The sequence below is a fragment of the Streptomyces sp. M-16 genome (assembly GCF_052114405.1).
GTDB lineage: Bacteria > Actinomycetota > Actinomycetes > Streptomycetales > Streptomycetaceae > Streptomyces.
The window spans coordinates 1-57,671 of the sequence record NZ_JBFRER010000071.1; the positions used below are offsets into that span (position 1 = coordinate 1).

45 protein-coding genes and 2 pseudogenes (1 of these 47 running past the window's edge) are annotated in these 57,671 nt (G+C 73.1%); 30 read left to right on the top strand and 17 right to left on the bottom strand.

What is annotated here, in order from left to right; genetic code table 11:
• From AB4039_RS27315 to AB4039_RS27325, 3 genes and pseudogenes are all read left to right on the top strand, one after another.
• A pseudogene (locus tag AB4039_RS27315) lies at positions 1 to 576 on the top strand (ADP-ribosyltransferase); the annotation flags it as partial.
• 135 nt (positions 577 to 711) lie between these two features.
• Entirely contained in the window at positions 712 to 2,277 is a 1,566-nt protein-coding gene (locus AB4039_RS27320; RefSeq protein ID WP_442272035.1) for a hypothetical protein, read from the top strand.
• Positions 2,274 to 3,299 (top strand): hypothetical protein, encoded by a 1,026-nt coding sequence (locus tag AB4039_RS27325; RefSeq protein WP_266840887.1) that lies wholly within the window; start codon positions 2,274 to 2,276, stop codon positions 3,297 to 3,299. Before AB4039_RS27320 ends, AB4039_RS27325 begins: the two co-directional genes overlap by 4 nt.
• A 252-nt stretch (positions 3,300 to 3,551) precedes the next feature.
• Here AB4039_RS27325 and AB4039_RS27330 read toward each other — a convergent pair whose 3' ends face one another.
• The 5 genes from AB4039_RS27330 to AB4039_RS27350 all read right to left on the bottom strand — a co-directional run bounded on the left by AB4039_RS27330 (position 3,552) and on the right by AB4039_RS27350 (position 8,474).
• On the bottom strand, positions 3,552 to 4,109 hold the full coding sequence (locus tag AB4039_RS27330; protein ID WP_442272036.1) for a DUF4291 family protein: 558 nt from the start codon (positions 4,107 to 4,109) through the stop codon (positions 3,552 to 3,554).
• Positions 4,110 to 4,367: 258 nt separating this feature from the next.
• Positions 4,368 to 4,823, bottom strand: a complete 456-nt coding sequence (locus AB4039_RS27335; protein WP_442272037.1) for an ATP-binding protein — start codon at positions 4,821 to 4,823, stop codon at positions 4,368 to 4,370.
• Between the two features lie 398 nt (positions 4,824 to 5,221).
• The gene (locus AB4039_RS27340; protein WP_266841800.1) at positions 5,222 to 6,127 is read right to left on the bottom strand and encodes an acyl-CoA dehydrogenase family protein; all 906 of its coding nucleotides are present in this window, start codon (positions 6,125 to 6,127) and stop codon (positions 5,222 to 5,224) included.
• 5 nt (positions 6,128 to 6,132) lie between these two features.
• Complete coding sequence (locus AB4039_RS27345; RefSeq protein ID WP_442272038.1) at positions 6,133 to 7,287, bottom strand: acyl-CoA dehydrogenase; 1,155 nt, start codon at positions 7,285 to 7,287, stop codon at positions 6,133 to 6,135.
• Positions 7,287 to 8,474, bottom strand: coding sequence for an amidohydrolase family protein (locus AB4039_RS27350; protein ID WP_266840884.1), 1,188 nt, complete (start codon positions 8,472 to 8,474; stop codon positions 7,287 to 7,289). Before AB4039_RS27350 ends, AB4039_RS27345 begins: the two co-directional genes overlap by 1 nt.
• 154 nt (positions 8,475 to 8,628) lie before the next feature.
• Between AB4039_RS27350 and AB4039_RS27355 the strand changes: the two genes are divergently transcribed.
• From AB4039_RS27355 to AB4039_RS27370, 4 genes are all read left to right on the top strand, one after another.
• Entirely contained in the window at positions 8,629 to 10,182 is a 1,554-nt protein-coding gene (locus AB4039_RS27355) for an AMP-binding protein (protein ID WP_266840883.1), read from the top strand.
• Between the two features lie 288 nt (positions 10,183 to 10,470).
• Positions 10,471 to 10,749 carry a hypothetical protein gene (locus AB4039_RS27360; protein ID WP_266840882.1) on the top strand — a complete coding sequence of 93 codons (279 nt, stop codon included), beginning with the start codon at positions 10,471 to 10,473 and terminating at the stop codon, positions 10,747 to 10,749.
• Between the two features lie 168 nt (positions 10,750 to 10,917).
• Complete coding sequence (locus AB4039_RS27365) at positions 10,918 to 12,546, top strand: CHAP domain-containing protein (RefSeq protein WP_266840881.1); 1,629 nt, start codon at positions 10,918 to 10,920, stop codon at positions 12,544 to 12,546.
• Between the two features lie 194 nt (positions 12,547 to 12,740).
• Positions 12,741 to 13,997, top strand: coding sequence for a transglycosylase family protein (locus AB4039_RS27370; RefSeq protein ID WP_442272039.1), 1,257 nt, complete (start codon positions 12,741 to 12,743; stop codon positions 13,995 to 13,997).
• A gap of 97 nt (positions 13,998 to 14,094) precedes the next feature.
• Here AB4039_RS27370 and AB4039_RS27375 read toward each other — a convergent pair whose 3' ends face one another.
• Both AB4039_RS27375 and AB4039_RS27380 read right to left on the bottom strand, forming a co-directional pair.
• Positions 14,095 to 15,429 (bottom strand): zf-HC2 domain-containing protein, encoded by a 1,335-nt coding sequence (locus AB4039_RS27375; protein WP_442272040.1) that lies wholly within the window; start codon positions 15,427 to 15,429, stop codon positions 14,095 to 14,097.
• Positions 15,429 to 15,989: a sigma-70 family RNA polymerase sigma factor gene (locus tag AB4039_RS27380; RefSeq protein ID WP_266840878.1), complete on the bottom strand. Its 561-nt coding sequence runs from the start codon at positions 15,987 to 15,989 to the stop codon at positions 15,429 to 15,431. The genes AB4039_RS27375 and AB4039_RS27380 overlap by 1 nt, the downstream gene beginning before the upstream one ends.
• Before the next feature lie 267 nt (positions 15,990 to 16,256).
• Between AB4039_RS27380 and AB4039_RS27385 the strand changes: the two genes are divergently transcribed.
• The gene (locus tag AB4039_RS27385; RefSeq protein WP_266840876.1) at positions 16,257 to 16,778 is read left to right on the top strand and encodes an EF-hand domain-containing protein; all 522 of its coding nucleotides are present in this window, start codon (positions 16,257 to 16,259) and stop codon (positions 16,776 to 16,778) included.
• Positions 16,779 to 16,893: 115 nt separating this feature from the next.
• Here the strand turns inward: AB4039_RS27385 and purU are convergent, their stop codons facing one another.
• Both purU and AB4039_RS27395 read right to left on the bottom strand, forming a co-directional pair.
• Complete coding sequence (gene purU, locus AB4039_RS27390; protein ID WP_442272041.1) at positions 16,894 to 17,772, bottom strand: formyltetrahydrofolate deformylase; 879 nt, start codon at positions 17,770 to 17,772, stop codon at positions 16,894 to 16,896.
• Positions 17,773 to 17,786: 14 nt separating this feature from the next.
• A complete protein-coding gene (locus AB4039_RS27395; protein WP_442272061.1) occupies positions 17,787 to 18,233 on the bottom strand; it encodes an SCO4402 family protein in 447 nt (148 codons plus the stop codon).
• 196 nt (positions 18,234 to 18,429) lie between these two features.
• Between AB4039_RS27395 and AB4039_RS27400 the strand changes: the two genes are divergently transcribed.
• Complete coding sequence (locus tag AB4039_RS27400) at positions 18,430 to 19,890, top strand: ABC transporter substrate-binding protein (protein WP_442272042.1); 1,461 nt, start codon at positions 18,430 to 18,432, stop codon at positions 19,888 to 19,890.
• Positions 19,891 to 19,903: 13 nt separating this feature from the next.
• Here AB4039_RS27400 and AB4039_RS27405 read toward each other — a convergent pair whose 3' ends face one another.
• On the bottom strand, positions 19,904 to 21,622 hold the full coding sequence (locus AB4039_RS27405) for a hypothetical protein (protein ID WP_442272043.1): 1,719 nt from the start codon (positions 21,620 to 21,622) through the stop codon (positions 19,904 to 19,906).
• A gap of 77 nt (positions 21,623 to 21,699) precedes the next feature.
• Positions 21,700 to 23,082, bottom strand: coding sequence for a transcriptional regulator (locus AB4039_RS27410; RefSeq protein WP_442272044.1), 1,383 nt, complete (start codon positions 23,080 to 23,082; stop codon positions 21,700 to 21,702).
• Positions 23,083 to 23,297: 215 nt separating this feature from the next.
• Between AB4039_RS27410 and AB4039_RS27415 the strand changes: the two genes are divergently transcribed.
• The 12 genes from AB4039_RS27415 (at position 23,298) to AB4039_RS27470 (ending at position 32,870) form a co-directional block, all read left to right on the top strand.
• The gene (locus tag AB4039_RS27415) at positions 23,298 to 23,984 is read left to right on the top strand and encodes a bifunctional DNA primase/polymerase (protein ID WP_442272045.1); all 687 of its coding nucleotides are present in this window, start codon (positions 23,298 to 23,300) and stop codon (positions 23,982 to 23,984) included.
• A gap of 119 nt (positions 23,985 to 24,103) precedes the next feature.
• Positions 24,104 to 24,934: an ABC transporter ATP-binding protein gene (locus AB4039_RS27420; RefSeq protein ID WP_266840863.1), complete on the top strand. Its 831-nt coding sequence runs from the start codon at positions 24,104 to 24,106 to the stop codon at positions 24,932 to 24,934.
• Positions 24,931 to 26,574: a transporter gene (locus AB4039_RS27425; RefSeq protein ID WP_266840862.1), complete on the top strand. Its 1,644-nt coding sequence runs from the start codon at positions 24,931 to 24,933 to the stop codon at positions 26,572 to 26,574. Before AB4039_RS27420 ends, AB4039_RS27425 begins: the two co-directional genes overlap by 4 nt.
• Positions 26,575 to 26,747: 173 nt before the next feature.
• Entirely contained in the window at positions 26,748 to 27,164 is a 417-nt protein-coding gene (locus AB4039_RS27430; protein WP_266840860.1) for an SseB family protein, read from the top strand.
• A 73-nt stretch (positions 27,165 to 27,237) separates the two neighbouring features.
• Complete coding sequence (locus AB4039_RS27435; RefSeq protein WP_266840858.1) at positions 27,238 to 27,654, top strand: contact-dependent growth inhibition system immunity protein; 417 nt, start codon at positions 27,238 to 27,240, stop codon at positions 27,652 to 27,654.
• Positions 27,655 to 27,758: 104 nt separating this feature from the next.
• Positions 27,759 to 28,286 carry a hypothetical protein gene (locus AB4039_RS27440; protein ID WP_442272046.1) on the top strand — a complete coding sequence of 176 codons (528 nt, stop codon included), beginning with the start codon at positions 27,759 to 27,761 and terminating at the stop codon, positions 28,284 to 28,286.
• 242 nt (positions 28,287 to 28,528) lie between these two features.
• Positions 28,529 to 28,702: a hypothetical protein gene (locus AB4039_RS27445; protein ID WP_442272047.1), complete on the top strand. Its 174-nt coding sequence runs from the start codon at positions 28,529 to 28,531 to the stop codon at positions 28,700 to 28,702.
• 2 nt (positions 28,703 to 28,704) lie between these two features.
• A complete protein-coding gene (locus AB4039_RS27450) occupies positions 28,705 to 29,136 on the top strand; it encodes a hypothetical protein (RefSeq protein ID WP_266840855.1) in 432 nt (143 codons plus the stop codon).
• A gap of 167 nt (positions 29,137 to 29,303) precedes the next feature.
• Entirely contained in the window at positions 29,304 to 30,122 is an 819-nt protein-coding gene (locus AB4039_RS27455) for a hypothetical protein (RefSeq protein ID WP_442272048.1), read from the top strand.
• 47 nt (positions 30,123 to 30,169) lie between these two features.
• Positions 30,170 to 31,228 (top strand): hypothetical protein, encoded by a 1,059-nt coding sequence (locus tag AB4039_RS27460; RefSeq protein WP_442272049.1) that lies wholly within the window; start codon positions 30,170 to 30,172, stop codon positions 31,226 to 31,228.
• Between the two features lie 68 nt (positions 31,229 to 31,296).
• The gene (locus AB4039_RS27465; RefSeq protein WP_266840851.1) at positions 31,297 to 31,863 is read left to right on the top strand and encodes an RNA polymerase sigma factor; all 567 of its coding nucleotides are present in this window, start codon (positions 31,297 to 31,299) and stop codon (positions 31,861 to 31,863) included.
• Positions 31,860 to 32,870, top strand: a complete 1,011-nt coding sequence (locus tag AB4039_RS27470) for a CU044_5270 family protein (RefSeq protein WP_266840849.1) — start codon at positions 31,860 to 31,862, stop codon at positions 32,868 to 32,870. Before AB4039_RS27465 ends, AB4039_RS27470 begins: the two co-directional genes overlap by 4 nt.
• A gap of 58 nt (positions 32,871 to 32,928) precedes the next feature.
• Here the strand turns inward: AB4039_RS27470 and AB4039_RS27475 are convergent, their stop codons facing one another.
• On the bottom strand, positions 32,929 to 33,345 hold the full coding sequence (locus AB4039_RS27475; protein WP_266840847.1) for an ATP-binding protein: 417 nt from the start codon (positions 33,343 to 33,345) through the stop codon (positions 32,929 to 32,931).
• Positions 33,346 to 33,540: 195 nt separating this feature from the next.
• Between AB4039_RS27475 and AB4039_RS27480 the strand changes: the two genes are divergently transcribed.
• The gene (locus tag AB4039_RS27480) at positions 33,541 to 34,386 is read left to right on the top strand and encodes a helix-turn-helix domain-containing protein (RefSeq protein ID WP_442272050.1); all 846 of its coding nucleotides are present in this window, start codon (positions 33,541 to 33,543) and stop codon (positions 34,384 to 34,386) included.
• A gap of 12 nt (positions 34,387 to 34,398) precedes the next feature.
• Complete coding sequence (locus AB4039_RS27485; protein WP_442272051.1) at positions 34,399 to 34,581, top strand: DUF397 domain-containing protein; 183 nt, start codon at positions 34,399 to 34,401, stop codon at positions 34,579 to 34,581.
• Between the two features lie 96 nt (positions 34,582 to 34,677).
• Here AB4039_RS27485 and AB4039_RS27490 read toward each other — a convergent pair whose 3' ends face one another.
• The 5 genes and pseudogenes from AB4039_RS27490 to AB4039_RS27510 form a co-directional block, all read right to left on the bottom strand.
• Positions 34,678 to 35,469 carry an ABC transporter permease gene (locus AB4039_RS27490; RefSeq protein ID WP_442272052.1) on the bottom strand — a complete coding sequence of 264 codons (792 nt, stop codon included), beginning with the start codon at positions 35,467 to 35,469 and terminating at the stop codon, positions 34,678 to 34,680.
• Positions 35,466 to 36,341: pseudogene (locus AB4039_RS27495) on the bottom strand (ATP-binding cassette domain-containing protein); the annotation flags it as partial. The pseudogene AB4039_RS27495 and the gene AB4039_RS27490, both read right to left, overlap by 4 nt.
• Complete coding sequence (locus AB4039_RS27500; protein ID WP_266846747.1) at positions 36,341 to 37,183, bottom strand: DUF4097 family beta strand repeat-containing protein; 843 nt, start codon at positions 37,181 to 37,183, stop codon at positions 36,341 to 36,343. The pseudogene AB4039_RS27495 and the gene AB4039_RS27500, both read right to left, overlap by 1 nt.
• A 108-nt stretch (positions 37,184 to 37,291) precedes the next feature.
• Positions 37,292 to 37,810, bottom strand: a complete 519-nt coding sequence (locus AB4039_RS27505) for a toxin-antitoxin system HicB family antitoxin (RefSeq protein WP_442272053.1) — start codon at positions 37,808 to 37,810, stop codon at positions 37,292 to 37,294.
• Positions 37,811 to 38,328: 518 nt separating this feature from the next.
• A complete protein-coding gene (locus AB4039_RS27510; RefSeq protein WP_442272054.1) occupies positions 38,329 to 39,243 on the bottom strand; it encodes a 4'-phosphopantetheinyl transferase family protein in 915 nt (304 codons plus the stop codon).
• Between the two features lie 329 nt (positions 39,244 to 39,572).
• On the opposite strand from AB4039_RS27510, the gene AB4039_RS27515 reads away from it, so the two are divergent.
• From AB4039_RS27515 to AB4039_RS27545, 7 genes are all read left to right on the top strand, one after another.
• Entirely contained in the window at positions 39,573 to 42,443 is a 2,871-nt protein-coding gene (locus AB4039_RS27515) for an AAA family ATPase (RefSeq protein ID WP_442272055.1), read from the top strand.
• Between the two features lie 90 nt (positions 42,444 to 42,533).
• Positions 42,534 to 45,461: an AAA family ATPase gene (locus tag AB4039_RS27520; protein ID WP_442272056.1), complete on the top strand. Its 2,928-nt coding sequence runs from the start codon at positions 42,534 to 42,536 to the stop codon at positions 45,459 to 45,461.
• Positions 45,462 to 45,509: 48 nt separating this feature from the next.
• Positions 45,510 to 48,296, top strand: coding sequence for an AAA family ATPase (locus AB4039_RS27525; RefSeq protein WP_442272057.1), 2,787 nt, complete (start codon positions 45,510 to 45,512; stop codon positions 48,294 to 48,296).
• Positions 48,297 to 48,621: 325 nt separating this feature from the next.
• Positions 48,622 to 49,818: a cytochrome P450 gene (locus AB4039_RS27530; protein ID WP_442272058.1), complete on the top strand. Its 1,197-nt coding sequence runs from the start codon at positions 48,622 to 48,624 to the stop codon at positions 49,816 to 49,818.
• Positions 49,815 to 50,054 carry a ferredoxin gene (locus AB4039_RS27535; protein WP_442272059.1) on the top strand — a complete coding sequence of 80 codons (240 nt, stop codon included), beginning with the start codon at positions 49,815 to 49,817 and terminating at the stop codon, positions 50,052 to 50,054. The genes AB4039_RS27530 and AB4039_RS27535 overlap by 4 nt, the downstream gene beginning before the upstream one ends.
• Positions 50,055 to 50,189: 135 nt before the next feature.
• Complete coding sequence (locus AB4039_RS27540) at positions 50,190 to 51,791, top strand: GMC oxidoreductase (RefSeq protein ID WP_266846788.1); 1,602 nt, start codon at positions 50,190 to 50,192, stop codon at positions 51,789 to 51,791.
• A 181-nt stretch (positions 51,792 to 51,972) separates the two neighbouring features.
• Positions 51,973 to 57,671 carry part of the coding region annotated (locus AB4039_RS27545; protein ID WP_442272060.1) for a type I polyketide synthase on the top strand (this coding region is incomplete at its 3' end). 3,411 nt of the annotated region lie beyond the right edge of the window, so 5,699 of the 9,110 annotated nt are shown.

Sequence of the window (57,671 nt, forward strand, 5' to 3'; positions counted from 1 at the left end):
GCGGCGGGGACCTTCCGTGACGCGGGGTCGAACGTGGACTCCGAGTTCCAGGGCCTGTCGGCGTTCTACTCGGCGCCGGAGGCGGCGCAGTTGTTCGCGACGACCAAGCCGGTGAAGACGGACAGCGATTTCTTCGCGGATCAGCTGGAGTCGGCSGCGACGGCGCTGGGTGAGTACATCACCGAGGCGCGGCCGATCGTGGCGCGGCTGAAGGAGCTGCAGGCGAAGGCCTCCACGTTCAGCAACAAGATCAGTGGCGACAAGCACTGGAAGGACGACGGGGACAAGATCGATGAGAACAACGATCTGATCCACGACGTCAACGCCGCCGTCTCCGCGTTCTGGGCCGCGGAGCGGACCTGTGCGAACAAGATCCGTGCCCTGTACTGTGCGCCGCCGCTGACGGCGGACGACGGTTCGCACGGCGCGAACATGCACGGCTACCTGGCGTCCGATCTGAACAAGGCGCAGGACCTGCCGTGGGGTTCGCAGCTGGAGGAGACCCACCGGGCCTGGGAGATCGGCTACTGGGCGAAGTCCTTCGTCTGGGACGGTCTGATCGTCGACGGGATCTAGGGCACGATCCGCGGCCTCGGCACCCTCGTCGGCGTCGACGGCCTGAAGGCCGCAGGCCAGGCGTGGACCGGGCTGGCGAAGCTCGCCACAGGCCTGGCCCTGACCACCTACCCGGGAGTGGGCACCGCGTTCTGGATGGCCGACGACAAGCAGCTCCCCTCGTGGCTGCGTGACTCGCGTAATGCGATGAAGGAGACGGGCAAGGCGCTGGTCGCCTGGGACGAGTGGGGCAAGAACCCGGCCCGCGCCGCCGGGGCGGTCACCTTCAACGTTCTGACCACCGTGTTCACGGGTGGCGCCGGTACGGCGACCAAGGCGGGCACGGTGGCGAAGGTCATCAGCGTGGCCGGCAAGGCGGGCCGCCTCATCGACCCGATCACGTACATCGGCAAGGCCGGCTCCCTCGCGAAGATGAAGATCGGTGACCTGTTCGCGAACCTCGGCAAGGTCGACGGCGCGTTCCCGAAGATCGACGACGTGGTGTGGAAGGACCTCCCGAAGGCCGACGCCCCCGGGATCACCTTCCCGCACCCCGACGACACCGTCCGCCTCCCCGAAGACGCCCTCGGCCGCCCGCAGTACTTCGACAAGACCACGAACCAGCTCCTGGACCACAACGGGCTGCCCAAGCAGGACCTCACCGCGGTCCCCAAGGGCGCCGACCACCCCCTGGCCGAGGTCCCCAAACACGAACCCGTCCCGGTCGGCGTCGGCGCCCACACCGCCGACGTCACCTCCCACACCCCGGGCGGCACGGCCGGCCACACCCCCGGCGCCGCAGCCGAACACACCCCAGGCGGCGTGGCCGACAACGGCGCCCACAACAGCCACGCCGAACCCGGCGGCGGCACGGGCGGCCACGACACCACCCCCACCGGCGGCACCCACCACACCGACACCGCATCAACGGGCGGCCATGGCGAAGGCCCGACCGTTCCCGATCAAGGCGACAGCCCTGGCAGCGGTGGCCACGACGGCCCCGCATCGGGCGACCGTGACCACACACCGGGCGGTGGCGATGGCCACGCGGACACCTCGTTACCCCTTAAAGAGCCTCGGCCCTTCGCGCGCGGCGGCGAGACAGAGCAGCTAATCCGGGACAATCTGCGTCCAGGGAAGCCGAAGCCGCCGGACCTGGAGAAGGCGCTCGCCAACCTGGCTAACCACCCCGCAGGTCAAGAGGTGGCAAACCTGATCGCCTCGGGCAAATTCAAGGGAATGACGAACTTCGAGGACGTCATAAGCAGCTTGAGCCAGAAGAATGCAATGTCAGGCAGTATCGAACAGCTCCGGCTAGCCGACCAGCTTTACGACAGCGGTGTCAGAGACATCAGCTTTGAAATCAAGAGGGACGTCGAAATCAAGCCAGGGGTGATCACCGGAAAAGATACCGACATGGACGTAATGGCCCGTGGCGCAGATGGGAAGATCTACGGGTATCAGTTCAAGGAGGTCATGAACCCGAAGAAGGCCATCGACAAGATGTGGAAGAACATCGGGCAGCTCGCGGAATCCGGCGCTGACGTCAAGATCTTCGTCATCGACACCAAGGGAAGCGTGGCGGACATGCTGGCGTCAGGCGCCGAGGCGCAACTTGCCAGAATCCACACCGAGCAAGGTGTGATCGTTGTACTTCGCGTCGAGGACGGAACGCTCATGTATCCGCCCGGCGCCAGCTTCACGCCAGGAGGACGGCCTTGATTGCCAGCACACCCGTCGCACGGTGGTCATGGGGAGAACCCGGCCGTGAGACAGACCTGGTCCGCGAAGCCGTCCGCCGGTTCTTCGCGGCGCTCAGCATCCTGGACCGGCACCACCTCGGAACCCCACACGGTGGAGGCGTGGCCGTGGAGGTTCCCGAGATGGGTCGTCGTAGCATCCTGCTCCGCGCGGATTTCCCCGTCGGCGCACTGACCGCGGAGGCCACGGACGGGTCGTCGGTCGCCGAGACTCTGGTGGTGCGGATCAAGGAAGGCATCGCCGCCGGTGAGATCGGGGGCGTGAAGCTCTACGCCTCTTGCGACGGCATCGTGGAGACCGGTAGCGGTGGAAGTGAGGCGGTGGAAGGGCTCTTCGAGCTCACCGCCACCCTGTCCGAGGGGTACTTCAACGTGGCTCTGACGGCCTTCTCCGATGCCTGGATGCCGTTCGATCTGCGGGGGCGCGCGCAGGAGGCGGTATTTGCGGCGAACCGGCCCCGCCTGGCCGCGGCCCTCGCGGAGATCGCCGAAGAGGTCGCCGTGGAGACCGACCCCGACGACGCCACTTGGTTCGGCATTCCGACGGAATCGGGGGTCGAGAACCACTACGAAGACGATGACGGCTCCCCGTCGGACGTATGGGGGCGGTTCGAAATCCCTCACCGAAACGGAATCTTCAGCCAAACCCCGAAGTCCACGACCGGGTACGAGCGCCAGGCGTCGGGGCCCGTGAGGTACCTCCCTGTCACGGGAACCCAGGAGGTACTGGGCTACCTGTGGGCCTCGGACGCCGAGGGCGCCGCCAGCTTCGAGCCGCGCGATGCGGCCGACTTGGACGCTTACCAGGCCGGTCTGGTCTGGCTGGACCGGCTGCAGGAAGCATACGACCGAGGCCTGTCTCCCACCGCGGCGCTCGTCGAGCTGGGCAAGTGCCCCAGTGATTCCGTAGCAGGGCGGCCCGAGGTGAACGCGGCCGTCGAAGTGGAGGAGTTCGGGAAGCTGACGCTACTGGCGCTGAAGTAGGCCGCCTGTCTGTCCGATGTCCTGGAGGCCGCCGGACGAGACCCCACGATGCCGACCGGCCACATGCCCGGGTATCGGCGGGGCCTCGGACGCCCACGCGTGCCGACGGAGCGTCCCGTTCCGCCACCTCCGCCGTTTCGGCGATCCACTTGATTCGGGCCGGGCGCGCCCCACGCCGCGAGGAGGCCGAGCAGCAGACGCCGCGCGGGGCGGCCAGCACCTTGCCTCGCAGTTCCTCCTACGGGCCGCACTTCAAGCCGCCGCGGGCAGGCGGTCCTCCAGTTCCCGGGGAAGCGGGTAGACGCGCTCCGCGGGGAGCAGCCGCCGGGTCTTCGCGGCGTGCCCGGCTCGGATCAGGGACGCGGCCTTGCGGACCTGGGGGGTGAGGCCGACGACCCAGTCGTCGGCGAACGTGCGCATCAGATCGCGGCCGATGCCGACCTGGATGTTGTAGTGGTTGAGCGCCGTGCCGCGCGCCGATCGTTCCGGGTCCCATTGGACGTGCACGGCCGCCCCGGCCACGGCGGCCGGGTCCGCGGTCGTGAGCACCGCCCGGGAGAGGGCGTGCTCCCAGCCCGCCCGGGTCATCCGGACCGCGAGGACGCGCTCCTGGCCGGGCTTGCGGGCCCAGTTGCCGCGGTGCATCAGCCAGGTGAACGACGGCTTGATCCACGTCATCCGGTGGAACGAGAACGGCGGGACGAAGCGGCCCGCCCGCAGCGCCGCGTCGGCGATGGCGGGCGCGTACGCCTGGTAGACCACGATCGTGCGGGCGTCGTAGTCGGCACGGATCTGATGCTGGGGCGCCATGAGCCGCACCCTGCCACCCGCCCCGCCCGCCCCGCGAGCCGTTTTCGCGGGCCGGCCCGCCCCCGGGGCCGTGCGGGCGGCGCGTCCGGAAGGGACCTGCGGGTGGCGGCGTGCGTTCGTGCGCACCCCGAGCGCGGCACGGCAGCCGCCACCCCACGACCCGCACTCGTCAAGGCAGGAAACACTCCCTTGGCGTCCCCTCGCGACGAATCGCTCACCACCAGGGTGATCAACAGGTGACGAACCGTCAACACCTCGTTAGAGGTACACGCGCGGTTCCCGCCTCCGGGCAAATTCTTGGTCGGGGCACGCGGCGGGCGCCGCCGGCTCCGCGCGGTCGATCTCGCACCAGATCCGTTTGCCCGCGCCCTCGCGCTGCCAGCCCCACCGGTCGGCGAGCCCGTCCACCAGCTCCAGCCCGCGCCCGCCCGTGTCCTCGCCGCAGGCCTGCCGGCGGGCCGGCGCCCGGTCACTCGTGTCGGCGACCTCGACCCGCACGCCCGGCCCGCCGAACAGCATCCGCAGCACGGCCGGACAACCCGTGTGCACGACCGCGTTCGTGACCAGCTCGGAGATCAACAGGATCAGCGTCTCGGCGAGCGGCTCGTCGTCCCCTATGCCGGACCCCGCCAGCCTGGACCGGGCCCACCGGCGGGCCCGGCCGACCTCGGCGGGATCCGGTCCTACCTCCAGCTGCACCTGAAGCACCTGCACCGCTCACACCATCCGAACCGGCGGACACTTCGCCTCGCGACGGGGCGGGATCACCGCTCGTGACCCCCTTGCCGAGCAGCATGGTTGACATACAGTCACCACAACAAGCGCTTCGGGCATATTCCAGCGCGAAGGAGTAGGCGTGGTGCATACTGTGCGACGCTCACGCCGCTCAACCGCTCGCATTCGTGGGAGCGTACCGGAGCACCCCCTGCCTCCGGCCCGGATCGGGGCGGCCRAAGGACACAAACCGATATCAACTCTCCGTAATCGGACATGCGTCCCGTGTTGTTCCTCCCGTGCCCCACCCCCGACCGGATCCGGCCCGAGCGGCCCCGCGCGGCCCGGATCCGGTCACAGACTGCTACCTACGGCGCCGCCGCCCACCGCACCGCCGCCTACTGCACCGCCTCCTCCAGCAGCCGCTCCGCCAGGAGTTCCTCCGCCCCCGCCGCCGTCCGCCACTGCCGCGCCCGCACCCACGCCCGTTTCAGGTGCAGGTGCACGTCCGCCTCCCAGGTGAAGCCCATCCCGCCGTGCACCTGGAGGCAGTCCCGGGCGCCCCGTACCGCCGCCTCGTCGGCCAGCAGCTTGGCCGCCGCGATCTCCGCGCCGTCCGCCGTCACCGCCGCCGCGTAGACCGCCGTACGGGCCACCTCCGCCCGCACCAGCATGTCCGCGCACAGGTGCTTGACCGCCTGGAACGCCCCGATCGGCTGCCCGAACTGCTCGCGCTCCCCCGCGTACCGCACCGCCAGCTCCACCGTCCGCAGCGCGCTGCCGACCTGGAGGGCCGCCGTCAGCAGCGTCCCCTCCTCCCGGTACGCCTCCACCGGCGCGCCCCCGGCCGGCTCCGCCCGCCACAGGGGGGTCAGCGGGTCCGCCGAGCGCACCGGGGTCCCGGCGGGGAGCCGGTCCGCCCCGAGCACCGCGTCGGCGTCGCCCAGGTGGGCCACCAGCGGCCCGTCGAGGTCGAAGGCGGTGACCACGGCCGCCCCCTCCGCCGCGCCGGGAACCGTCCCGGCGGCCAGGTGGGTGGCCACCAGCGGCCCCGGCAGCAGCACCCGCCCGGCCTCCTCGAAGACGAGGACCGCCTCGGGCAGGCCGAGCCCGACCCCGCCCGCGGACTCCGCCAGCCGCAGCGCGAAGAGGCCCGCCCCGCCCAGCTCCCGCCACAGGTCCCGGTCCAGGGCTCCGTCGGCGTCCACCGACGCCCGCAGGGCCTCGCGCCCGTACCGTCCGGCGAGCAGGTCCCGTACGCCCGCCCGCAGGTCCCGCTGGTCCTGCGTCAGCCGGAAGTCCACGGTGCTCACCGCCCCTTCGGAAGGCCGAGGATCCGCTCGGCGACGATGTTGCGCTGGATCTGCGAGGTGCCCGCCGCGATCGTGTACGAGAGGGACGAGAGCCGGTCCAGGGTCCACTCCTCCTCCAGCGAGAGGGAGTCCGCGCCCAGCACCTCCGCGGCGACGTCGTAGAGCTCCTGGCGGGCGTGGGAGTACGCCAGCTTGAAGACGCTGCCGCCCGTGCCGGGGACGCCGCCGGAGCGCTGCGCCTCGCTGACGTTCCACTGCGTCAGCCGCCACAGGGCCCCGAACTCCCCGTGGAGCCTTCCGAGGGTGCGCCGCAGCACCGGGTCGTCCCAGCGGCCGTTCGCCTGCGCGGTGCGGGCCAGCCGCGTCAGGGTGCGCCGGCAGGCTACGACCTCGCCGACGAAGGCGGTGCCCCGTTCGAAGGACAGGGTCACCATCGTCACGCGCCAGCCGTCGTTCTCCTGCCCGACCCGGTTGGCGACCGGGACCCGCACCTCGTCGAGGAAGACCTCCGCGAACTCGGCGGACCCGGCGAGGGTGCGCAGCGGCCGGACCGTGATCCCGGGCGCGTCCATCGGCAGGGCCAGCCAGGAGATCCCGCGGTGCCTGGGGGCCTGCGGGTCCGTGCGCACCAGCAGCTCGCACCAGTCGGCGACCTCCGCGTGCGAGGTCCAGATCTTCGATCCGGTGACGACGTACGCGTCCCCGTCGCGCACCGCCCGCGTGCGCAGGGAGGCCAGGTCGGAGCCGGCGCCGGGCTCGCTGAAGCCCTGGCACCACACCTCGTCGCCGCGCAGGACGGGCGGCAGCCAGCGGGCCCGCTGCTCGGCGGTGCCCTCGGCGGCGATGGTCGGTCCGGCGTGCAGCAGGCCGACGAAGTTCGCGCCGACGTAGGGTGCGCCGGCGCGCTCGGTCTCCTCCAGGAAGATCAGGTGCTGGGTCGGGGTGGCGCCGCGGCCGCCGGCGTCGACGGGCCAGTGCAGGCCCGCGTACCCGGCGTCGTGGAGCCTGCGCTGCCAGCCCAGGTCGTAGGCGCGGCGGCCGGGCCAGTCGTCCGGGGAGGGCCTGGCGGGCAGCTCGGGCAGGGTCTTGCCCAGCCACTCGCGCAGCCGGCCCCGGAAGTCCCGTTCCTCCTCGGTGCAGGTGAGGTCCATCAGGTGAGGTCCAGGCCGAGCATGCGGATGGCGTTGCCGCGCATCAGTTTGTGGACGGTCTCGGGGTCGAGGTCCTTCACGTGGTCGAGGGCGACCTCCCTGGTGTGCGGGAAGGTCGAGTCCACGTGCGGGTAGTCGGTCTCGAAGGTGGCGTTGTCGCGGCCGACCACGTCGAGCGAGGCGATCCCGTGCTTGTCGCGGAAGAAGCAGCAGTAGATCTGGCGGTAGTAGTACGTGGACGGCGGCTCGGGGATCAGGTCGCGGACCCCGCCCCAGGCGCGGTGCTCGCGCCAGACGTCGTCGGCGCGTTCGAGGGCGTAGGGGATCCAGCCCATCTGGCCCTCGCTGTAGGCGAGGGTGAGCCGCGGGAACTTCACGAGGACCCCGCTGAAGAGGAAGTCCATCATCGAGGCCATGGCGTTGTTGAAGCTCAGCGAGGCCTGGACGGCGGGCGGGGCGTCCGGGGAGGCCGCGGGCATCTGGGACGAGGACCCGATGTGCATGTTCACCACCGTGCCGGTCTCCTGGCAGACGGCGAAGAAGGGGTCCCAGTAGCCGGAGTGGATGGACGGCAGCCCCAGGTGGGTGGGGATCTCGGAGAAGGTCACCGCGCGGACGCCGCGGGCGGCGTTGCGGCGGATCTCGGCGACGGCCAGGTCGATGTCCCAGAGCGGGATGATGCAGAGCGGGATGAGGCGGCCGCCGCTGTCGCCGCACCACTCCTCGACCATCCAGTCGTTGTAGGCGCGCACGCAGGCGAGGGCGACTTCCTTGTCGTGGGCCTCCGCGAAGGTCTGGCCGCAGAAGCGCGGGAAGGTCGGGAAGCAGAGCGAGGCCTCGACGTGGTTGAGGTCCATGTCGGCGAGGCGCGCCTTGGGATCCCAGCAGCCGCGCCGCATCTCCTCGCGGGTGATGCCCTCCAGGGTCATGTCGTCGCGGTCGAAGCCCACGGCGGCGATGTTGCGCTTGTACGGGAACTTCAGGTCCTCGTAGATCCACCAGTCGGTCGGCGGGCCGTCGGGGTCCATGGAGATGACGTACTTGCCGCCGGTGTAGACGAGCTCGCCGATGCCCGCCGTGAGGGCCTTGGGGCCGCGGTCCCGGTACTTGGCCGGCAGCCACACGTCGAACAGGTGGGCCGGTTCGATGACGTGGTCGTCGACGCTGATGATCCGAGGCAGTTCCATGGTCTCCCCAATCCGATCTGATGGATCGTCAGAAACAAGCTAGCCCCGCCACCCCTGGACCGACAAGCGTCCGAGGCCTACGCTCTGCGCTTGATCTGACTACCCGTCAGACTCCTTGCCCACCGTCGACTGCCACGCCCAGGGGAGGTCCGGGATGACGGACACCGTGACGGATCCGAGCAGCTGCGCCACCCTGTGGGAGCTGGTCTCCCGGCGGGCCGCCCGCACCCCGGACGCACCCGTCCTCATCGAGGCCGCCGACGACCCCGCCGACGACCGCGTCCTGACCTTCGGCGCACTGCGCCAGCGCGCCGAACGCGCCGCGGCCGGCCTGTACGGCCTGGGGGTGCGGCCCGGCACGGTCGTCGCCTGGCAGCTGCCCACCCGTATCGAGACGGTGCTGCTCTCACTCGCCCTGGCCCGGCTCGGCGCCGTCCAGTCACCGGTGATCCCCTTCTACCGCGACCGCGAGGTGGGCTTCGCGCTGCGCGAGGCCAAGGCCGAGTTCTTCGCCGTGCCCGGCACCTGGCGCGGCTTCGACCACACCGCGATGGCCGCCCGGATCGGCGCCCGCGGGGTCTTCGAGGCCTACGGCTCCCTCCCCGACGGCGACCCCGCCGTCCTGCCCCCGCCGCCGGCCGACGGGACCTCCGTACGGTGGATCTACTGGACTTCCGGCACCACCTCCGACCCCAAGGGCGTCCTGCACACCGACCGCTCGCTCATCGCGGGCGGCACCTGCCTCGCCGACGCGCTGCGGCTGACCCCCGCCGACGTCGGCTCGATCGCGTTCCCGTACGCGCACATAGGCGGCCCCGACTACCTGGTGATGCTGCTGCTGTACGGGTTCCCCGCGGTGCTCTTCGAGAAGTTCGCGCTGCCCGACGCACTGGACGGGTACCGGCGCCACGGCGTCACCGTCGCGGGCGGCTCCACCGCCTTCTACTCCCTGTTCCTGGCCGAACAGCGCAAGGACCCGGGGACGCGGCTCATCCCCACCCTGCGCCTGCTGGCCGGCGGCGGCGCCCCCAAACCCCCGGAGATCTACCACGCGGTGGTGCGCGAGCTGGGCTGCCAGCTCACCCACGGGTACGGCATGACCGAGGTTCCGATGATCACCATGGGCTCCCCGGACGACACCCCGGAGAACCTCGCCACCACCGAGGGCCGCCCCCCGCGCGGCATGTCCGTCCGCATCACCACCCCGGACGGCGCACCCCTGCCCGCCGGAACCGACGGAGAGGTGCGGCTGCGCGGCGAGGCCGTCTGCCGGGGCTACCTGGGCCGCGCGGACTCCGCGGAGGTCTTCGACGCCGACGGCTACCTGATCACCGGCGACCTCGGCCACCTCACCGCCGACGGCCACCTGGTCCTCACGGGCCGCAGCAAGGACGTGATCATCCGCAAGGGCGAGAACATCTCGGCCAAGGAGATCGAGGACCTCCTGCACCTGCTCCCGGCCGTGGGCGACGTCGCCGTCATCGGCCTCCCGGACCCCGAACGCGGAGAGCGCGTCTGCGCCGTCGTCGAGCAGCCCCCGGGGGCGGCGCCCCTGACCCTGCCCCAGCTGACGGCCCACCTCCGGGCCCAGGGGCTGTCCCCGCACAAGCTCCCCGAGCAGCTGGAACTGGTCGACGCCCTGCCCCGCAACGACGCCCTGCGCAAGGTCCTCAAGTACCGCCTGCGGGAACGCTATTCCCGCCCCTGACGTGCGCCGGGCCGGGCCTCCCCCGCCCTGCTGACACCAAGGTGCCAGGCCCTTTGGTGCCGGGCGAAAGGCCTTCCCCGGGGCTTCCCCGCCCAGCAGGATAGTGATCACCGGAACGGCGGCGGGAAACAAGAACCCGAAGCCGAGGCCCACCAGGGCCGGCCACCCGCCTCCGGGAAAACCATCCACCCACACGCAGGAAGCCCGGGGGCACAGCCATGCCGAAAACCGCTCGCACGCACAGCAGCCACCACGCCGCCGGCGACGTCATCGGCTGGGACTGACCCCGTGCTCCTCGTCCGCATTCCCTTACACAGCGACACCGGGGCACCGGGAACCGAGAGCGGAGCAAGCCTCCTCCAGGACGCCCTCTGGGCCCACGCCGCCCCCCACCACGCACTCGAACACGTACGGGTCCGCCCCGTACCCCACGGCCTGCACGTCGCCCTCTTCGTCCGCGCCGCGAACACCACCGCCGCCCAGGAGAAGGCCCACGCCCTCCTCACCCGCGTCCTCGCCACCGGCGCCGCCCGCGGCTACACCCCGGACCCCCTGATCCGCCACTGAACCACCGCCACACCGCCACACCACCCGACGGCCGCGACCGACCGCTGTTCCTGCAGGGCAGCTGTCCACCGGCACCGGTGCGCCCCACATCTTCGGCCTGCATCAGGCCTGCCCGCGGAAGCCCCGCGCGGCCCCACGCCTTCCCTTCACGCCCACAGGAGCTCAGCCATGTCCCGGAACCTCAAGGCCAGCGCCATCCGCGTCGCCTCCGCCTCCGCCCTCGCCGCGACCGCCGCCACGATGGTCTTCGTCTCCCCGGCCAGCGCCTCGCCGCTGAGCGACGGCATCTCCGCAACGGCCCGCGCCGAGCAGGGCAACGGCGCCTGTGCCCACGGTGGTTACGTGGGTGGCTCCGAGCAGAACAGCAGCTGCAGCGGTGGCCAGAGAACCCACGCCTGGTGCGCCGACTTCGCCGGCTGGGTCTGGGCCCGCAACGGGGTCACCGGCCTCTCCACGCTGTCCGACATGGCCGACAGCTTCTACGACTACGGCGTCAAGTACGGCACCCTGTCCAACCAGCCGCACGTCGGTGACGCCGTCGTCTACAACCACGGCGGCAGCTACTCGGACGACCACGTGGCCCTCGTCACCGGGATCTCCGGCAACTCCGTCACCATCACCGGCGGCAACCAGGGCGGCTTCCCCGGCATCGTCAGCACCCACAGCACCACCGACTGGAGCGTGGGCTCCTCCCCGTGGGGCCAGCGCATCAGCGGCTACATCTCGCCGGCCGGCACCACCAACCCCCAGTTCCCGAACCCGTCCTCGCTGCCCGCCGGCACGCTCGTGAAGTCGCCCAACGGCCCCGACGTCAAGGTGATGATCGACGGAGCGGGCGTACCGGTCGCCGGCTCCGACGTCACCCCCGACAAGTACGACCTCAGCAAGATCGTGCTGATCGACGACCAGGCCTTCCGTTCGCTGGCGAGCGCCCCGCCCACCGGCACGGTCGTCCACGACCAGGCCGGCGGCAACGCCCGCTACGTGATCATCGACGGCGCGGCCCTCCAGATCGGCGCGGCGGACTGGACCGCCGGCGGCTACAACATCCGTCCCGACATGGGCGTGCCGACCGCCTGGCTGCAGGGCGCCGCCCAGCGCAAGGTGGCGACCGGCATCGTCGTGATGGACCAGAGCGGCAAGGACCCGGCCCGCTACGTGATGGTGGACGGCGCGGCCCTGCACATCTCCGCCGCCGAGTGGACCGCCGACGGCTACAACGAGCAGATGCTGATGGGCGTCCCCGGCGAGTGGCTCAAGGGCGCCGCCGCCAAGGCTCCGGGCAACGGCACCGTGATCATGAACCAGTCGGGTACGGACAACAACCGCTACGTCCTCGTCAACGGCACGGCCCTGCACATCTCGGCGGCCGAGTGGACCGCCAACGGCTACGACCAGCGCTCGCTGATGGGCGTCCCCGGCGAGTGGCTGAACGCCGCCGTCGGCAAGCAGCTCGCCAACGGCACGATCGTCAAGGACGCCTCGGGCAAGGACTCCACGGTCTACGTGATGGCCGGCGGCAAGGCCGTCTCCCTCACCTACGCCGACTTCACCGGCCTCGGCTACGACAAGCGCCCGCTGGAGGGCCTGCCCGCCGAGTGGCTGACCGCCGCCGCCGCGAAGGCCGTACCCGCCGACGGCACGATGCTCCTCGCCCAGGGCAACAACACCGTCTGGCAGGTCACCGGCGGCAAGAAGCGCGCCATGACCGCCGACGAGTTCGGCGCCGGCAAGGCCAGCTTCGACGACGTGGTCAGCGTCCCGGCCGCCCTCGTCAACGGCCTGCCGACCGTCTGACCCACCGGGTCGGCACCGCCCGGCCCACTTGGCCGGCGCTGCCCGAGCACCGCCTGAGCACCGCCTGAGCACCGCCCACCCGAGCCGCCCGGTCCCCACCGGCCGGGCGGCTCGGGCCCGCTCCGCCCGGCAGCCGCCTTCGCCGCCCGCCGCCGCGCCGCCCCGCCGCTTCCAGACACCCCGAGGACACCGTCATGAGCTCCGCCGCCCGCAAGAAGTCCGTACTCGCCGTCACCGCCACCGCCCTCCTCGCCATCGCCGCCCCGCTCGCCGCGGGCAGCACCGCCTCCGCCGCCTCCGTCTCCACCTGGGACAAGGTCGCCCAGTGCGAGGCCAGCGGGAACTGGTCGATCAACACCGGCAACGGCTACTACGGCGGACTCCAGATATCGATGTCGACCTGGCGGGCCTTCGGCGGCACCCAGTACGCCTCCCGCCCGGACCTCGCGGACAAGCAGCAGCAGATCCTGACGGGCGAGAAGATCCTCGCGGGCCAGGGCCAGGGCGCCTGGCCGTCGTGCGGCCCCGCCGCCGGCCTCGGCGCCGACCACGCCGACCCGTACCCGTCGGCCCCCTCCTACCCGAACCCGGCCTCGCTGGCGGTCGGCACGCTCGTGAAGTCCCCGAAGGGCGCGGCCGTGAAGGTGATGATCGACGGAGCGGGCGTCCCGGTCGCCGGCTCCGACGTCACCCCCGACAAGTACGACCTCAGCAAGATCGTGCTGATCGACGACGCCGCGTTCAACGGCCTGCCGAGCGCCCCGCCGGCCGGCACCGTGGTCCACGACCAGGCCGGCGGAGCCAACCGGTACGTGGTCATCGACGGCGCCGCCCTGCCGATCTCCGCCTCCGACTGGACGGCCGACGGCTACAACGTCCGCCCCGACATGGGAGTTCCGACCTCCTGGCTGCAGGGCGCCGTCCAGCGCACCCTGTCGAACGGCCGCGTCGTCATGGACCAGACCGGCAACGACCCGGCCCGCTACGTGATGGTCAACGGCACGGCCCTGCACATCTCCGCCGCCGAGTGGACCGCCAACGGCTACGACCAGCGCTCGCTGCTCGGTGTCCCGACCAGCTGGCTGGCCGGCTCCGCGGCCCGCCAGGTCCCCAACGGCACCATCGTCAAGGACGCCTCGGGCAAGGACTCCACGGTCTACGTGATGGCCGGCGGCAAGGCCGTCTCCCTCACCTACGCCGACTTCACCGGCCTCGGCTACGACAAGCGCCCGCTGGAGGGCGTCCCCGGCACCTGGCTGACCGACGCCGCGGCCAAGACCGCTCCCGCCGACGGCACGATGCTCCTCGCCCAGGGCAACAACACCGTCTGGCAGGTCACCGGCGGCAAGAAGCGCGCCATGACCGCCGACGAGTTCGGCGCCGGCAAGGCCAGCTTCGACGACGTGGTCAGCGTCCCGGCCGCCCTCGTCAGCGGCCTGCCGACCGCCTGACCCACCCGGCCACGGAGGTCCGGTCGCCACCCGCAACTGATCACCGCACCACCCCGTACGCGGCTCCGGTTCCCCGGAGCCGCGTACGCGCGTGCCGCTACAGCCGGCTCAGCGAAGCCGCCGCGAACAGGACGTCGCGGATCGCCTCGCGGTCGCCGGTCTGGCCGACGGCGGCGTCCTCCGGGGAGACGTGCCCGGCGGCGAGCTGGCAGAACTCGACGCCGTCCAGCGCGACCTCCGCCACCGTGTGCTCCCGCGACGGCTTCGCCGCCGGGGAGTCCAGGGCGATGTCCCAGGAGCCGCCGCCCGCCCCCTCGATCTCCAGGTGCAGGCTCCGCCCCGGAGCGCCCGCCGCGACCGGGCCGCGCGGCGGCGCCGCCAGTCCCGAGCGGCGCCGGCCCGCCAGGGCGGTGGGGAGCAGCCGCGCCGCGAGGTCGATCATGCGGTGCAGGTGTGGCCCCGACGGCAGCCCGTACGGGTAGTCGACGGCCTCGGCGATGTCCGAGGCGTGCACCCAGCACTCGAAGGCCCGTTCCAGGAACGCGTCGGCCAGCGGCAGCGCGAAGGCCCCGTAGTCGACGGCGAGTTCGGCGRCGCCCCGGTCCGCGAAGGAGACCGTACGGACGAGGGTGTGGCCCTGCTCCCGCCAGGGATCGCGGACCGCGCCGGTGCCCGGATGGGCGCCGGAGCTCCAGAAGTGCTCCGTGCGCCCCTCGGGTCCGCCCGGGGGTGCGTGCGGCCCCAGCGGATCGTCGAGGCCGAGGGCGGCGGCGACGAGGCCGTCCACCGTCAGCAGGTGGCCGATCACCCCGGACACGGTGGTCCGGCGGGTGCGGCGGCGCTCCTCCTCGAACCACTTCAGCCGGACCGGGGTGTGCCACTCCGCCTCGCCGAAGTCCCGCAGCAGCGCGTCGAGGCGTGCCGTCTCGGTGTCGTACGGGCCCGCCCACACCGGTACCGGGATGCGGGCGGGGCGCTTGCCCAGGCAGTCCTCCAGCACGCGCGAGCGCAGCAGCGGCTTGAGGTCGAGGGTGTCCTCGGGGTGCAGCAGCCCCACGGCGTCCCGCAGCCGCAGTGCCTCCTCCGCGCAGGGCGCGCACTCGGTGAGGTGGTCCTCCACGGCCTGGGTCTCCTCGGCGGAGCAGGCGGCGAGCGCCCACGCTCCGAGCAGGGACTTCAGTACGCCGTGCGGGGGCGCCGGCGCGGACGAGGGCGCGGACGGGGGCGCGGGCACGGACGGGGGCGCCGGCACGGGCACGGACGTAGCGGCCGGCGCCGGCACGGCCTCGGGACCCGGCGCCGGCACGGCCTCGGGAGTGGGGGCCGGCGGTTCGAGGTCGTCTCCGGCGGGGCGCGGTCCCGGTATCCGCGCCGCGCGGCCCGCGGCGTACTCGTGGGCGTCGTCGGGGGTGTCTTCGGAGGGGCCGGTCATCAGGTGGTTCCGTATCCGCGAGGGGCGGGGTCCTCCCGGGGGAGGACGTGGGCGGTCGACAGCAGCTGGAGGCCGAGCCGCAGCCGGCGGCGCGCCTCGTCCTCGCTGATCTGCAGGTCGGCGGCGGCCTGCCGGTAGTCGCGCCGCTTGAAGTAGGCGAGTTCCAGGGCGGCGCGCAGCGGCGCGGGCATGGAGGCGACGATGTAGTCGGCGCGGGCGGCGGCGTTGGCGCTGCGCACCTTCTGCTCCAGCTCCTCGCGGGAGCCGCGGCCGAACTCGACCTGGCGCAGCCGGGCGACGGCCTGGCCCTGGGTGATCCGGGCGACCCAGGAGCGCATGGAGCCCTGCTTGGGGTCGTAGGCGTCTGGGTTCTCCCAGATGTAGCCGAAGACCTCGCGGGTGATCCGGTCCGCGGCCTTCTCGTCGCCGAGGACCCGGTGCGCCAGGCCGTGCACGAGGGAGGCGAAGCGGTCGTAGAGCTCGCCGAGCGCGGCGGCCTCACCGCGGGCGAGGCGCTGCTGCATGCGACGGTCCCAGCGCGGTGGAACGTCCTTCGCCATGCTTCCTCCCGCCGCGTGCCGACCCGTCAAATGTAGTGCGCAACCGATGGAACGCGCCTGTTTTGGGTGAACCCCGTCCGCGGACCACGGCCCACGTGCTAGGGGCGCTGTTGGCACAGATGTACGCGCCCTGCCGCGCTCCCCGTGCGCGGGTTCGATGTCGCCACCTCCTTGACCGCTTCGCTTAACGCTCAGGCCACCGAGGCCTTACGCTCCTGCCTGTCTTGAACTGCACTCCCTCGCACACGTGAAGGCGGAACTCCGCATATGGACAGCGCAGAATACGAGCGCAAGATCGCCGCCCGATTCGCCACTTTCGACCAGGACGGATCCGGCTACATCGATCGGGAGGACTTCAGTACGGCGGCCAGGGCCGTACTGGCCGAGTTCGGCACCACCGCGCGGTCGGACAAGGGACAGGCCGTCTTCAACGGCGCTGAGGCGTTCTGGCAGGGGATGGCCGGGATCGCCGACGTGGACGGGGACCAGCGGGTCTCCCGGGAGGAGTTCGTCACCGGGGCGGCGAAGCGGCTGCGGGACAGCCCCGACCGGTTCGCGGAGATCGCGCGCCCGTTCCTGGCCGCGGTGATCGCCGTGGCGGACGAGGACGGCACGGGCGCCGCGACGCCGGCGGCCGCGGCCCGGGTCCTGCGGGTGCTCGGCACCGCGCCGGAGCTGGCCGGCCCGCTGGCGCGGGCGCTGGACGCGGACGGCGACGGCCGGATCTCCGAGGAGGAGATCCTGGCGGCCTTCGCGGGCTACTGCGGGGTGGAGGCACCCGACGCGTGACACCGCGCGGGGGCCGGGCGGACGACGCCCGGCCCCCGCGGGTGCGCCGGTGTGGCGGCGGGCCGGTCCGGGGCGGCCGGCCGGCCCGGCCCCCGCGGCCCGGGGCCGCCGGGGCTCAGGCGAAGACGACGGTGCGGCTGCCGTTCAGCAGGACGCGGTGCTCGCTGTGCCACTTCACCGCGCGGGCGAGCGCCTGGCACTCCACGTCGCGGCCGATGGCGACCAGCTGGTCGGGGGTGACCTCGTGGCCGACGCGCTCGACCTCCTGCTCGATGATCGGGCCCTCGTCGAGGTCGGCGGTCACGTAGTGCGCGGTGGCACCGATGAGCTTCACACCACGGGCGTGCGCCTGGTGRTAGGGCTTGGCGCCCTTGAAGCYCGGCAGGAASGAGTGGTGGATGTTGATGATCCGCCCGCTCAGTTCCTTGCACAGGGTGTCGGACAGCACCTGCATGTAGCGGGCGAGGACGACGAGCTGGACGTCCTGCGCGCGGACCAGTTCCAGCAGCTGCGCCTCGGCGTCCGCCTTGGTGTCCTTGGTGACCGGGATGTGCACGAAGGGCACGTCGTACGAGCCGACCAGCTCGGCGAAGTCGGTGTGGTTCGAGACCACGGCCGCGATCTCCACGGGCAGCGCGCCGATCCGCGAGCGGAACAGCAGGTCGTTCAGGCAGTGGCCGAACTTCGACACCATGAGGACGATCCGCATGCGCTCGTCGGAGCGGTGGATCTGCCAGTCCATGCGGAAGGAGTCGCCGATCGCTGCGAAGCTCGCGCGCAGCTTCTCGACGGTGACCGCAGGCTCGGCCTCGAAGTGCACCCGCATGAAGAAGAGCCCGGTCTCCCGGTCTCCGAACTGCTGGCTGTCCACGATGTTGCAGCCGGTCATGAAGAGGTAACTCGACACGGCGTGCACGATGCCCTGCTTGTCGGGGCAGGACACGGTCAGGACGTACTGGGGCTGGGCAGTGGCCTCGGGCTGCGGGTCGCTCATGACGGCATAGCCTTTCACACCGCGCGGGTGAGCATCCTCAGTACGTCGACCGAGGTGGGCGGCTCGTCCGGATCCTCCCCGTCCGCCGTCGCCATCCGTACGTGCGCCTCGCGCGCGGCCCGTACCGCCTCGGGCCAGGCGTGGTGTTCCAGGTACGTGGACACGGGCGCGTCGGGCCCGACCTGGTGCAGGATCCGCAGCACCCGCAGGACGGCGAGGTCCACGAGGGCGGCCTCCTGCGCGTCCCGGAAGATCGTGCCGACGTACTTGTCGGCGGACCAGCTGTCGAGCCAGGTGTCCTCGACGAGCCGGTACACGGCGTCGGTGACGTCCCCGTAGCCTTCCGCGCCGGTCAGCCAGACCTCCTCCTGGAACACCGGGTCGGAGAGCATGTGCAGCGCCGAGCGCACGTTCGCGCGCCAGCGCCACCACGGCATGTCGTTGAGGGGCATGCCGCCCATGGTGGAGGAGCGGCCGCCGCGGCGGGAAGAGTTCTTCGAACCTTGGGCGAATGTCACGCTTTCGATCGTACGTTCCCCCATAGTGCGATCTTGAAGCGCCTGCGGACGGTTACTCCCCGGCAATTCACCTGGGCGTCACCCAATGTTGTGTACACCTCACCGTCCAGTTCCCCGGCGAGCGGAATGGTCGGTGGACATGACCAATCGCCGACGCGCAACTGCCCTATCCCGCCTGCTCCTTGCCTCGGCGGTGGGCGCGTGTCTCACCACCGCGTGCGGGGTGCTCCCCGGGGGCTCGGGGGGCTCCGGGGGCACCGTCACGGTCATGACGTTCGCCCCGATGGGCACCAAGGCCACCAATATGCCAGGAATGCCCGGCATGGCCAAGGCCTACGAGCGCTGGGTGAACGCCAACGGGGGCATCCACGGCCACAAGCTGCGGGTCCTGACCTGCAACGAGAAGAACACCCCGACCGGCGCCGCCGACTGCGCCCGCCAGGCCATCGCCGAGAAGGCCATCGCCGTCGTCGGCTCGTACAGCCAGCACGGACGCGCCTTCATGGCCCCGCTGGAGGCCGAGGGCATCCCCTTCATCGGCGGCTACGGGGTCTCCTCCGAGGAGTTCCAGAGCCCCCTGTCCTACCCGGTCAACGGCGGCCAGCCCGCGCTGCTGGCCGGCGCCGGGCACCAGCTCGGCAAGGCCTGCGCCCAGGTGTCGCTGGTGCGCCCGGACACCCTCGCCGGGGACTCCATGCCGGTCCTGCTGAACGCGGGGCTGCGGGCCAACAAGATGCCGGACGCCTCCGACATCCGGGCCGCCGAGGACTCCGCAGACCTGACCCCGCAGGCGCGCGAGGCGCTGGCCGACGGATCGGCGGGCGGCCCGGCCAAGGACACCAAGGAGACGGCGAAGGGGGGCTCCAAGGACGGCACGGCCAACGGATCGGGAGCCGGGTCCGGGGCAGGGGCCGGAACGGGAGCCGGGGCCGGGGCCGGGGCCGGGGCCGGGGCCGGGGCCGGGGCCGGGGCCGGGGCCGGGGCCGGGGCCAAGGATTCCGCCCCCAAGGAGGGCAAGCCCTGCGTCACGGCCGTCCTCGGCGAGCGCACCGAGACCTTCTTCGACGCCTTCCGCCGCCTCGACACCCAGCACCGCGACCCGCAGATCGCCTCCGTGCTCGGCAGTGTCAGCCAGGCCCTCGTCGACCGCACCGGCGGCAAGGAGAGCCCCTTCGAGGGCTCGTTCGTCACCAGCTGGTACCCGGTCTCGACCGACCCGCTGTGGGCCCCGATGCGGAAGGTGATCACCGAGCAGGCGTTCGGCGACGACACCGTCGACCCCGACGACAGCGGGGCCCAGACCACCTGGATCGCGTACACCGTGCTGAACGAGATCGTGCAGCGCTTCAAGGAGGACGAGGACGTCACGGCCCGCAAGCTGGCCCACGCGCTCAACGAGTCCCAGGGCGTCAAGACGGCCGGCCTCACCCCCGACCTCAGCTGGCGCTACCAGGACATGCGGGCCGTGGCCGGCTTCCCCCGTCTGGTCAACGGCCGGGTCAGCTTCCAGATCGTCCGGGCGGGCCGCATCGTCGACCAGCCCGGCGAGCCTGCCCAGGACATGACCTCGACCCTGGAACAGGCTCCCCGCTCGGCCTGACCGCCCGGTCCGGTCACAGCTCGGACGTGTCGCGGCGGGTGAGGCCGTACTTGACGGCGATCGGGTTCCACAGGGCCGCGGCCGTCACCTTGGACTTCGTGGCCTCGCCGCTCGACTTGTTGCCGTCCGAGGCGTTGTCGGTGGCCTTGGCCTTGCCGTCCTTGCAGCCGCCCTTGTCGTGGCCCGCGTCGTCCGCCCAGTCCGCGTAGCTGTTGTCGGCGTCCGCGGAGGCCTTCCAGGCCTTGGTGAGGGCGGCCGAGAGCCTCGCGTGGTTCGGGAGCAGGTCCGTCTTGAGCTCCTGGAGCCGAGTGACCAGCTCCTCGCGCTGGCGGGCCGCGTCGCGCAGGTCCTCGGCCGCCTGACCGAGGTTCTTGCAGTCCTTGATGTCGTCGACGGCCTTGATCACCGAGGCCCGGCTGTCGTTGCTGTCCGCGAGCAGCTTGTCCAGCTGGACGGCCTGCGGGCGGGCCGGGTCCACGGGGGCCTCCCCCACCGGTGCGCCCGAGGCGCCCGAGCCGGTGCTCGCGGGGGCCACGGCGCCCGGGTCGCTGTTCGAGGCCTTGCCGTCGCTGAGCAGCGCGCCGACCCCGAGTCCCACCACGGCCAGTCCGACGACCCCGGCCGCGATGACCGCGGGCGGCACCCGGCGCGGGGCCGGGGCGGAGGGCGGCGGGGGCGGGGGCGCGTACTGCTGCTGGTGGGACGGCTGGGGCTGCTGTGGCCGGCGTGGCCCGTACTGCTGGGGCGGCGCGGGCGGCGGCGTACGCCGGGGGGCCGGACTCGGGACCGAGGACATCTGCTGGGTGGGCGCCGCGGCGATGCCCTCATCGGCCCGGAACAGCGCGTCGAAGCCCTCGACGGGCGGGGGCCCGGGGGCCGCGGGGACGGGCGGTATGAACTGGGTCGCCGCCTCACCCGGGTGCGCGCCGTCGGCCGGGACGGGCGGGATGTACTGGGTCGCGGCGTCACCCGGGTGCGCACCGTCGGCCGGGACGGGCGGGATGTACTGGGTCGCGGCGTCACCCGGGTGCGCACCGGCCGCCGGGACCGGCGCGATGTACTGGGTCGCGGCGTCACCGGGATGCCCGCCCGTCGCGGGGACCGGCGGGATGTACTGGGTCGCCGCCTCGCCCACGGGCGCGCCGCCCGCCGGGACCGGCGCGATGTACTGGGTGGCCGCGTCTCCCGGAAGCCCGCCCGTCGCGGGGACCGGCGGTATGTACTGGGTCGCCGCGTCACCGGGGTGCGCGCCGGCCGCCGGGACCGGCGCGATGTACTGGGTCGCCGCCTCTCCCGCGGGCGCGCCGCCGGCCGGGACCGGCGGGATGTACTGGGTGGCCGCGTCGGGCAGCGGCGGGTAGCCGTAGCCGTGCGGCTGCCCCGGGCCCTCGAAGCCCGGACCCACGACGTGCCCCGCGGGCGGGTACCCGTAGCCGGGCTGCCCCTGCGGCGGGTAGCCGTACCCGGGCTGCCCCTGCGGCTGCCCGTACTGCGGCTGCCCCTGCCCCTGCTGCGGCTGCCCGCCGTACTGCTCCTGCCCGTGCCCGTACGCCGGAGGCTGCTGCTGCTGCGGCTGCTGCCCGTACTGCGCGGGCGCGCCCCACGGCTCCCCCGCGCCCGGACCCGGCTGCGCCGGGTACCCCGGGTCCGCGTCGGGGCGTGCCGCGTCGGGCCGTGCCGGATCCGCCGCCCCGGGCCGGGGGACGCCCCCTTGTCCGCTCTGCGTCGTCACCGGGACTCCTCTGCCTTCTCCGACTTCCCGAACCAACGGAACGTCGGACCACGCTACCCGGTCGCGCCACGGGCACGTCAGGCCACCTGAACCTCCAGCCGCGACCCGAACTCCCGGACGGCCGCTTCCTCCCGGTACGGCTCCAGCCGCGTGCGGAAGTCCTCCAGGTACTCCGCACCCCGCCTCGACCTCAGCGTGCCCAGCAGTTCGGCGGCCGTCGTCGCCGTCTGGCAGGCCTGCTCCACCTCCCGCTGCTGCACCTGCGCCGCCGCCAGCAGCAGCAGCCCGATCGCCCGCCGGCGCGCCTTGGTCGCGGGCAGCCCGCGCAGGGCCTCCTCCGCGCGCCGGCCCGCCGCCTCGGCCTGGCCGAGGTCCCGGTGGCAGTGGGCGAGCTCGTCCGCCAGGTAGGCCTGGTCGAAGTGCCGGATCCACACCGGGTCGTCCCCCGACTCGGGCTCGGCCCGCTCCAGCGCCGTGAGCGCCCGCCCCGACAGGACCGCCGTGGCGCGGGCGTCGCCCAGCAGCGCGTGCCCGCGCGCCTCGGCGGCGTAGAACATGGCCTCCACCCGCGGGGTGACCTGCCCCCGCGTGCCCTCCTGGGCGGCCCGCGCCAGCTGCGCGATCTCGCGCGGGTTGCCCAGCTCGGCGGCGAGGTGGCTCATGGACGCGGCCAGCACGTAGCCCCCGTACGCGCGGTCGCCCGCGGCCTGGGCCAGGCGCAGGGCCTGGATGTAGTAGCGCTGGGCCAGGCCGGGCTGGCCCGTGTCCACCGCCATGTACCCGGCGAGTTCGGTGAGCCGGGCGACGGCCGCGAACAGGGCCCGCCCGACCGGCTCCCGGTAGGAGCCGCCGATCAGCCCGGAGACCACGGAGTTGAGGTAGTGCACCACCACGGGGCGGACGTGCCCGCTGCCGAAGCGGTGGTCGAGCTCGGTCAGCGCCTGCGTCGTCGCGCGGACGGCCTCCACGTCGGACATCCCCACCCGGGCCCCGCCGTTGCGGGCCACCTGCGGGTCGGCTCCGGTGATCAGCCAGTCGCGGCTGGGCTCGACGAGCGCGGAGGCGGCCACGCTCGAACCGGCGAGGAAGTCGCGGCGCCCGACGTCGCTGCGCCACAGCTCGCAGACCTGCTCGATGGCGCCGACGACGGTCGGGGAGAACTGCAGGCCCACGCCGGAGGCGAGGTTCTTGCCGTTGGCCATGCCGATCTCGTCGATGGTGACGGTCCGGCCGAGTTTGCGGCCGAGGGCCTCGGCGATGATGCCGGGCGCCCGGCCGCGCGGCTGCTGGCCGCGCAGCCAGCGGGCCACGGAGGTCTTGTCGTAGCGGAGATCGAGGCCGTGCTCGGCCCCGCACATGTTGACGCGCCGGGCTAGCCCGGCGTTGGAGCACCCGGCTTCCTGGATGAGCGCCTGCAGCCGTTCGTTCGGCTGACGGGCGACGAGAGGCCTGGCTGCCATTGAAAACCCCCTGAAGCCACGGGAGAGCGATGGAATGATCACTTCCCGCCTGATGTGCGGAGAATCTTCGTCTCTGCGTCGTGTCGTTACCCAACGCCCGCGCCCCGGCCTCCTACGCGCCCCCGTACATGCACCGGTGCGCCCCACGTGCAGGATCGATGCACCGCCCACCGGCTGGTTTACGCCCGTAACCCCCGGTGACGGCGGGAGTTGTGATGGGCGTGGAAGAGACCATCGGAGTCACGGAGACCGCGCCCATCCCCAAGCAGCGGGGGGAGCAGCTGGTGGACCATGCCGTGCGGTACGCGGAAGAGCGGCACTGGGACGTCTTCGCGGGTACGTGGCTGGAGCCCGGCGACGGCCGCGAACTGTGCTCCTGCGGAGCGGCGGACTGCCCGGCACCCGGCGCGCACCCGGCGGTGAAGGACTGGGCGGGGCTGGCCTCGGGCAGCGCGGTCGGCGTGCGCCGGATCTGGGCGAAGCACCCGAGCGCCTCGATCCTGCTGCCGACGGGCCGCACCTTCGACGCGCTGGACGTCCCCGACTCCGCGGGTTTCCTGGCGCTGGCGCGGCTGGAGCGGATGCAGCGCACCCTCGGGCCGGTCACCCTCACCCCCGGTCACCGGATGCTGTTCTTCGTCCTGCCCGGAGCCGGGGCGAAGGTGGCGGACCTGGTGCGCAAGCTGGGCTGGCTCCCGCACGCCCTCGACCTCGTCGCGCGGGGCGAGGGCGAGTACGTGGCCGCGCCGCCCACCCGCTTCGGCGGGAAGGGGCCGGTGCAGTGGGCCCGTAAGCCCACTCCGGCGAACCGGTGGCTGCCGGACACCGAGGAGCTGATCGACGCCCTCGCGTACGCGTGCGGCAGCGAGGCCGCGGCCGCCCGGGGGCGCCGCCAGGCCTGACACCTGACACCTGACATTCGTGTCCGTCGGTTCATGACATACGTAACTGCCGCCCTCTCCCCCTTCCTCCTATGGTGAGGAAAGTAGGACCAACGGGGATGAGAACGAGAGGCAGGCGCATGCCGGACCAGGGTTATGCGGCAGGCGGCACGAACGGGACGGACGGCGCGCGACCCGCGCCGTCCACCGCGGCGGTACGCGTAGAGGGACTGTGGAAGCGCTTCGGCGAGCAGGTGGCGGTCGGGGGGATCGATCTGGAGCTGCCCGCGGGCCGCTTCATCGGCCTCGTCGGCCCCAACGGCGCCGGCAAGACCACCACGCTGTCGATGATCACCGGGCTGCTGCGCCCGGACATGGGCCGGGTGATCGTCGCTGGGCACGACGTGTGGGCCGACACGGTCGAGGTGAAGAAGCGCATCGGCGTGCTGCCCGAGGGCCTGCGGATGTTCGAGCGCCTCTCCGGCCGCGAACTGCTGGGCTACATGGGCCGGATGCGCGGGCTCCCCGGCGAGGAGACCGACAAGCGGGCCACGCAGCTCCTCGACGTCCTGGACCTCGCGGGCTCACAGCACAAGCTGGTCGTCGACTACTCCACGGGCATGCGCAAGAAGATCGGCCTGGCGGCCGCGCTCCTGCACAACCCCGAAGTCCTCTTCCTGGACGAGCCGTTCGAGGGCGTCGACCCGGTGTCGGCGCAGACCATCCGCGGGGTGCTGGAACGGTACACCGCCTCCGGTGCCACCGTCGTGTTCTCCTCCCACGTGATGGAGCTCGTCGAATCGCTCTGCGACTGGGTGGCCGTGATGGCCGCCGGGCAGATCCGCGCCGCCGGCCCGCTGGCCGACGTACGGGGCTCCGCGCCCTCCCTGCAGAGCGCCTTCCTCGAACTCGTCGGCGCGCAGAACCGCGGCTCCGGGGAATCCCTCGACTGGCTCGGCGGCGCACGATGAGCGCCACCGGCACCCTGACCACGACGGCCCCCGTGAGCGGAGCCGCCGAGGTCTCCCTCACCCCGCTGTTCGTCCGGCTGAAGCTGTCCCTGCTGCGCAACGGCCTCAAGGGCTCCTCGAAGCGCAAGGCCGTCTGGATCGGCAACCTGGCCTTCTGCCTCCTCGTCGGCCTCTTCGCCGCCCTGGGCCTGTCCATGCTGCACGGCCACACCCACGCCGGCACCGCCGTCGTGCTGCTGAGCGCGCTCTTGGCCCTCGGCTGGACCTTCATGCCCCTGTTCTTCCCCACCGGGGACGAGACGCTCGACCCGAGCCGGCTCGTGATGCTGCCGCTGCGCCCGCGTCCGCTGGTACGGGCCCTGCTGGCCTCCTCGCTCGTCGGCATCGGCCCGCTGTTCACGCTCTGCCTGGCCGTCGGCTCGGTGGTGGCGGTGGCCCGCGGCGCGGCCGGCGCGGTGGCGGCGTTGGTCGCCGTACCGCTGCTGCTCCTCGGCTGCGTGGCGCTCGCCCGCGCCGTGGCCACCGCGAACGTACGGCTGCTGTCCAGCCGCAAGGGGCGCGACCTCGCGCTGCTGAGCGGGCTGCTGATCGCGGTCGGCGGGCAGGCGGTCAACTTCGGCAGCCAGCGGCTCTTCCAGCAAGGCGGCCTGGGCCAGCTGGAGCCGGTCGCGGCCGTGGTGCGGTGGCTGCCGCCCGCGACGGCCGTCGGCATGGTCGACTCCGCCGGCCGGGGCGCGTACGCGGCGGCGGCCGGCCAGCTGCTGCTGACCCTGGCCGCGCTGGCGGGGCTGCTGTGGTTCTGGGAGCGCAGCCTGACCAAGCTGATGGTCACCCCCGACGGCTCGACCCTCGCGGCCGCGACGCCGCGCAAGGAGCGGGACGGCGCGGGCGGCGTCTGGTCCTTCCTCCCGGCCGGGCGCACGGGCGCGGTCATGCAGCGCACCCTGCGCTACGTGGTGCGCGACCCGAAGACGAAGTCCGCCTGGGTGACCGCGCTGGCGGTCGGCCTGATCATCCCGGTCTTCAACGCCCTTCAGGGCACCGGGTCCGTGTACCTGTCCTGCTTCGGCGCGGGGATGCTCGGCGTCCAGATGTACAACCAGTTCGGGCAGGACACCTCCGCCTTCTGGATGGTCGCCCAGACCATCTCCGGCCCGCGTGACGCGTACGAGGAACTGCGCGCCCGCGCCGCCGCCCTGGCCCTGATCACCCTCCCGTACACGGCCCTGGTCACGGCCGCCACCGCCGGCCTGGTCGGCGACTGGGCCGGCTTCCCGGGGGCCCTGGGCCTCGCCCTGGCCGTGGTGGGCGCGATGCTGTGCACGGGCGCGCTGGCCTCCGCGCACTACCCGTACTCCATCCCGACGGAGGGCGCCTTCAAGAACGTCGCCCCGGGGCAGGCCGGCCTGGCCTGGATGGGCATCTTCGGCGGCATGTTCGCCTCGGCGGTGATCTGCTCCCCGGTGATCGTCCTGGCGGTCTGGCTCAACGTCGCCGACGGCATGCACGGCCTGCGGTGGATCCTCCTCCCGGCCGGCATCGTCTGGGGCACCCTGTCCACCTGGGCGGGCCTGCGCCTGGCGGCCCCGAGGGTGGCCCGCACCCTCCCGGAGATCCTCACGGCGGTCAGCAAGGGCTGACGCCCCGTCCTTCCCCCCGGGGGGTGGCAGGCCCAACGGCCGGCCACCCCCCGCGGCGTTTCACGGGCCGCCCGACCTGGCCGGATGCACTCATCGCCGATCCACGACATTTGCCCCTCCCACCCCGCCGTGCAAAAGTGCGTTCGATTCGCATGGGTTCGGGGGGAGTTCGGGTGGGATTCGAAGAAGAGTGGGGCTCGCTGCGCACCGAGGCGGCGGCCCCGCGTCCTGCGGCCGTAGCGCGGCAGGCCGCCTGGCAGCATCTGGCGGACTTCCGCGACCGGGTGGTGCTCGTACCGCTCGACGAGCGGGGCGGTCTGTGGACGGCCGGGATGGGGGGCCTGGACTGGATCTGCGCGTTCTCGGACGAGGACGCGCTGTCCCGGTTCGCGCAGGCCCGCGGCGAGACGGACCGCGAGTGGACCTTCCGGCGGGTGCGCGGAGCGCGGCTGCTCGACGAGGTGGTCCCGGCGCTGGACTTCCCCTGCGGAGTGGCGCTGGATCCCGCGGGCCCCGACGGAACGGTGTTCCCGCCGGTGCGGGGCATCGTGCCGGACGCGGTGGCGGTCGACGGCGAGGTGGCGGCATGAGCGGGGAACAGCCCGACCTCGACGTGTCCAAAGCCGACATCGATGAAAAAACCACCACCGAAGGGCATCAACTATGATCATCGACTTCAACCCTGACCGCTCAATCCAGGAACTGGAGAGGGACAACTGGGGGAACCCTCCGCAGGATGCAACGGGGCTGGTCCAGGCTGTATACACACTTCGACAGCGCCCTCTCGGCAGCCTGTCAGCCTACGAATTGGGGAGACTGATCGGGCAAAGCGTCGGACTCCGCTGGACACTTCCACTCGCGCTGAAGGTACTGCGCGATACGGTAGACGACAATAATCGGGGTGGATTCTACGACGATGACCTGCTGTCAGCCGTCCTCAGTCGGAAGCCTGACACTTGGAACAACTTCCCCGAACTAGCGAAAGAAACAAAGGAAATTGTCAGCCTACTAATCAACCTAACTCCAGACATGGAACGTCAAGTAAAGCGCTTTCATAAAGCCTCCGAAGGATCCGCCTGAACGCGCGCCGACCCCCTGCCGCCAGCAAAATATATGCGACCTCAGCCAGAAAAGAGAACGTTCCGACTCGCCATAGCAACTTGAGCTCCAGCGAAGGAGTAGAGATGGATCCCACATTCGCCCGTGAAGGCTCACTGGGCGGACTGGTGGAAATTGACGCCGCTTCAGAAGCTGGATCTCAGGCTCTGAGCGAAGTTTCTATTGCTGATTTCATGCCCCGGCACCGCCGTGAGCTGGACCAGATCCTCGACGCGGTCAAGGAGATCGGCAATTCCACCACGACGGCGATGGAAATCACAGAAGCGCTGGGGTGGTTCAACGTGCACGAGATCACCTCAGCCTCACTGCTGATGTGGTCCGGCGGCATTGAAGATTATTCCACCGGCCTCGACCACCCCGCCATCCCGCCATCCCGCGCCACGTGCTCCGCATGGGGCTCGACCTGCAACTCGTACAACTGCTGCACACCCTGGTGCGCATTGGCACGAGGAATGGCGCCTCAATCGAAGCGACCTCCCGGAGAATTGCGCCGCGGTCACACTGGCGGCCAACCTGGGGGGGAAACCACGACACTGATACCGCCAAGACAGTCGTCCGCATGTGGAGAGTCAAGTTCCTTCCCGATCTCCTGATGCCCTCCTCGGCAACTCCGCCTGACGAAAAGGCGAAACTCAGAGAGTACAGTCGCACCCTGGAAGCAATGGCAAACGGTACGAGAACTTGGAAAACGGCCGGAGAAGTTCCACCCGATTCGGCAACCGGACGGCAGCTGAGCCTGATGGGAGATCTGTCCCGGGGATCCATATCCCCGCCGGAATTTGCCAAGGTGTGGCTGGTATGCCGCAGAAGGGCGCTGAACGAAGGAGATCGGGTCGTGGAGGCCCTGTCGCGCCGACTGGATCAGGTCTTCTACGCCTTGGACGACTACCCGATCGACCCGGCGTTCCGGGAAGCCGGTGATGTGACGGACGCCGAGCTGCTCTCGGTAGTGGTCAACGCGCTCGATCAGATCCGGCAGGACGAAGAGCCCCGGACGGACGGTACCTGAGCATGCTCATACGAGACGAAAACGACGCCCCGAGAGATCGGACCCGGTACGCACTGACAATCCTCAGGCGTTTCGCCCCGCTCGCCTGGTACCGGTCGCCCGTCGAGCGCCATGAATTCGGGTACCTGCAGGTGGCACACCTGGGCTGGCGTTTCATCGAACCTCATGACGAGTTCAGGCCCGTCTTCGAGGAAGCGGTGCGCGACGCGCCCCGCCACCTCGACTGGCGGTTCAAGGTCAAGCGGAACTGGCTGATCCTTCCCGTACGTCTCATTGAGGAGACGGCGCAGTGCGGAGACAACTTCAGCGAGGCAAAGTCCAGGCTCTTGGCGGATCAAGATTTCTGCCTCGCCACCTCTGCGGATATGAAGCTGATCCTGCAGGCGCTGGACGCCGCCGCGCCTCCCGCTCCGGTGGCCCCGGAAACGCCTTAGGCCGGGGCCGGTTCGGTCGGTAGCGTAAGGATCTTCGGGTTCGTCGGGGCCCGGAGTACTTGGGGTGTGCGGCTGTGGGTGTGAGTGAGTTGGCTGCCGTGTGGAGTCTGCCTGCCGGGGATGCTCGGGCCCTGTGGTGGAGCGTCGGGGCCCGGGGGGAGCTCGGCGTGGTGCGGGTGGACGAGCGGGTGTTGAGGCGGTCGGACTACGTCGCCGGGTGGGTCGGGTGGGGTGCGCCGGAGCCGTTCGACGCCGAGTTGGAGGTGTTCGGCGCCGACGGGCGGCTCCAGCGGCGCGTGACCGTGCGGGACGTGCCGCCGCACATCAGCCATCTCGCCCTGCTGCCCGGCGACCGGTTCCTCCTCGTGTCGGGCCGTTCCGGCCAGGACCGGAAGGGCCGTTGGGCCGACAACGCGTACGTGTACGACCCCGAGGGGCGCCGCGAAGGCGCGTTCTGCATCGGTGACGACGTCCAGGTCGTCGTCGGCGGTCGCCGCGGCGGGATCTGGACCGCCTACGGCGACGAGGGCATCTTCGGCCACCACCCCGAGTCCCGCGGCGCGCTGGCCGGCTGGAACGGTCGGGGCGACTCCGTCTGGACGCCCCGTACGCCCTTCCCCGCCGGCCCCGTGGAGGGTCTCACCGGCTGCACCGAGGGCGACCGGGTGTGGCTGGCCTGGTACTGCCGTGAGGGGACCTTCCTGAGCCGGATCACGCCGTCGACCGGCGAGGCCGCCACCTTCCGGAGCCCGGTGACCCGGATCGACGGCTTCGCCGTGCGCGGCGACCGGGCCGTGTTCAGTCGCCGCGATCACGGCCGGCCCGCCGTCACCCTGACCCGCGCCCGGCTCGTCGGCGGCGCGTGGGAGGCCACCGCCGAGGAGCGGGTCACCGTCCCCGGGCCCGTCGTGCTGCGCTGCGGCCAGGGCCGGGACGGGGTGCTGTGGCTGCGGGCCGGGGACTCCTGGGTGCGCGTCGAGGCCTGAGACGGGCGCGCCCGGCCGGTGTCAGTGGGGGTCGCTACGTTCGGGGCATGTCGATCTCCGTACAACTGCGCGACTCCGTGGTGCTGCCGGGTGGGGGCGCCCTCGTCAATGGCTACGGCTTCGAGAGCCGGGCGGGCGGCCCGCGTCGGGCCCTGCTGCCGCACGGGCACGAGCTGGAGGTCCACGACCTGGACGGGCTCTTCGCGGGCGAGCGCGCCCCGGTCGCCGTGTTCCCGCTGCCCTGGCCCGGCTGGGACCGCGGGGTCCACTCCGTGAGTCCGGACGCCTCGTACGCCGTGTTCTCGGGCCAGCGCGCCGTCCGGGCCGTCGGCGCGGGAGGGGAGACCCTCTGGGAGTACCGGCACGACTGCTGGGGGCCCGAGATCGGTCACCCGCACACCGGCGACGAACAGGAGGTGTGCCGGGGCCTCGAACACGGGTCCTGCCGGGTCTCGGACGACGGCCGGACCGTCTGGGCCCACGTCGTGATCGGCGAGCAGGAGCACTGGGTCGTCCTCGACGCCGGGGACGGGCGGGAGCTGGCCCGCCTGCCCCTGGACAGCGCCGCCGCCGGCTCGCACCACCTCTCCCACCCGGACGGCGTGCACATGGGCCTCTCCATCGGCATGGGCCAGGACGGCATCCTGCTCCACTGGGCCCGGTGGGACGGCGAGCAACTGGTCGACTGGGACCTCAACGAGACGATGGACCGCATCCTGATGGACGTCCACCCGGGCCACCGGGGCTTCCTCACGGTCGAGCACTACGGGACCGACCTGCGCCTGCACGCGCTGGACGGTGACGTCCTCGCCACGGGAACGCCGGATCCGGCCGACGCGGACGAGGACCGGCCCTGCTGGGACTACGGCTGCGGCTTCGTCGACGCCGACACGGTCATCGCCTCCACCGTCGACTGCGACCACGACGAGGACCCGGACCTGGCCCGCCACTGGCTGCTCGACGCCCGCACCCTGGAGGTCCGCGGCCGCGTCACCTATCCCGGCACCCCCGCCACCGGCTACCTGCTCCCACTCGGCGACGGCACCTGGCTCACCTACGACGGCAGGGCCCAGACCCTCAACCGCTGGACCGAAGCGACGCCTTGAGCACCCGGACCCCGACGGCATGACGGACGTCACATGCAACGGGTGGACGTCTGCGGACACTACCCAGTGTGGACCACCAACTGTTCGCGGAAATCTACGATGCCCACGCCGGGGCCGTGTACGCGCATGCCATCCGCATGACCGCGGACCGTGCCGGGGCCGAGGACATCGTCTCCCTCACCTTCCTCGAGGCGTGGCGGCTCCGCGATTCGTTCGACCGTGTGACCAGCCATCGGGCATGGCTCTTCGGGATCGCCACGAACGTCATACGGAACACCCGCCGGACGGCACGTCGCCACAGCGATGCCATGGCCCGCTTACCTCCACCCGGCACCGTTCCCGATCCGGCGGACACGGTCGTATCCCGCATCACCGATGCCGACCGGGCTTCGGCTGCCCTGGCGGTCCTGAACCGGCTGCGGCGCACGGACCGCGAAATCCTCGTTCTCCACGTGTGGTCCGGTCTCAGCCATGACGAGGTGGCGCAGGCCTGCGGGGTATCGGTGGGCACCGTGCGCTCCCGCCTCTCCCGTGCCCGCGCCCGCCTGCGCAAACTCGCAGCCGCCTACCTCGCGGAGCCGCCGGCCTCCCGACGCGCCCCCGCGTCTCGAACCGCACGGGAAGGAAACCTGTGACCGTCGACGACGCACGCCCCGTCCCAACTGACCGTACGGAGACTCTCGGGCGTCTGACCGGGCTTTCCGATGAGGACCTGCCGTTCCACGGACTTCACCGGATCAAGGAGCATCTGATGCGCGAAACGACGAGCGGCACGCTGCCCGCACGGGCCCGCTCACGTCGCCGACTACCGCTGTTCCTCGCGGTCGGGGCCGCCACATGTGCGGTGGCCCTGGCCATCACCCTCAGCGTGAGCGGCTCCGACGAGCACCACACCAGCGCCCAGCCGGAGCCGGCAGCCGTCCGGCTCTTGGACCGCGTGGCTGTGGCAGCCCAGGCGGTGCCCGCGCCGACGATCCGGGACAGTCAGTTCCTGTACACCAGGACGAAGGGACACTCCACAGCCCTCTCCGAGAGCGAGGGGGGCGGAATGAAAGCATCCCGAACAGATGAATCGGCCGAACGCTGGGTCTCCGTCGACGGATCGGCCGGCACGCTCACGCGCACCGCACAGGGCGAGAAGAGCGACCCCGCGCCAGGAAGGGACGCGGCCACCATCAACGGCCCCACCTACCGCTTCCTGGAGTCCCTTCCGACCGATCCCGACCGGCTGCTGGAGAGGATCTACGCCGACGCCCGCCTCGGCCACGGCTCCGACTCGGGATCGACCACCGGCCCCGATCAGGAAGCGTTCGTCGCCATCGGTGACCTCCTGCGGACGGTCGAAGCACCGCCCGGCGTGAGTGCCGCGCTCTACCGAGCGGCAGCCCGCATCCCCGACGTCGTGCTGGTGCCCGAGGCGACGGACGCCGCGGGGCGCCCCGGTGTCGCCATCGCCCGCGTTCACAACGGTGAGCGCACCGAGTGGATCTTCGACAGGCAGAGCCTGCGCCTGCTCGGCGAACGCACCGTGACGCTCAAGGACAGCGCCTGGGGGAAGGCCGGCACACCGGTGACGTCCGTAGCCATCATCGGGCGGGGCGTCACGGACGCGGCTGGGCAGGCACCGACGCCCAGCGGATGACCGGTCGGCACCGGCTCGATGGGCTGAGGCGCTCGCCGCGTGCGGTCCACACCCGGGATCAGAGGGCCGGCGGAGCGCACTCCACCCAGAGCAGCTTCCCCGCGTGCGCCCCGCTCAGGCGGTACGAGCCGTAGCGGTCCGCGCAGAGCCGTACGAGGACCAGCCCGCGTCCGCCCTCCGCGTCCCGGTCCGGCTCCGGGCCGAAGGGGGACGGGATGTCCGGACCGGTGTCCCAGACCCCGACCCGGAGGCGGCCCGCCGCCATCGCCCGCAGCCGGAGCGCGCAGGGACCCCGGGTGTGGCGGTAGGAGTTCGACACCAGCTCGCTCGTCAGAAGTTCGGCGGTGTCCGCGAGACCGGTCATGCCGTGGCGGTGGAGAACGGCCCGCAGGGTGGTCCGGGCGATGCCCGCGGCGCGGGGATCGTGCGGGAGGTGGAGGGTGTAGGCCCAGGACGGAGTTACGGTAGCGCCCATGGAAGTCTCCGATCGAGGAGGAGAGTTGGACCCTGTGCATGCGGTGCCCGGTGACCAGGTCGCTCCGTCGAGCGGGGTTCTTCCAGGCGGTGGCCTGAGACCCAAAGTAGCGGGCAGATGTAATGCATTTCATGGTCTCCGCGTTATTCATTACATGACCACTCGTGTGAGTGACCGCAGCCCGGGAAACAGCCTTTGAGCGCCGTCACGGCGCGCCAGCTCCGCTTCGGCGCAGAGCTGCGCAAACTGCGCGAGCACGCCGGGCTCAACGCGACCGAGGCCGCAGGGCATCTGGGCATGCGCCAGAGCCAGATCAGCAACCTGGAGGCCGGGCGGATCGGCGCCAGCCCCGAGCGCGTACGGGCCCTGGCCGCGCTCTACGCGTGCGACGACCTGCCCTACGTCGACGCCCTGGCGGCCATGACCGGCGAGCGCAGGGGCGCCGGCTGGTGGGAGGGCTACCGCGAACTGCTACCAGCGGCATGGCTGGACCTCGCGGAGCTGGAGCATCACGCACACATGTTGCGGGGAGCGATCACGGTGCACATCCCCGGGCTCCTCCAAACGCCCGAGCACGCGCGCGAGGTCTTCCGTCAAGCCGTTCCGGCGCTACCACCCCCGGAGATCGAACACCGCGTCTCGTTCCGGGTGAAACGCCAGCACATCCTCTACTCGGACACCGCGACCCCGTACCAGGCCATCGTCCACGAGGCGGCGCTGCACATCGCCGTCGGCGGAGCGGCGGTTGCCGGTGCCCAGCTGAAGCACCTGCTGGACATGAGTGAGCACGAACACATCAGCGTCCGGAGCATCCCGTTCTCGGCGGGCGCCGTCCCGGGGTCGGGGCAGTCCATCTACTACGCCCACGGACCGGTCCCCCAGCTCGACACCGTCCACCTGGATCAGTCACACGGGTTGAGTTTCTTGGACGCCGAGTCCCAACTCGCCAAGTACCGGACCCTCTTCGAGCGTCTGGAGACGATCGCCCTCAGCCCTGCGCGGACACGTCAGATGATCCACGCCATCGCCCGGAACCTCTGAAAGGCGTCATCCATGTCACCGGAAGACTGGCAGCGTTCGTCCTTCTGCGCCGAGGGCGACTCCTGCGTATACGTGGCCAGGGCTCACGAAGACCGGGTGCTGATAGCCGACAGCCCCGCCCCCCGCACCACCCTCGCCCTCTCCCCCGCCGCCTGGACCACCTTCCTCGGAGCCGTCCGCGGCAACGGGGCCTGAAAACGCCGACGGGGCGGCGTATCCCGAGTCGGTGTCGGGGTACGCCGCCCCTGGGGCGGGACGGGGTGCGGGGCGTGGCCCGCGCTGTCACGGCGGTTACTTCGGGTCGGTGTTGAACCTGGCGGTCGACCAGAGGTAGCCGAGGACCGTGAGGCCGACGCACCAGGCGACGGCGAGCCAGCCGTTGTTGCCGATCTCGGTGCCGAGGAGCAGGCCGCGGAGGGTTTCGATGGCGGGGGTGAAGGGCTGGTACTGGGCGATGGGCTGGAACCAGCCGGGCATGGAGGTGACGGGGGTGAAGGCGCTGGAGAGCAGGGGCAGCAGGATCAGTGGCAGCGCGGAGTTGCTGGCGGCYTCGGCGTTGGGGCTGACCAGGCCCATGCCGACGGCGATCCAGGTGAGTGCCAGGGCGAAGAGGGTCAGGAGTCCGAGGGCGGCGAGCCATTCCAGGACGGTGGCGTCGGTGGAGCGGAAGCCGATGGCCACGGCGACGGCTGTGATGAGGGCCACGCTGGCCACGCACTGCAGGACGCTGCCGGTGACGTGTCCGACGAGGACCGAGGGGCGGTGGATGGCCATGGTGCGGAAGCGGGCGATGATCCCTTCGGTCATGTCGTTGGAGACGGACACGGCGGTGCCGATGGTGGTGCTGCCGATGGTCATCAGGAGCAGGCCGGGGACGACGTAGGCGAGGTAGGCGGAGCGGTCGGGGGTGCCGCCGCCGATGCCCGCGCTCATGGTGTCGCCCAGGATGTAGACGAAGAGCAGGAGCAGCATGACGGGGGTGAGGAGGAGGTTGAGGGTGAGGGAGGGGTAGCGGCGGGCGTGCAGGAGGTTGCGGCGCAGCATGGTGGAGGAGTCGCGCAGGGCGAGGGYGAGGGAGCTCATCGGGTGGCCTCCGTCGGCTGGTGGGGGACGGTSGYGSYGTCGGTGAGGGCGAAGAAGACGTCGTCGAGGTCGGGGGTGTGGACGGTGAGTTCGTCGGCTTCGATGCCGGCGGTGTGCAGGTGGTCGAGGAGGGTGCGCAGTTCGTGCTGGCTGCCGCCGCTGGGGATCTGGAGGGTGARGGACTCCTCGTCGGGGGTGGCGGTGGGGAGGGTGTGGGTGGCGGTGCGGTAGGCGGTGGGGTCGGTGAAGCGCAGGCGTACGTGTCCGCCGGGGACGAGGCGCTTGAGCTGTTCGGCGGTGCCTTCGGCGGCGATCCGGCCRCCGTTGAGGACCGCGATGCGGTCGGCGAGCTGGTCTGCCTCCTCCAGGTACTGGGTGGTGAGGAAGACGGTGACGCCGCCGGTGACCAGTTCGCGGATGATCTGCCACATGGTGTGGCGGGAKCGSGGGTCSAGGCCGGTGGTSGGTTCGTCGAGGAAGATGATSCGGGGGCYGCCGACSAGGGTCATGGCGATGTCCAGGCGGCGTTTCATGCCCCCGGAGTAGGTGGAGGCGGGCTTCTGCGCCGCGGCGGTGAGGTCGAAGCGTTCCAGGAGCTCGGCGGCGACCCGTCGGCCCTCGTGTTTGGGCAGGTGGTGCAGGTCCGCCATGAGGAGCATGTTCTCCTCGCCGGTGATCAGGCCGTCGACGGCGGAGAACTGGCCGGTGACGCCGATCGCGGCGCGGACCGCCCGGGAGTGGGTGGCGAGGTCGTGGCCGTCGATGCGGATCTCGCCGGCGTCCGCGCCGATGAGGGTGGAGAGGATCTTCACGGCGGTGGTCTTGCCGGCGCCGTTCGGTCCGAGCAGGGCGAAGACGGTGCCGGCCGGGATCAGCCCTTGGCGCGGCGGACGTCGATGTTGCCGTACCGGGTGCGGGCGCGGATCTTCACGGTGTCCTCGGCCTCCCCCGGGGTCTCGGACGAGGTGAGCGAGTTGCGCACCTGGCCGGAGCCCGAGTTGACGTCGAGCCAGGCGGCCGTGCCCTCGCGGACGCCGACCTCGATGGCGCCGTAGGAGGTCTCCAGTTGGACGGTGCCGCGGGCCACCTCACCCACGCGCAGGGTGCCGTGGGCGGTGGTGGCGGTGACCGAGCCCTCGGCCCGGCGGATCTCGATGTCGCCGTTGGCGCCGCTCACCCGCAGCTCGCCGTTGGCGGCGCCGACGGTCGTGGTGCCGTGCGAGTTCTTCAGGACGGCGGGGCCGTCGACGACGCCGATGCGCAGGCTGCCGGAGCTGGTGGTGATCTCGGCCGTGCCCTCGATCCGGTCCACGGTGATCGAGCCGTGTGAGGCGGTCAGCTTCAGCGGGCCGGTCGTGTCGAGGCGGACGTCGCCCGACGAGGTCTTCACGCGGACCTCGCCGAGCCGGCCCTCGCCGACCACCTGGGTCCAGGCGCCGGTCGTGTCGATGCGTGAGCCCGTGGGGAGTTCGACCGTCAGATCGACGGTTCCGGTACGGCCGAGCAGATGGGACTTGGGCGTCCGGACGGTCAGCACGCCGCCCGTGTACGTGACTTCGGTCTGGTCGGCCGTCCGTACGTCGAGGTCCCGCTTCGGGTCGCGGGGCCGCACCTCGACCACCGTGTCGAGGCGGTCGCCCGCGGTGAACTGGATGGAACCGGCCTCCACGCGTGCGGTGACCGAGACCGGTTCGGGAGTGTCGAAAGAAGGCATGGCTGTCCCGTCCTCTTGGCTTTTCTGGACGTCCCCGCTGGTGGGACGTGGTGTGGGTGAAGTAGTGCGGGTGAAGTGGGGAGGGTGGAATGGAGAGGGCGGGTGCGGCTAGCGGACCCACCCCGTGAAGCTCTGTCCGACGGTCTGGGACTTCTGCGTCGTACGCGGCCGGGTGCCGCCGTCGACCGCGGCCGATACGGCCCGCACCAGCCAGGCGTTGACCGACAGGCCCTCACGGCTCGCGGCCTCCTCGGCCCGCGCCTTGAGATGGGCGGGCAGACGCAGGTTGACGCGGGCGGTTCCGGTCTCGTCGCCCTCGGCGAGCGCCTGCGCGCCGACCGGTTCGACGGGTGCGGCGGTCACCTCCGGGGTGCCGCCTTCGACGGGCGGCAGCGTCACCACGAAGTCGGGGTCCAGGCCGCGCAGACGTACGTCGACCGAACCGGGGGCGAGTTCGCGGGTGATCTCGTCCATCGCGGCGGAGAGCACGTGGAGCATGGTCAGCCGGGTCGCCGACTCCAGGGGAGCGGTGAGCCTCTCGGCCAGCTCTCGGGCTTCGTCGCCGCCGGCTGCGGCGGCCACCGCCAGTTCGCGGCGGAGGGTGTCGACATACGGAGTGAGGTCCATGGCGCTATGATGGCGCCATAGTGGTGCCATGCGCAAGTGGTGCGGGGGCATCCGAGGGTCGGCTTGTGGATGACAGTGGCCCTGACCTGGGGAAATGCGATGACATTCGTGGTGTGGGGCGTGGTGTCACCTGTGCGCATGGGCTGCCGGTGGCGCCGTATGGCCCCGAGTGGCGCCAGGTGGCGCCAGGTGGTGCCAGGTGGTGCCACTCGGGCTCTGGGGGGTCTCGGCCCGGCGCCCGACGGGGATGGTCGTATCGGGCCCGCGCTGCCCGGTGGGTCGGCTGCCTCGGCTGCCTCGGCGCGTGGCCGCCTTTCGCCGCCTTCGGCCACCGACGTCGCGCGGGGCGTAAAACCGTATGCGATTCGGCCTGTCCGGCCGGCTCGATCCCCCCCCGGCCGGCTCGGAAGCCAAAGGCCTCCGGATTGGGCCGTATTGGGGATGGAGGGGGGGGAGCGCGGGTCCCTTCCCCGGGGACTTCCGGGGCGGATCCGGAAGCCCGCGAGTTCACCTCCCGGTCATTCGGCTTTCCGTCGGGGCGTCTTGTCCGGGAAGGGGTCGTGTGAAATCCGCTCCGGTCGGGGCCCGGCCGGCGTCAGGGGTGCGGCCCGGTCCAGTGAACCGAGGAAGTGGGGGTGGACCGCGAGGTCGGGGCCGCCGGCGGGCGGGCGCGAAAGGGCCAGGGCCGCCGCGTGTTCCGGTCCCACGGGTACGTCCTTCACGGTCCAGCCGGGCGGCCGGGCCGGGGCGCCGGGTGCCGGGTTGCCCAGGTAGTCCAGGTCGGGGCCGCGGCCGACGCCGGTGCCGAGTCCCTTCAGGTACGCCTCCTTGCGCGCCCACAGCCGGGCGAAGACCGCGGGGCGCAACGACGGCGGTGCGGCATGGATCTCCCTCTGCTCCGCCGGGTGCAGCACCTCGCCGACCGTGGTGGCCTTGTGCGGTGCCGGAAGCCGCTCGACGTCGACGCCGACGGGCCGTCCGGCCACCGCGATCAACACCAGGCCGCCGGTGTGGGACATCGAGAAGTGCGGCCCACCGGGGCCCTCCAGGACGGGACGGCCGTGCGGTCCGCCGCAGCACGGGCAGGACTGGCGTGCGAACCTCAGCTCCGCCGGGGTGACGCCCCGGTAGGCGCAGAGCACCCGGCGCAGGGTCAGGTGCGCGGCCACGTAGCGGTCGCGGTCGGCCGAGTAGACGAAGGCCGCGACCCGGGCGCGTTCCTCCTCGTCCAGCGGGGACCGGTCCAGGACGACGGAGCGCAGCCCCGCGTCGGAGACCTGCAGCAGCCACAGGTCCAGCGCCCCTTCGGCCGGCACGGGCCGCACCGCGGGCCAGTCCGAGACGGCCCAGCCCGGCGGCGGGCAGGCGAGCTCCAGGGAGGACTGCACGGGGCGCTCCGGTCTCTCGGCATCGGCGGACGGCTGTTCGGGCACGATAGCGCAGGGCATAAAGAAGGAATTGATGGCCGAATACCGTGCCGCCCCCACCGTCCGCGGCCGTGCCGATCCCACCGTTTCTTCGGGGGTCCGGGAATTCGGCCGAGCGGAACGGCCGAAATGATGCGCCCCTTTACCGCAGCCCGCTGGAGGCGCGTGGCGCGCCTTGGCCAAGGATCAGTGCATTCTGGCTCAAATCTGCCGGATCTCTTCCGAGTTCTCCCTTGGTGTCGCCTACGATCTTGTTTGTACGGGGGGAGGATTATGGCGTTTGGGACACCGGATGCCAGGAACGGTTTCAGGAAGAGGGAAATACTGTGGTGGTCATGGTCGGCACCGCCCGGGCCCACGGCCCGGCGCGGAGCCTGGACACCCACACCGCCGAACTCGACGCCCYGCTGCGCCACGCCGCGGGCGCCCGGGCGGGCACCGCGCGCGCCGTCCTCGTCAGGGGGCCCGCGGGGATCGGCAGGACCCGTCTGCTGGCCGTCGCGAGCGAGCGCCTGGCGGCCGAGGGCATGGCCGTACGCCGCGTCGCCGGCCTTCCCGGAGACGCCTGCCGGGTCCGCGCGGTGGACGCCCTCCTCGAACCGCCTCCCGAGAGCGCTCCCGAGAGGCCGCCCGCGCGAGCGGACGCGGCCCCCGGACCGTGCGACGCCCCCGGTCCGCGCGATACGCACCGCGACTGGCGCCGGCTGCACCGGCGCGCCCTGGAGCTGCTCGCCGACGGCCCCACGGCCCTGGTCATCGACGACGCCCAGTGGTGCGACGAAGCCTCCCTGCGCTGCGCCGACTTCATCCTGCGCCGGTCCGCCGCCCAGCCCCTGCTGATCGTCCTGGCCCAGCGCACCGGCGTCCCGGGCCCCGGTACCCGGGTGCTCACCGAGATCCTCGCCCAGGACCGCTGCGCCCTCCTGGAACTCGGGCCGCTGGACGAGCGCGAAACCCAGCGAATGATCACGCGTGTCCTCGGAGCCCCGGCCGACCAGCCGTTCGTCCGCCGCTGTACGCAGATCACCGGTGGCAACCCGCTGCTGCTCGACCGGCTGCTCCACACCCTGCGCACCGTGGGGATCCCGCCGGGCGCCGACGCCCTGCACCAGCTGAGCACCGTCCACCAGAGCGTGCTGGCCTCCCTGGTCCCCGAGTTCCTCGCCGCCGGACCCCGCCCCGTCCGGCAGGTGGCCACGGCCCTCGCCGTGCTCGGCAGCGCCGCCGTCGACCCGCTCGCCGCGCTCAGCGGGCTGAGCGGACGGCACGTGGAGTCCGCGCTGGGCCGGCTGCGCCAGATCGAGGCCGTATCCGTACCGGCCGACTCCCCGCCGCGGATGCGCGAGGGAATCCGTACGGCGGTCCTCGCGGCCCTGGACTGCCAGGAGTTGCGGGGCCTGCGGGTCCGCGCCGCCCGGGTCCTCAGCGACGCCGGGCGTCCCGCGGCCGAAGTCGCCGAACAGCTCGCCCTGCTGGAGCGGATCGACGAACCGTGGATGTTCGCCGTGCTGCGCGAAGCCCTCGCCGAAGCACCGACCCGTGCGACCGTCGGCGCCGCCGGCCGCTGGCTGCGCGGTTCCGCGGGCCGCCGGCTCACCGCCGTCGAACGCGGGAACCTGCACGTCGAACTGGCCCGCGCGGCCGGCCGTACCCTCGTCTCGCCCGCGGACGCGCTGTGGCACCTGCGCCAGGCCCTCGACCTCATGCCGCACCCGCGCGAACGGGCGCCCGTCGCGGTGCAGTACGCCATGATGGCGCTCGGCACCCGCCGGGCCCCCGAGGCACTGCGATTACTGGAGCGGGTGCTGGGCGAGCTGCACGCCGGGGCGGGTGCCGGCCCGGAGCCCGCCGACCGCGAAGTGCGCGTCACCGTCGAATCCGCGCTGCTGGCCACGGCGGCGAACGACCGGACCGCCCTGCCCGCGGCCCGCGCCCGGGCCGCCGCCCTGCCCGTGCCGAGCGGACACAGCCCGGCCGACCGGCGGCTGCTCGCGGCCCTCAGCGCCTTCGCCGCGCTTGACGGCGGATCCGCGGGCCGGGCGGCCGCGCTCGCCCGGAAGGCCCTGCGCGCCGACGAGCCGGGCACCGCGGGCTGGGGGGTGTTCTGCTGCTCGGCCGTCCTCGCGCTCGCCGACTCCGTCGACGAAGCACTGACGGCCCTGGACCAGGCGCTGTCCCCGGCCGAGACCCACCCGCCGCTGTGGCCGCGCCGCGCCGCGCTGGCGGGCAGGTCCCTGATCCTCCACGGCATCGGCGACGTACCCGGCGCCGCACGGGACGCCTGGGCCGCCGTCGAGGTCGTCGGACCGGCCGGGGCCCCACCGTTCGCGCGCATCGCGCTGAGCTCCGTACTCCTTTCCCAGGGCGAGCCCCGGCAGGCGGCCGCCGTACTCGACGCGCTCGCCCGTTCCGTGCCCGACCTGGACCGGAGCGTCTGGGAATGGCAGCACTACCTGTACACGAAGGGCCGGATCCTACGGGAACTGGGCGACCTGGAAGGCGCCCTGGAACTGTGGCGCCGCTGCGGCCGCAGCGAGGAGGAGGCCGGTATCGCCAACCCGGTGCTGGCCCCTTGGTGGCTGCCCACCGCCACCACGCTCGGCGGCCTGGGCCGGGGAGGCGAAGCGGCCGGGATCGTCGAGGCCGCCCGGGAACGCGCCCGCCGCTGGGGTACGCCGCGCGCCCTGGGCCTGGGCCTGATCGCGCAGGCCTCGGTCGTCGAAGGCCGCGACCGTACGGGCCTGCTCGGCCGGGCCGTCGACCTGCTGTCCGAGTCCCCGGCCCGGCTGGAGCTCGCCAAGGCCGAATACCAGCTCGGCCGTGGACTGCTCGCCCTCGGGGACTCCCGCGGCGCCCGCGGTCATCTGCGCCGGGCCATCGGCCTCGCCACCCGCTGCGGCTCCCGCGTGCTCGCCGCCGCCGCGCGCGACACGCTGGTGACCGCGGGAGGCCGGATGCCGCAGCTCGCGACCGTCCCCCTCGACTCCCTCACCCACAGCGAGCGCCGGATCGCGACGCTCGCCGAGCGCGGCCACAGCAACAAGGGGATCGCGGCAGCGCTGTTCATCACCCCTCGCACGGTGGAGATGCACCTGACCAACGTCTACCGCAAGCTCGACGTGCGCGGCCGCGCCGACCTGCCGCGCGGCCTCGGCCGCCACCCCGGCGCGCCCAGACCGGCGGACGGCCTCTCCGCCACGTCCTGAGTCCCGGGGGACGTCACGCAGCCACGGGCGCACCCGGGCGGCAGCCGGGGGAGCCCCGATCGACACGACACCCCTGGAGGACGGACAGTCATGGAGCGGACGACAGCGGCCCACCCGGTTCGCGCCACGCCACCGGCGCACCGGAGGCGGCCGGGCGGGACCGGGGAACCGGCCGCGCTCATCGGACGGGACACCGAGGCCGACCTGCTGAACGGCCTGCTGGGACAGGTGCGCACGGGACGGCCGGCACTCGTCGAGGTCCACGGGCCGCCCGGCATGGGACGCAGCGCACTGCTCGACCACGCGGCGGCCCTGGCCGGGGCCGCGGGCATGGGGGTCGCCGCCGTCCGGGCGACCGCGGAGGAGGCCGGGCTGCCCCACGGCGTGGCCGGGCGGCTCGGCGCACTGCTCTCCGCTCCCGCCGCCCGCACCGGGCCCGGCGCCCCGTCCCACGCCACCGGACGACCCGCGGCCGGGCGCGCCGACGGGGCGCGGCCCCGCCGGACGACGGACCTGTACGCCGACGTCCTGGAGGCCGCCCGCGGTGGACCCCTGCTCCTCGCCGTCGACGACGTGCAGTGGGCCGACCCGCAGTCGCTGCGCGGACTGCGGTCGCTGGCCCGCAGGCTGGCCGGGATGCCCCTCATGCTCCTCACGTCCCGCAACAGCGCCGTTCCGGCCGCCACGGACGCACGGATCGATCCCTGCACCCTGGCCGGCGAGGACGCCGTGGCCCGCCACTCGCTGACGCTGGGCCCGCTGTCGGACGGCGCCGTCGGCGAGTTCATCGCCGGGAGCTGGCAGGCCCCGGTGGACGAGGCCTTCCTCGCCGAGGCGGTCCGGCACGCCGACGGCAGCCCGGCCCTGATGCGCTCGATCGTCGGACGGTTCGTCCGGCACGGCTGGACGCCCGGCACCGACCATCCCGGGCGGCTGGAGGAGAGCGCGGCGGAGGCGGTACGGGAACGCACCGTACGGACCCTGGCCCTGCTGCCCGACGAACTCCTCGGGGTCCTGCGCGCCATCGCCGTCGCCGGACCCGACTGCACCCCCGGCCTGATCGACGCGCTGGCCGGCCCACGTGCCCTCGGCACCTCCCGGGCCCTGGCCCTGCTGCGCGGAACCGGCCTGCTCGCGCCGGGAGGACGCCCCGCGTTCCGCACCACCGCCGCGGCCCGCGCCGTCCTCGCCGAACTCGGCAGCGAACACCGCGAGGAACTGCACGCCCGGGCGGCCGACTGGGCCCACCGCGCGGCCCTGCCCGACCGCGCGCTCGCCCGGATGCTGCTGGACGCCCGCCGGATCGGAGCCCCCTGGGCGGTGGAGGCCCTGCGCCGCGAGGCCGCGGAGTGCCGTGCCACGGGCCGGCCCGACCGCGCCGCCCGGCTGCTCGAACGGGCGCTGCGCGAGCCGGTGCCACCCGCCCTGCGGATCCGGCTCCTCACCGACCTGAGCGCGGCCGTGCTGCCCACCGGACCCGAGGCCGCGAGCCGCCACCTGTACCGCGCCCTGCAGACCCCCGGCGACGGGTCCGCGGCCGTCGCCGACGCCGAGACGGGCCGCGCCCTGCTGCGCGCCGCGGAACTCCTCGTGGCCCGCGGCGACGTCGACACCCCCCGCCCCCGCATCGCCCGGGCCGCCGACGCCGCCCGCCCGGGCAGTGCCGAGCGGTCGGGACTGCGCGCCCTCCACTGGATCACCGAGTACAGCAGGCCGGACCCGGCGGACGGCGGCGAGCCGCTCCTGCCCGACTCCGGCCCGCCGGCGCCGGAACGCTCCGCCGAAGCGGCCGTCGCCGCCTGGCGCACCGCGCAGCGCGGCCGGAACATCGACCGGGCCCGGTGGCTCGCCCGGACGGCACTGGCCCCGCGGGTGCGCGAGCACGTTCCGCCCACCGTCCGGGCCGCGGCCGCGCACGCGCTCGTCCTCACCGGGGACACCGCGGAGGCGCGCCGCGCGCTCGACGAGATCCTGGTGGGCGCCAGGCGGAGCGACGCGCGTGCGGTCGCGGGCCTCGCCCTGCTCGTCACCTGCCTCGCCGAACTGCGGGCCGGCCGCGAAACCGCCGCCGCCGAGGCCCTGGACCGGTGCGAGGAGATCATGCCGAGCCGCTGCTGGCATCCGCTGATGCTTCCCGGTCCCCTCGCGTTACGGGCCCTGCTGCACCTGCGGCGGGGCGACAGGACGGCGGCCGAACGGGTCCTCGCGACCGAGCTGCCGCCCGGCGCCGAGGGCGGGCTGCCCTGGGCCTACCTGCTGTACGCCCGGGGCCGGGTCCGGCTCGCCGGCGGCATGCGCGAACAGGCCTTCGCCGACCTGCTGGAGTGCGGGCGGCAGCTGCTGGCCCGGCAGGCGGTCAACCCGGCCGTGCTGCCGTGGCGTTCGGCCGCGGCGCGGGCCCGCGAGCCCGGAGACCCGGTGGCCGCGGCGCTGCTCGCGGAGGAACGCCGGCGGGCCCTGCTGTGGGGTTCGCCCACCGCCATGGCCGCGGCGCTGGGGGAGGGGGCCGGGCCCGGGGGCGTCGGGGGAATCCCGGCTCCGGGCCGGGGGAGGCCGGTCAGCTGGCAGTACCGGCAGGCGCTGGTCGCCCTCGGCACGGCCCCGTCCTCCGGCCACCTCACCGTCGATTCCCTGCTCGGCAGCGACCGGGGGGCGGGCCCGGGGCCCGGGACCACCGGGCTCCCGCTCCCGTCCCGTTCCGCGCCCCCGTCCGAGCGCCTGCCCTCCCCCCGGTTCCCGTCGGCCTCCCCCTCGCCGTCCGCGTCCGTGCGGCGGCCCGCGGGAGGCGCGGCCCCGGGCAGGACCGCGGCGGGTACCGCAGCGCTGACCCGCGCCGAGCTGCGCGTGGCGGCACTCGCCGCCGAGGGCCTGGGCAACCGGGCCGTCGCCGAGGAACTGGCCGTCACCCCCCGGACCGTCGAGCTCCACCTGACCAAGGTCTACCGCAAGCTCGGCATCCGGGGACGGCCCCAGCTGGCCGCGGCGCTGCGGCGGACGGCGGGGCTCCCCGGCCCTTGAGCCACACCCGGCCCCTCCCCGGGCCGTCCCAGAACACACGGAGGAACGATGAGGCCCCTGTTGCACCGCCAGAAGGAGCTCGACCTGATCACCGGCGCCATGGACGCGGTGCGCCACGGCGCCGGCGGCGGCTCGCTGGTGGTCGTCACCGGCGGCCTGGGCACGGGCAAGACCGCCCTGCTGCGCGCCTTGCCGGAGCGGGCGGAACGCCGTGGCCTGCGCGTCGTCACCGCCAGCGGAGCCGTGTTCGAACGTGACTTCGAGGCGGGCGTGCTCGGCCAGCTGCTGACCCCCCTGCTGCCGGGCACCCCCATCGCGCCGCCCGGCGACTGCGCGGGCCCGTCGGTGGGGTCCCCGCAGGACGACGGCCTCCTCGGGCTGGTGGCCGAGTACGGTGCGCGCACCCCGCTGCTCATGCTGGTCGACGACCTCCAGTGGGCCGACGTGGCCTCCCTGCGCTGGCTGGGCCTGCTGGCCGGACGCGTGGCGGGGCTGCGCGTCACCCTCGTCGTCACCCTGCGCGAAGGCGACCCCGGCGAGGACGCGCCCCGGCTCCAGCAGCTCGTCGAACAGGCCTCCCGCGTCCTGCGGCTGGGCCCGCTGCCGCCCGAGGGCACCGCGGACCTGATCGGCGTCCTGACGGGGCGCCCCGTCGACCCGGCCTACGCACGGGCCTGCCACGAGGTGACCGGCGGCCGGCCGCTGCTGCTCACCGCCATCCTCGACGCCCTGCCGGGGACCGGGGACGGGCCCGGGTCCGCGGACGACGTCCGGGCCGTCCACGCGGCCCGCCCGGCGGCCCTGCACGAACGGTTCGCCGTCGTCCTGCGCGACCAGCCCGCGCCGGTACGGGAGTTCGCCACGGCTCTCGCCGTACTCGGCGACGGCGCGGACGAGGAGCTGATCGGCAGACTCGCCGGCCTCGACGGCACCGGCCGGATCGAAGCCCTCAGAGTGCTGCGCCGGCTCGGCCTGCTCGCCGAAGGCCCCGTGCCCCGATTCGTCCACCCGGTGGTGGGCGAAGCCGTCGAGGAGGCCATGACCCCCGCCGAGGCGGAGAGCATCCGGGTGCACGCCGCCCTGCTGCTGCACCTGGGCGGCCACCCGGCGGAACGGGCCGCCGCCCAGCTCCTCGCCGCCTCCTCCTGCCACGAGGACTGGGAGAGCGACGTACTGCGGGCGGCGGCCGGCTCGGCCCTGCGGCGCTCGGCTCCGGACACCGCGGCCCGCTATCTGCGCCGCGCCCTGCTCGGCAGCTCACCCGATGGCCCGGACCGTGCCGAGCTGCTGGTGGAACTGGCCATGATCGAGCGGGACTTCGCGCCACGGGCGGCGCTGCGGCACCTCGCCCAGGCACTGTTCCTGTTCCCGGACACGGACCAGCGGGCCCCGGTGGCGGGCCGGATCCCGCCGTTCCTCCTCGACGGCGCCCCTTCCGCCACCGTCGACACCGTGGTCAGGACCGCGGCGGAACTGGGGGAGGCGGCGACGCTCACCGGCGCCGCCCGCGGGCACGCCCTGCGCCTGGAAGCACGCCTGCGGCAGGCCGGGTTGGCCGGCCCGGAGGAACCGGACACCTGCGGCAGCCGGCTGCGGTCCCTGGGCCCCGCCCCCTGCCTGGACACGGCCGCCGAACGCGAGCTCGTCACCGTACTGCTGCACGGCGCGGCGCTGGCCCAGACGGTCAACGCCGCGGAGGCCGTGGCGCTCGCGGAGCGGCTGCTGCAGCACGAACCCGCCGCCCCGGACCACGTGCACACCGCCCTGCCGCTGCTGACCGACGTCCTGGTCGCCGCCGACTCCCTCGCCACCATCGGCCCCTGGCTGGACACCGCCCACGACCGGGCCCGCAGGGAGAACGCCGACGTACCGCGCGCCCTCATCGCCGTCGGACTCACCCGTCTCGCCCTGGCCCGCGGCGACCTGACGGGAGCGAGGGCGCACGCCGCGGAGGCGCTCGCCCTGGACGTCACCGACTGGGCCACGCTCCAGACCCTGGCGCCCGTCGTGCTGACCGCCCTGGAGGCCCGGGACGCCGCTCTGTGCGAACGCCTGCTGTCCGGGCGCCGGGAGGAGGCCGTCCCCGGCCACCGGCCCTCCCTGCGCCGGCTCATCCACGGCTCGGCCGCGGTACTGCGCGACGACCTGCCGACCGCCCTGGACTGCTTCCTCGACTGGGGCCGTACGGCCGAGCGCGCCCACTGGCGCAACCCGGCCATCGTGCCCTGGCGCACGTGGGCGTCCGCGCTGCACTACCGGATGGGCCGGCCCGACCGGGCCCACGACCTGATGGACGAGGAGTACGGGCGCGCCCTGAGCTGGGGCAGCCCGGTGGCCATCGGCCGCGCCCAGCGCGGCAAGGGCGCCATCACCGAAGGCGCCCGCGGCATCGCGCTGCTGCGGGAGTCCGCGCTCACCCTGGAGGGATCGGCCAACGCCCTGGAACGGGCCCGCACCTCGCTGCTCCTCGGCCGCCGCCTGCTCGCCCAGGGGCGGCGGGCCGAGGCCGAGGACCGGCTGACCCGGGCCCGCGCGGAGGCCCTGGACTGCGGCGCGCCCTGGATGGTCGAGCGGGCGGGCCGGGCGCTGCACGGCATCGCCGGTTCCCCGGGCGAGGACGTGGCGGCGGCGCTGACGCGCACGGAGCGCCGGGTCGCCGCGCTCGCCGCCCGCGGTGCCTCCAACAAGGCCATCGCCGAGCGGCTGGAGGTGAGTTCGCGCGCCGTCGAGAAGCACCTCACCCACGTCTACCGCAAACTGCGGGTCGACGGCCGTACCGGCCTCGCCGCGATGGCCCGGCTTCTGTCCGACGGGGCCGGCCCGGCGCACCCGTAGTGCTGCGGGCGGGTGCGGTACCCCTGGTTGCGGGTGCGGTACCCCCCGGCCGCGGGAGGGCACCGAACCGAACCGAACCGAAACACCTGCGGTACCGGCGGTAACCGAACCCTCCGTTCCCCGCCCACAGGGTTAGCGCACCAGGGATTGATTTCGTTGACACCCTTCACCGCGTCTTCATACCTTCCTTTTGGCGGTGATCGAACTGCGTGGCCGGGGCCTAATCGAGGCCGTCGGGAGGCCGGATTTCGATGCCCATTTCCCAACGGGCCCCAGCGGAACCCGCCACGGTCAATGAATGCATGCAGGACAGGAAAGGTCGGAAATGAGCCAGGGCGCACCGGTGAGATTTTCCACGGTCCGCGACGGATACTTCAATCCGCCGCCGATGACGCAGTCGCTGCGCCGGACCGAACCCATTACCCGGATGGAATTCGCCGACGGACACCTCGGCTGGCTCGTCACCGGATACTCCGCCGCGCGGGCCGTCCTCGCCGACAACCGGTTCAGCGCCCGGGGAGACCTCAAGCACCCCCCGGTGCCGCGCGCCGCGACCCTGGAGGAGGCCCCGGCCGCACCGCCCGGGATGTTCATCCAGCACGACGCCCCCGAGCACCAGCGCTACCGCAAGCTCCTCGTCGGACAGTTCACCGTCCGCCGGATGCGGATGCTCACCGAATGGATCGAGGGCATCGTCGCGGAGCGCCTCGACGCCATGGAACGCCTCGGATCCGAGGCCGACCTCTTCGAGCACTTCGCGCTGCCCATCCCGTCCCTGGTCATCTGCGAACTGCTCGGCGTGCCCTACGCCGACCGTGCGGGCTTCCAGCACGACACGCACGTCTGGAGCAGCTTCGGGGAGTCCACCGAGGTCGTGACCGCGGCCTTCCTGTCGCTGGGCACGTACCTGCAGGGCCTGGTGCGGCTCAAGCGCGCCGAGCCCACCGACGACATCCTCAGCGGGCTGATCGCCGCCGACCCGGACCTCACCGACGAGGAACTGACGTCGATCGCCTTCCTGCTGCTGGTCGCCGGCCACGAGACCACCGCGAACCAGCTCGCCCTCGGAACCTTCGCGCTGCTGCGCCACCCCGAACAGCTCGCCGCGCTGCGCACCGACCCCTCCCTGATCGAGGGCGCCGTCGAGGAGAGCCTGCGCTACCTGAGCATCGTCCACCACGGACCCACCCGTGCCGCCCTGGAGGACGTCGAGATCGACGGCGTCCTCATCAAGGAGGGCGAGGTCGTGATGGTCTCCCTCGCCGCGGCCAACCGCGACCCCGAGCGGTTCGACGACCCCGAGTCCTTCGACGTGACCCGGCGCGCCGGCGGCCACCTCGGCTTCGGGCACGGCATCCACCAGTGCCTCGGCCAGCAACTGGCCCGCATCGAACTGCGCGTCGGCTTCACCGCCCTGCTGGAGCGCTTCCCGGCACTGCGCCTGGCCTGCCCGCCCGAGGAGATCAGGCTCCGCCACGACATGCAGGTCTACGGCGTGTACGCGCTGCCCGTCGCCTGGTGACCGGCGGCCCCCTGAGGGTCGAGGTCAGCCGGGACCTGTGCCGCGGCGCCGGCATGTGCACCCTCCTCGCCCCCGAGGTCTTCGACCAGAGCGACGAAGGCGTCGTGCTGCTGCTCGACGCCCGGCCGCCCGCCGCCGTGCACGCCGCCGTCCGCGAGGCGGCCGACCAGTGCCCCTGCGCGGCCATCACCCTGCACGAGCCCTCCACGACCACCGAGTTTCCCGGGACCCCCTGAGGTCCTGCCCGGCCCCCCGTCCGGGCCCCGGCGGGCCGCGCCGCTCCGCGTGACCGCCACCCTCCCGCACCACCGCTCGCACCCCTTCCGGAAAGCCAGGTACACACCGTGGAACAGCACCTTTCACGTCGCCGCATGCTCGGACTCGCGGCCCTCGGCGCCGCCGCCATGGCCGGCAGCACCACCATCGGCGCCACCCGGGCCCTGGCCGCCGACCGCGCCGGGACCCCCGCGTTCGTCCCCGCCGTGGTCATCGGGACGGGCTACGGCGCGGCCGTCACCGCCCTGCGGCTCGGCGAGGCCGGCGTCCGCACCGTCATGCTCGAAATGGGACAGCTGTGGAACCAGCAGGGCCCCGACGGCAACGTCTTCTCCGGCATGCTGAAGCCCGACAAGCGCTCCAGCTGGTTCAAGACCCGTACCGAGGCGCCGCTCGGCAGCTTCCTCTGGCTCGACCTGGCCAACCGTGACATCGACCCCTACGCCGGTGTCCTGGACCGGGTCAACTACGACCAGATGTCCGTGTACGTGGGCCGCGGCGTCGGCGGCGGCTCCCTCGTCAACGGCGGCATGGCGGTGGCCCCGAAGCGCGCGTACTTCGAGGAGGTCCTCCCGCGCGTCGACTCCGCCGCGATGTACGACCGCTACTTCCCGCGCGCAAACTCCATGCTGCGCGTCAACCACATCGACAACGGCTGGTTCGAGGGCACCGACTGGTACAAGTTCGCCCGCGTCTCCCGTGACCAGGCGCAGAAGGCCGGCCTGGGCACCGTGCACGTCCCCAACGTCTACGACTTCGACTACATGCGGCGCGAGGCGAACGGCGAGGTCCCCAAGTCGGCGCTGGCCGCAGAGGTGATCTACGGCAACAACCACGGCAAGCAGAGCCTGGACAAGACCTACCTCGCCGCCGCCCTGGGCACCGGCAAGGTCACCATCGAGACCCTCCACCAGGCCAGGACCATCCGGCAGCAGAAGGACGGGACCTACCTGCTGACCGTCGAGCAGAAGGACGCCGACGGGCGGCTCCTCGCCACCAGGGAGATCTCCTGCCGCCACCTGTTCCTCGGGGCCGGCAGCCTCGGCTCCACGGAACTGCTGCTGCGCGCCCGGGAGACCGGCACGCTGCCCGACCTCAGCTCCGAGATCGGCGCGGGCTGGGGCCCGAACGGCAACATCATGACCGCCCGCGCCAACCACGTGTGGAACCCCACCGGTGCCAGCCAGTCGTCCATCCCCGCGCTGGGCATCGACGACTGGGACAACCCCACGGCCCCCGTCTTCGCCGAGATCGCCCCCATGCCGGCCGGTGTGGAGACCTGGGTCAGTCTCTACCTGGCGATCACCAAGAACCCCGAGCGCGGCGCCTTCGTGTACGACGCCGCGAAGGACCGGGCGGACCTGCGCTGGACCCGCGATCAGAACACCCCCGCCGTCAACGCCGCGAAGTCGCTGTTCGACCGCGTGAACAGGGCGAACACCACGATGTACCGCTACGACCTCTTCGGCAAGCAGCTGAAGGCGTTCTCCGACGACTTCTGCTACCACCCGCTCGGCGGCTGCGTGCTGGGCAAGGCCACCGACGACTACGGCCGGGTGTCCGGTTACAAGAACCTCTACGTGACGGACGGTTCGCTCATTCCCGGCTCCATCGGCGTGAATCCGTTCGTCACCATCACCGCGCTCGCGGAACGGAACATCGAGCGCGTCATCCAGCAGGACATCAACGCCTCGTAAACCGGGCGCCGTCACCGGCCCGCCCGGGTCTGCCGGGGTTGCCGGGTCTGCCGCGTCCGCCGGGGTCCTCCGGTTCACCACATCGCGAATCGTCACGGGGTTTCCCCGGTATGCCCGCACGCCGAAATGCGCTGCGGAACCAGCAAATTGGCATGAGTTCAACGGGTCGATGGAGCACATTATGCGCGAGTCTGTTTCGATGCCGGACGAATCCGGGACCAGCACGCACGACGTGATCGTGGTGATCGGATCGGCGCACCGACCGCCGGACGGGACCGAGGCCCACGGGGCGTTCGACGCGGAATTCCTCGCGGATGCCACCGGAGGCCCGGCGGACCCCCGCCTCACCGGGGCACTGCCCCACGGTCCCGCCGCGGCGGAGGTGTGGTGGCAGGCGCTGGAGGACGCCGGTGTCGTCCTGGCGGCGGAGCCCGCCCCGGGCACCGCCGTGTTCCTCGCCGTGCCCGACGCGGAGGACCTCCCGCAGGACGGCGACGCGGCCGCCGCCGTCCGCGCCGTCCTGCGGACCGCCCCCGGCGCCGACCCGGAGGTCCGGCGCGTCCCCTCGGGCGCCGACGCGCTGCGGGCGGCCCACGACAGTCTCCGCCGGGGCGAGAGCGCCCTGGCCCTGGCCGCCGGCCCGGACGTCCTGCTCCCCGACACCGGGTCCGGGGCCGCCGCTTCCGCGGACGCGGGGTCCGGGGCCAGCGGGTCCGGGGCGACCGGGCCGGAGGGCGTCGGCGCCGCGGGCGGCTCCTCCGGCGGCTACGGGGCAGTCCTGCTGAAGACCCTCGCGCGGGCCCTCGCCGACGGCGACCGCATACGCGCCGTACTCTGCGCCGACGGACGGCTCACCGCCCCCGGCGCCGCCCTCGCGGCGGACGGCGGCGACACCGGGCGGCCCGGCTCCGGGGCCGTCCCCGCCGAACAGCCGCTGCCCTGGATCCTCTCCGCCGCCGGCCCCGAGGCGCTGCGCGCCCAGGCCGGGCGGCTGCACGCCCACCTCACCGCCCACCCCGGCCTCGACCCCGCCGCCGTGGGCCGCGCCCTCGCCGTGACCCGGCACCGCTTCCCGCACCGCGCCGTCGTCCTCGGCGAGAACACCGCACAGCTCCTCGACGCACTGGCCACCCTGGCCGGGGGCGGCTTCGCGCCCGAGGTCGTCCGCGGCAGTGCCGGCCCCGCCGCCACCGGCCCCACCGCGTTCGTCTTCCCCGGCATCGGCTCCCAGTGGCCCGGCATGGCCGTCGAACTCCTCGACTCCTCACCGCAGTTCCGCGCCGCCGCCCTGGAGTGCCAGGAGGCCCTGGCCCCGTTCACCGGCTGGCTGCTCACCGACGTGCTGCGCGGCGGGCCCGGCGCCCCGGCCCTCGACACCCCCGACGTCAGCATGCCCGCCACCTTCGCCGTCCAGGTCGCCCTCGCCCGGACCTGGCTGGCCTACGGAGCCCGCCCCGCCGCGTTCGCGGGGCACAGCATCGGGGACATCGCGGCCGCCCACCTGTCCGGCGCGCTGACCCTGCCGGACGCCGCCCGGGTCATCACCTCCTGGGGCGACGGCCTGGCCGAACTCGTCGCACACGGCGGCGACATGCTCGCGGTGTCCCTGCCGGGCCACCGGATGGCGGAGCGCCTGCGGCCCTGGGAGGGCAGGCTCGACGTCGCCGCGTACAACGGCCCCGAATCCGTCGTCGTCTCCGGCGACACCGACGCCGTGCGCGAGCTGCGCGAGGCGCTGGAGGCGGACGGCATCCGCTGCCGGGGCGTCGCCGTCGGAGCCGCCGCCCACTCGTCCCACGTCGAGGCCCTCCGCGACCGGATGACCGCCGAACTCGCCGCCGTCACCCCCCGGGCCACCCACACCCCGCTCTACTCCTCCGCCACCGGCGGCATCGTCGACGGCCGCACCCTGGACGCCGCCTTCTGGTTCGAGGCCCTGCGACGGCCGGTACGGTTCGAACAGACCACGCACGCGCTGCTCGCCGACGGCCACCAGGCCCTCATCGAGGTCAACCCCCACGCGTCCCTCACCGCGGCGATGCAGGAGACGGCCTCCGCCGCCGGACGGCACCCCGTTTCCGTCAGTACCCTCCGCCGCGACCAGGGCGGCCCGCGCCGGTTCCGTACCGCCCTCGCGGAGGCCTACGTACAGGGTGTGCACATCGACTGGGAGCAGGCGTTCCCCGACGCCCCGGCCGGCCGGCTGCCGCTGCCGACCTACCCCTTCCGGCGGCCCGGTGCCGCGGAGGACGCTCCCGCGCTGGCCGAGCGGCTGCGCACCCTGCCCGAGGCCGAACGCGAGCGCGCCGTCGGCGCACTCGTCCGCTCCGTCACCGCCGCACTGCTCGACCTGCCCGACCCGGCGGCGGTCGGCGCCGGACACGCCTTCCGGGACCTGGGCCTGGACTCCGTCACCGCCATCGAACTGCGCAACCGGCTCAACGAGGCGACCGGCCTCGCGCTGCCCCACACGGTCGTCTTCGACCACCCCACCCCGCGTTCGCTGACCGGCCGCATCGTCGCGGACGCCCTCGGCACCCGGGACGAGGCCGCCGACGACACCACCACGGCCGCCTGGGACGAACCCGTCGCCATCGTGGCCATGAGCTGCCGGCTGCCCGGCGGCATCGACACCCCCGAAGCCCTCTGGCAGCTGCTCACCGAGGGCGGCGACGCCGTGTCCGCCCTGCCCGCCGACCGCGGCTGGGACGTCGAGGGCCTCTACGACCCGGAGCCCGGCCGGCCGGGCCGCTACTACCAGCGCGAGGCGGCGCTGCTCCACGGGGCCGCCGACTTCGACCCGGAGTTCTTCGGGATCTCCCCGCGCGAGGCCCTCGCCATGGACCCGCAGCAGCGGCTCCTCCTGGAGACCGGCTGGGAGGTGCTGGAACGCGCCGGCATCGACCCCGGCACGCTGCGCGGCACCCGCACCGGCACCTTCGTCGGAGCCATGACCCAGGACTACGGCCCCCGCCTGTACGAGGCGCCCGAGGACGTCAGCGGCTACCTGCTGACCGGCAACACCGCCAGTGTCGCCTCGGGCCGCCTCGCCTACACCTTCGGGTTCGAGGGTCCCGCCGTCACGGTCGACACCGCCTGCTCGTCCTCGCTGGTCGCGCTGCACCTGGCCGCCCAGTCGCTGCGCACCGGCGAGTGCTCGCTGGCCCTGGCGGGCGGCGTCACCGTCCTGCCGTCGGCCGGCGCGTTCATCGAGTTCAGCAAGCAGCGCGCGCTGGCCCCGGACGGGCGCTCCAAGGCCTTCTCCGCCGACGCCGACGGGTTCGGCCTCGCCGAGGGCACGGGCATGGTCCTGCTGGAGCGCCTCTCCGACGCCCGCCGCAACGGCCACCGGGTACTGGCCGTCGTACGGGGCTCCGCGATCAACCAGGACGGCGCCTCCAACGGGCTCACCGCGCCCAGCGGGCCGGCGCAGCAGCGGGTCATCCGGCAGGCGCTGGCCAACGCGGGCCTGTCGGCCACCGACGTCGACGTGGTGGAGGCGCACGGCACCGGCACCCGGCTCGGCGACCCGATCGAAGCCCAGGCGCTCCTGGCCACGTACGGCCAGGACCGGCCCGAGGACCGGCCCCTGTGGCTCGGCTCGCTGAAGTCGAACATCGGCCACACCCAGGCCGCCGCGGGCATCGCGGGCGTGCTGAAGATGGTCCTGGCCCTCCAGCACGGCGTCCTGCCCAAGACCCTGCACGCCGAGGTGCCGTCCCCCCACATCGACTGGGCCGGCGGCCGGGTGCGGCTGCTCGGCGAGGCGGCCGAGTGGCCGGAGACCGGCCGGCCGCGCCGCTCCGGCGTGTCCTCGTTCGGGATCAGCGGCACCAACGCGCACGCCATCATCGAAGAGGCCCCGGACGCCCGCGAGACCGCCGGCGCCCCGGCCGCGGGCGCCCCCGCCGACGCTCTGGCCGCGCAGGCCCCCGCCGGCACCCCCGCCGCGGAGCGCGCCGTGGAGCCCGCCGTCGGCGCGACCGCCGTGCCGTGGACGCTGTCGGCCCACACCCCCGGGGCGCTCGCCGCCCGGGCCCGTGCCCTCCTCGCGCACACCCTGGTCCACCCCGGCACGGCTCCCGCGGACACGGGCCACTCGCTCGTCACCACCCGCGCGGCGTTCGGGCACCGCGCGGTCGTCGTCGGCACCACCGAAGCGGAACTCACCGAAGGACTGCAGGCGCTGGCGGAGGGCCGCTCCACGCCCCGCGCCGTCCAGGGCACCGCCGCCGAGGACCGCCGCGTCGTGTTCGTCTTCCCCGGCCAGGGCTCCCAGTGGGCCGGCATGGCCGTCGAACTCCTCGACGGCTCGGCCGTCTTCCGCGAGCGGCTGCGCGCCTGCGGCGAGGCCCTGGCCCCGTACGTGGACTGGTCCCTGGAGGACGTACTGCGCGGGGCACCCGGGGCACCCGCCCTGGACAGCGCCGACGACGTCGTCCAGCCCGCGCTGTGGGCCGTCATGGTCTCGCTCGCCGAACTGTGGCGCTCCTTCGGCGTCGAACCCGCGGCCGTCATCGGCCACTCCCAGGGAGAGATAGCCGCGGCCGCCGTGTCCGGCGCCCTCGGCCTCGACGACGCCGCGCGCGTCGTCGCCCTCCGCAGCCGCCTGCTGAGCCGCCTCGCCGGACTCGGCGGCATGGTGTCCGTACCCGAACCCCTCGCCGACGTCACCCGGCGCCTTGAGGCCTGGGACGACCGGCTCGGCATCGCCGCCGTCAACGGACCCCGCTCCATCGTCGTCTCCGGCGACGCGGACGCCCTCGACGAACTGCTCACCGCCTGCACCGCCGACGGCGTCCGGGCCAAGCGGGTCCCCGTCGACTACGCCTCGCACTCCTCCCACGTCGAGATCATCGAGGCCGAACTCGCCGAGGCACTCGCCGGCATCACCCCGCAGACCCCGCGGATCCCCTTCTGCTCCACCGTCACCGGCGAGGTCGTCGACTCCGCGGACCTCGGTGCCGACTACTGGTACACCAACCTCCGCACCACCGTCCGCTTCGAGCCCGCCGTCCGCCGCCTCATGGAGGACGGCCACGACGTCTTCGTCGAGTGCAGCCCGCACCCCGTGCTCGCCGTCGGTCTCCAGGAGACCGCCGAGGCGGCCGGAGTCACCGCCGACGTCGTGCCCTCGCTGCGCCGCGGAGACGGCGGCCCGGCCCGCTTCCTGACCTCGCTCGCGGACGCCCACGTCCACGGCGTGCCCACCGACTGGTCCGCCGCCTTCGCCGGACTGCACCCCCGTACCGTGGACCTGCCCACCTACCCCTTCCAGCGCCGCCGGTTCTGGCTCGACGCCGCCGCCCCGGCCGCCCCCGCGGGCGCCGCCGCCGGCCACAGCCAGGAGGAGGCCCGCTTCTGGGAAGCAGTGGAGAACGCCGACGTCCAGGCCCTGACCAGCTCGCTGGACCTGGCCCCCGACGCCTCCCTCGACAGCATGGTCAGCCGGCTCGCCCACTGGCGGCGCCGCACCACCGAGAGCGCGCTCATCGACAGCTGGCGCTACCGCGTCACCTGGACGCCCACCGCCACCCAGGCCCAGCGCGGCAACCGCTCCCCGCTGAGCGGCACCTGGTTGCTCGTCACCACCGCCGCCCAGGAGGGCGGCTCCGACACCACCGCCGTCCACGACGCCCTCACCGCCCGGGGCGCCCGCGTCGCACGCATCGTCCTCGACCCGGCCACCGACGGCGACCGGGAGACCGTCGCCCGGCTGCTGACCGACCGCCTCGGCGGGGCCGGGCAGGAGCCCGACGGCGTCAGCGGCGTGCTCTCCCTGCTCGCGGGGACCGCGGGGACCGCCGGGACGGCCGAGGAAGCCGAGACCGCCCCGGGCTCCGGCACCGGGCCCGCCCCCCGGGTCCTGCCCGCCCTCGC

Coding starts and splice junctions, on each gene's coding strand:
- AB4039_RS27330 (WP_442272036.1), bottom strand. CDS start 4,109: ATGGCGCCCCAGCATCAGATCCGTGCCGACTACGACGCCCGCACGATC.
- AB4039_RS27420 (WP_266840863.1), top strand. CDS start 24,104: ATGCCGGACCAGGGTTATGCGGCAGGCGGCACGAACGGGACGGACGGC.
- AB4039_RS27485 (WP_442272051.1), top strand. CDS start 34,399: ATGTCACCGGAAGACTGGCAGCGTTCGTCCTTCTGCGCCGAGGGCGAC.
- AB4039_RS27345 (WP_442272038.1), bottom strand. CDS start 7,287: ATGGACCTCACCTGCACCGAGGAGGAACGGGACTTCCGGGGCCGGCTG.
- AB4039_RS27355 (WP_266840883.1), top strand. CDS start 8,629: ATGACGGACACCGTGACGGATCCGAGCAGCTGCGCCACCCTGTGGGAG.
- AB4039_RS27350 (WP_266840884.1), bottom strand. CDS start 8,474: ATGGAACTGCCTCGGATCATCAGCGTCGACGACCACGTCATCGAACCG.
- AB4039_RS27385 (WP_266840876.1), top strand. CDS start 16,257: ATGGACAGCGCAGAATACGAGCGCAAGATCGCCGCCCGATTCGCCACT.
- AB4039_RS27440 (WP_442272046.1), top strand. CDS start 27,759: ATGGATCCCACATTCGCCCGTGAAGGCTCACTGGGCGGACTGGTGGAA.
- AB4039_RS27460 (WP_442272049.1), top strand. CDS start 30,170: ATGTCGATCTCCGTACAACTGCGCGACTCCGTGGTGCTGCCGGGTGGG.
- AB4039_RS27450 (WP_266840855.1), top strand. CDS start 28,705: ATGCTCATACGAGACGAAAACGACGCCCCGAGAGATCGGACCCGGTAC.
- AB4039_RS27320 (WP_442272035.1), top strand. CDS start 712: ATGGCCGACGACAAGCAGCTCCCCTCGTGGCTGCGTGACTCGCGTAAT.
- AB4039_RS27415 (WP_442272045.1), top strand. CDS start 23,298: ATGGGCGTGGAAGAGACCATCGGAGTCACGGAGACCGCGCCCATCCCC.
- AB4039_RS27540 (WP_266846788.1), top strand. CDS start 50,190: ATGCTCGGACTCGCGGCCCTCGGCGCCGCCGCCATGGCCGGCAGCACC.
- AB4039_RS27395 (WP_442272061.1), bottom strand. CDS start 18,233: ATGGGCGGCATGCCCCTCAACGACATGCCGTGGTGGCGCTGGCGCGCG.
- AB4039_RS27530 (WP_442272058.1), top strand. CDS start 48,622: ATGAGCCAGGGCGCACCGGTGAGATTTTCCACGGTCCGCGACGGATAC.
- AB4039_RS27400 (WP_442272042.1), top strand. CDS start 18,430: ATGACCAATCGCCGACGCGCAACTGCCCTATCCCGCCTGCTCCTTGCC.
- AB4039_RS27520 (WP_442272056.1), top strand. CDS start 42,534: ATGGAGCGGACGACAGCGGCCCACCCGGTTCGCGCCACGCCACCGGCG.
- AB4039_RS27505 (WP_442272053.1), bottom strand. CDS start 37,810: ATGGACCTCACTCCGTATGTCGACACCCTCCGCCGCGAACTGGCGGTG.
- AB4039_RS27380 (WP_266840878.1), bottom strand. CDS start 15,989: ATGGCGAAGGACGTTCCACCGCGCTGGGACCGTCGCATGCAGCAGCGC.
- AB4039_RS27365 (WP_266840881.1), top strand. CDS start 10,918: ATGTCCCGGAACCTCAAGGCCAGCGCCATCCGCGTCGCCTCCGCCTCC.
- AB4039_RS27425 (WP_266840862.1), top strand. CDS start 24,931: ATGAGCGCCACCGGCACCCTGACCACGACGGCCCCCGTGAGCGGAGCC.
- AB4039_RS27410 (WP_442272044.1), bottom strand. CDS start 23,082: ATGGCAGCCAGGCCTCTCGTCGCCCGTCAGCCGAACGAACGGCTGCAG.
- AB4039_RS27370 (WP_442272039.1), top strand. CDS start 12,741: ATGAGCTCCGCCGCCCGCAAGAAGTCCGTACTCGCCGTCACCGCCACC.
- AB4039_RS27435 (WP_266840858.1), top strand. CDS start 27,238: ATGATCATCGACTTCAACCCTGACCGCTCAATCCAGGAACTGGAGAGG.
- AB4039_RS27475 (WP_266840847.1), bottom strand. CDS start 33,345: ATGGGCGCTACCGTAACTCCGTCCTGGGCCTACACCCTCCACCTCCCG.
- AB4039_RS27500 (WP_266846747.1), bottom strand. CDS start 37,183: ATGCCTTCTTTCGACACTCCCGAACCGGTCTCGGTCACCGCACGCGTG.
- AB4039_RS27525 (WP_442272057.1), top strand. CDS start 45,510: ATGAGGCCCCTGTTGCACCGCCAGAAGGAGCTCGACCTGATCACCGGC.